Source organism: Paenibacillus alkalitolerans (assembly GCF_016482785.1).
GTDB lineage: Bacteria > Bacillota > Bacilli > Paenibacillales > YIM-B00363 > Paenibacillus_AE > Paenibacillus_AE alkalitolerans.
This window is the reverse complement of the sequence record NZ_JAEMXM010000016.1, coordinates 1-57671: the sequence shown is the minus strand read 5'-3', so window position 1 is coordinate 57671 and position 57671 is coordinate 1. Positions and strand designations below refer to the sequence as shown.

Sequence of the window (57671 nt, the reverse complement as noted above, 5' to 3'; positions counted from 1 at the left end):
TCGAATCAGCAGTTTAGCGAGCTTCAATTTATTATGGAGCTGAGCTCGGAGGCTCCGGGCTATAACAACGATTGGCCGTCCGACATTTATTTCTATATCAATAATATCGAGCTCGGCTGCTGGACGTCGCCCGGCGATTTCGGAAGCATCAAGGGAAGGTACAATCCGGATTGGTGGCCGCTTCATCTGAACCAATACGGCGTGCTTAAATTATTGCGCGTCAATAAGGAAGGCTCGTTCATTGACGGATGCCGAATATCCAACGTAACCATAACGGACATCGGGTTGACATCGACTTCGGACATTAAATTTAAGATCGCAGCCCCGGGAACGGCGAAAAATGCCGGCGGACTTACGATATTCGGCAAAAGCTTCGGCGATTACGAGCAGGACATTACCGCGAGGGCTATTTTTGACACTAATAATATGGGATAAAATACGAGGCGAAGAAAAACCATTGCTTGCGTCATCGAGCGTACTTTACACTCGACGGCACAAACAATGGTTTTTACGTTACAATTCCTGACGTAATTGTCACTTTAACTTCAATTGCTCCCATATAATATTCATAATTTTTGCGAGGAGGGATGGAGTATGGGAAGCAATGTGAGGAAAGTGGCGATCGTCGGCGCAGGCAACGTAGGGTCTAGCTGCGCTTACTCCTTGATCAATCAAGCGACGAGATCATGTTGATCGACCGTGATCAAAGAAATATTGGAACTGAACTTGTCGTCTATAGAGAAAGAACGGTTCAATTATTCATGCTCCGTTATTCGTCACGCGATCCAATGCCTCTCTCTATGAATAGCAGCATAATGCTTTGCAGATGGGATTCATTTTCTTTGACAGTTATATTCCGTAACGCGTATATTGTAGATAAGAACAATTTCAATTGGAGTAGATGATTTATGAACACGATGACTTTCAGCGCTCTTGCGGAACCGAACCGATTGGATATTGTCGAATTGCTGCTCAACGGCCCTCTGCCGGTAGGCGAAATCGCCCAACGGCTCGATCTGAACCAGCCGCAAACTTCCAAACATCTTCGTTTTCTTAGCGATGCCGGTCTTGTCGAGGTGCAGCCGGTGGCGAATAAGCGGATATATAAACTTCGTCCGGAGCCGCTTCAAGAGCTGGACAGTTGGCTGGATTCTTTCCGCCGCATCTGGGAGGAAAGATTCGATAACTTGGACGTTTATTTGCGGCAACTTCAGCAGAAGAGCAACAATGACGGAAGCGGAAGCAAGTGAAATGATTGCTCCCGGAGTTGCATCAGAACGTTTGTTCCTATATGCTCATCATGCCAGAACGAACGTTCCTAAGCCGAGAAGCAGAATCTATATTTCTTCTTGTTCTAGGTTAATCAAATATAACAAGAAATCCCCAAAGTCCTTTGCAATTACCTCATACTGTTGCTTATCATTATCAACTCCTGGAACGAACGCAACAACAGGGGGCTCACCATACGTATCTTGTTGACTGAAATCTAAACAAAAAAATTCTTCAAATCCAGTGTGATAAATAATAAGCAGATGATGAGGTAAATCAATCTCTTTTCTCTCTGTAAGAGTGCACCAAATTGCATCTGGAACTGAAGAATTTTCAAAATCATCGTGAATTATCCCATAAATCTCCTGAGCACCGAAGCTGCCTGCTCCAAAAGTTTTGAGAAAATCCAAGTAAGAGACTGGAAATTTCAAACCAAGTGTTTCTTCGGCGAGTGTTATTAGTTCTTGAGGACGTGGACCGACAAAGAATCCTTTTTCTTGGTTATTTAGTAAATATTGTTTTGCTTGATTGTACGTTTCAAGACTCATATTTTTTTCCTCCTTCATTACTGAAAATCTTTTGCTCTGTTTTTCCAATAATTCTGTTTCCAGTTGTTATATTGAATTCTGTTAATTCCGGATGGCCACGTATTTGGGTTAATATGAATCAACTTACTGTTAAGCTGATGGAATGATTGTATTACTTCCACAATTGAACTCTGATTTCTTTGAGTCATGTGATGAAGTTGAACAGATTGACCATCAGGACCTATTGGTGCATGACCGGCCTTCATTCTCTGAAGGTTTGTCCTCCCTGTTAAATCTTTTTTATACGGGGCTATAAGATCATCTCTTTGATAAACTTTTATGCCCCGGATCGTAGTTATCTTGTTCCAATATATGGCCAGGTCCAATGGGGGCGTGTGGTTCAACGGGAGGGGGCGGGTCAGGAGGTGGAGCATCACGTGTACCCATCATCACCAAAGCCGCCTGCACCTAAGCCGCCGGTAGCGAAGCCGCCAACTTAATAGTAATAAATTGTTCGGCGGATTCGAAGACAGTCCTCTTAACTTAAATCTTTATGCGTATTCAGGAAATAGTCCAGTTAATTATGTTGATCCGGATGGGCATTATACTAACCCTTGCAATCAATGCAAAGACCGGCCTATGAAACTGGCCGGTTGAATCAACTGTTGTATTGCACGGATTACGATGATAAAGTACATGCAAAGTAACATGTGACGAACCAACAAAAATATTTGTAATAAGAACACTACCTACCACTAGCCCATTACTATCGGAAGAAGGATAGTATAACGTACATACACTTTGTCAGCGATATATTGTTCAAAAGCTGACAATCCCAAAGTATCAAGTGAATACCGAACGTTAGTTGCTTTCCCTCCTGCCGGCCAATTCCCGCAGCAGTTCCTCCAACTCCGGGGGCTGCAATAGCTCGACAGGCGAAACGTTCTTCTCAAACAGGAAGGAATCCCCCTCTATCAACACAACATACTTGCCGTTAAATCTTGCGATATGAATGCTGTCGCCGTAAGCGGCCATCCGCCCCTTGACGGTCACGTCGTCCAGCTTCAACTTCAGCTCGATATCCGGTTTATGCTCCACCACTTGCATTGTCGCCGCGGCCACTTGATCGTGGGACCATTTTTCCTGAAGCTCCCTCTTCTCGCTGGCGGACCATACTTCGAAGCTTTGTTCCTCCTGCTCCCTCTCCTCGTTGTACGTTTCCTGCCACTTCTGCTCCATATATTGCTGAACCATACTCGTCACTTGTTGGGTAACAATTTCGGGCATCGACTTCTCGTAAGAGACGAATTTGAGGAAGTCTTCGAAATAGCGGGCATGGGACGCTTGGTGAATCTTCAGCTCGCCCTCCTCCGACATTCCTTCCTCAGGCATATGAGGATATTGGATCGACTTGATGTTGCGCGCGCTGATGGCCATTTCCACGGCGGCGATCAAGTGTTTCTCGTCGGAGATGCGGGCAATTTTCGGCTCGAAGTCGCATTTCATAATGAAGAGGAACGGATCGTCGAACCACTTGTTCAGCTTCGCTCGCGCAACGATGAACGCTCCGCCGCGCACCGCGCTCGTGTCCATGTACATACGGACCATCTCGTCGCTGTATGCATGAAACTGCTCTTTATTATCGGCGGTGCGCAGCCGATGAAACAAGGCCCAGTTCGGATTGCTCGCAAGCTCGAATCCCGGCTCCACGATGAATGAGCCGATCTTCGTCGGTACGACGTCCGATTGCGGGTGCTTCTCTACTTTTCGTTTGCAGATTCGGGCAAACTCCCCGTCGAGAAACGACTTGAGTTCGCTGTCGGCATAATCGAAAGCGTCAAGCGTTTGGTAGTGGCGGAACGTCTTGTCCGTGTCGGCGCCTTGCGCGGCCGTTTGAATGACAAAGAATGATAAATACTGAACGGTGAATTCCATGGTGCGCTCCTCGCATTGAAGTTGAAATGCCGGGGGAACGAGAACGCTCCCCCGGCAGCATATACGTTATTCCGCTTTTAGATAATATACGGCGCTGGAGTAATCTCCCCACGTCTGAGGCTTCGGCAGGCCGACATTCATCAGGAAATCGCCGCCAACAATCGAATCGGAATCCGGAATCCGGTATCTGAGCGTCGGATCCAGACCCTTGAGGCGGATGCGGCCAAGCGGAGCGTTCGCCTCATTCCTCGTTTGGAAATATGCAAGGTACGCTTCCTTCTTGTCTTTCGATACGACCATCCACGCCGTCTCATCGCCATCTAACGGGCTAAGAATGCGGTAAAAATCGCCGAATTGGACGAGCTTGCGGATGGATTTGAAGAATGAGACCTGCTCTTTCGCCGCCGCTTTCTCGCTGTCCGTCAGCTTCGTCAGGTCCAGCTCGTATCCGAACGCCCCGGTGTATGCCGCATGCGCCCGCATGTCGATTGATGTGTTCCGTCCGGTCTGATGGTTCGGGACAGCCGATACGTGCGCCCCCATCGAACTGACCGGATATACGATGCTCGTTCCGTATTGAATGTACAACCGGCTGACCGCATCGGTGTTGTCGGACGTCCACGTCTGCGGCATGTAATAGAGCATCCCGGGATCGAATCGGCCGCCGCCGCCCGAGCAGCTTTCAAACAAAATATGCGGGAAGCGCGAAGTGACTTCCTCCAGCACTTCATATAATCCGAGCATGTAGCGGTGCGCCGTTTCCCGCTGGCGTTCCGGCGGGAGCTTGGCGGAACCGATTTCGGACATATTCCGGTTCATGTCCCACTTCACATAAGAAATCGGTGAATTGCCAAGAATATCCGATATGACGGAAACGATGTATTCCCTGACATCCGCGCGAGAATAGTCAAGTATGAGCTGATTGCGCGCTTCGGAACGTCTGCGGTTCGGCACATGGAGGCACCAGTCCGGGTGCTTCCGGTACAGCTCGCTGTCGGGAGACACCATCTCCGGCTCGAACCAAAGACCGAACTTCATCCCCATGCCTTCGATCTTCTCGGCCAAGTCCTTCAAGCCGTTCGGCAATTTATTCTTGTCGACGAACCAATCCCCGAGCGAGCCCTTATCGTTGTCGCGATTTCCGAACCAACCGTCGTCCAGCACGAACAATTCGATGCCCAATTCGCTCCCGGCTTCGGCGATCGCCGATATTTTCTCGGCGTTGAAGTTGAAATACGTCGCTTCCCAGTTATTAATAAGGATAGGCCGCTCTTTGTCTCGGTGCGCGCCTCTGCACAACCGTGAGCGATACAACTCATGGAATGTGCGGGACATGTGCCCGAGTCCTTCGGACGAATATACCATAACCGCTTCCGGTGTCTGGAACGTCTCTCCCGGCTGCAGCAGCCAGCTGAAGTCGAATGGGTTGATACCGATCGCCACCCGCGTCGTCCCGAATTGATCGACTTCGACGTTGGCCAGGAAGCTTCCGCTGTACACGAGGCTAAAGCCGTACACATCGCCGTAATCCTCCGTTGCGTCTCTGCCGAGCAAAGCGACGAACGGATTATGCTGATGGCTGCTCGCTCCGCGGCGGCTCTCGATCGACTGCGTACCCGGCGTCAACGCCCGCGTATAGATATGGCGTTCGCGCGCCCAAGCGCCTGCCAGATGCAGCATGCGAAACGACGAATGTTCGAAATCGACGCTCATGCTTAACGCGCGGATCAGCCGAATCGGAGCGCCGCTTCGGTTTTCAAACCGGACGGAGCGTGCAATCGCGTTCAGTTTCTCGAAAGCGGTGTAGCTCACATAAGCTCTCAGCCCGCTCGTTTCGTCCTCGAGCACCAACGTCAACGTATCCGCTTCATCGTCGCTCTCCGTATATGTAGCCGGCAGTCCTTGAAGCTCCGGTTTCCCACTTGCAATCGTATGTTCGACATACTTCAATTCGGTTGCCGAAGATCCGTTTTCCATCTGTATTTCATAGGCGGGACTCCGCAGATCCGACGTTCCGTAAGCCGGATATTCCTGTGGCAGCGTGTCTAAAGACAACGTCTTATCCTCCGGGTCCGGATTCGGACTAAAAGACGCCCGTTCCACCGTCCTGCCGATGTACCGCGCGTCGGCGTCACCGATCGGCCGGCCCCAGTACAGATGCTGTATGTATCCTTTCGGATGAATTTGAAACAGATAGCTGGTCCCGACGGTTTGAAGATGGAAAATCCGATCGACGGAATCATAACGAATAGACAAGCCTACAACCCCATTTCCGCAAAAATGTTTTCCGCTTCACCAAGTATACAAGCATTTCCCCGCTCCGTCATCAGCCGAACAGCACCATTCCGGCCAATCCGGACAACATGATTACAGCTGCGGGATGCATCCGGAACCGGATAAGCGCAAACAGCGACGCTGCGCAAATGAGAACGAGAATAATCGTATGCCGGTTGAAAGATGCGGCTGTCGTTGGAATGACTTGATTGCCGACGGCGAAAGAGATGGCTGCGTAAAAAATCAAACCCGTAATGATCGGGCGCAAACCGTAAAATCCCCTTTTCACGTGGACATTTTTCTGAACTTTATAAAATATCGCCGCGGCCGCAACGATCAGAGCAAGCGAAGGCAAAACCGTCCCCAATGCCGACACCAAAGCGCCGGGCACACCCGCCGTCTTGTAACCGATAAAGATTGCCGAGTTTGTAGCGATCGGACCCGGAGACATCCCGGCGACGGCAACGACGTCGGTAAAGGTTTGCAGCGACATCCATCCGTGATCCCGCACCACTTCTCTTTCGATCACCGGAATCATGGAATATCCTCCGCCGAACGAAACGGTGCCGATCATGAGAAAAGTGACAAATAAGTCCCACAGCATCCGTTTCGCCCCCTTAAATGCCGTCTCCCATCATATATCCCCATTCTTCTTCCTTCGGACGGTCTTCGAGCTTTGTCTGCAATCCGAGCCAGCTCCGGACGGCTACGGCCGCAATGCCGAGGAAAAAGCCGCTCAATATGACAATTACAGGGTGAACATTCACGAACAACAACAAAAGCACCGTCCCGACGACAACACCCAGCGTCGTCTTATCGAGCACGGCCGTCTTCCCGATCCTGTAACCCGCATAGCAAATGACGGCAACAATCGCTGCGCGGATGCCTTCGAACGCTGCTTCGACCAAAGGCAAATCCCGAAACTGTAAAAAAGCCGCGGACAGCATCAATACAATGAGAAACGTAGGCAGCAGCACTCCGCACATGGCGGTGACGGCGCCGGGAATGCCAGCCAGGCGGTAACCGATGAAAGTTGCGGAATTGATAGCGACCGCACCCGGTATTGACTGAGCAACGGCAAACACGTCCGACACATCTTCGGTTTTCAACCATCGCCGGCGGTCGACGACTTCTTTCTCGATCAACGGGATCATGGCGTAGCCGCCTCCGAACGTGATCGGACCGATCTTGCAGAAGGTCAAAAATATGGAGGGAAGCTTCCTCCAACGCTTCGCTATGGTACCGTTCATCGCGTTCGCCCCCTCAATGCCCTTGTTACCTCTATTATACAATAGTTTTTTCTATTTTGGATTAAACCTAAGGAAATTAGGTAATAAGAATTCGCAAAGTAAGGCATAATTATTTATTATATCGGGTACATTCCACCATTTTGAATAAAACCAAGTTGATTTATCGGAAATTGTGCGGCGGCGCAAACCGGATGCACACAGGTTTGTTGACGCCGATTCGTTCGCCTGTATCGGCTAAAGTGCCGGTTGCCGGGTCGACCCGAAAGCACGCGATATTTTCGCTGTCCTGATTCGCGACCAGTATATATTCTCCGTCCGGAGAAACGGCAAAATTTCTCGGAGTGCGGCCCCCGCAGGAAATATGTCCGATCAAACTTAGCATTCCCGTCTGAGCAGCGATTCGAAACATCGCGATGCTGTCGTGCCCCCGGTTGGAACCGTACAGGAAATTGCCGCAAGGCGAGAGATGGATGTCGGCGGTCGTGTTGTTTTCATGAAATCGTTCCGGCAGAGTGGAAATCGTATCGATGTGCTTAAGCCCGCCCGTTTCCGCATGATAATGAAACGCGGTAATGGTCGAGTCCAATTCATTGATGCAATAAGCGTATGGCTTATGCGGATGGAACGACATGTGACGGGGACCCGCTCCCGCAGTCAAACGGCACTCCCCTTGCGGGATCAACCGGCCGTTCTCCCGATCCGCGCTGTAAATGAAAATCGTATCGAGCCCTAAATCGGAAACATAAAAATATCGCCCGTCAACGCTTGCGAATACCGAATGCGGGTGGGACCCTTCCTGACGGTCTTTGCGCAGCCCGGTTCCTTCATATCGCAGGTGTTCGGACATTTCGCCGATGCCGCCGTCGTCCGCTACCGGAAATACGGAAACGCCGCCCATATAATTCGCTATAAGCAGAAGATCGCCCGACAGCAAAACGTGACATGGGGAACTTCCCGCGGTGGCGCGCTTATTGCGGAACGTCAGCTGTCCGGTCCCCGTATCCGCCGCATCGTACGCATACACCTGTCCGCTTTCCGTTTCGCTGACGGCGTAGAGCATCTTCCTTGCAAGGTCAAGCGTTAAGTATGAGGGGTTATCAATGCCGGAAACCGCGTTTAGCTTAGAGAGCCGGCCGCTCTCGCGATTCAAACTCATGTAATGAATGCCTTCATCATGTGAAGAAGCGTATGTACCCACATAAAATCGATAATCGGTTACACGTTGACTGCCCATCGGAATATCACGCTCCGTCTGATTATTGAAGTTATTGTAACATTGAATAACTCTGTTCTTCACTCGCAACTTCAGTTGGATTGCCGGTTGGTTAACGCCAACAAGTTATGCTCACAGGGTCAAAATTGACCCTATTTGTGGTTGTAACCGGAGTTTCTCCGGTTAGGAGAGCGCAGTCGACCGAAAATGAGCACTGTAACCGGAGTTTCNAGTTTCTCCGGTTAGGAGAGCGCAGTCGACCGAAAATGAGCACTGTAACCGGAGTTTCTCCGGTTAGGAAGGCCCAGTTGACCGAAAATGAGCGCTGTAACCGGAGTTTGTCCGGTTAGGAAGGCCCAGTTGACCGAAAATGAGCGCTGTAACCGGAGTTTCTCCGGTTAGAAGGGCGATGATGGCCAAAAATAAGCGCTGTAACCGGAGTTTCTCCGGTTAGGAAGGCGCAAAGAGCTGAAAGTGTCGTGTACATGCGCTGTAAGCGGATAATTTCTGCTGCAAGTTCGAGCTGTCAACAATGGCTGACGGTCTCATAATTGACCATACCGCCTCATGCGGGCAAACAAAAAACCGGGGAGTCTCCCGGTTCATGCGCGTGCTTATTATACACTCTCATTCACCATGCGGTTGGTGAGAGATCCCAGCTTCTCGATTTCGATCGTGACGACGTCGCCGTCTTTCAAATAAACACGATGCTCTTTCGGCAACCCGAGAACAACTCCTTCCGGAGTCCCCGTCAAAATAATGTCGCCGGGATACAGCGTCATATGCTGAGAGATGTAACTGACGATTTCATCGCAATGGAAAATCATATCCGACGTGTTCGAATGTTGGCGCACTTCGCCGTTGACGATACACTTGATGTCCAGATCGTTCGGATTCCCGACTTCGTCGGCAGTCACCAAGTACGGTCCTAACGGACTGAATTTGTCGCATGTTTTTCCAAGCAGCCATTGCGGCGTCCTCATTTGCAAGTCGCGCGCAGACAAATCGTTGACATTGCAATAGCCGAACACATATTGCAGCGCCTGCTCCCGATCCACGTATTTCGCTTGTTTCCCGATGACGATGACGAGCTCCGCTTCATAGTCGACCTCATTCGTGACCCTGACGGGCAAAGGTATTTCAGCCCCGTGCCCGGCTAACGTATTGCTGAACTTATTAAAGAGGATCGGATACTGCGGGATAGGCGCGTTCGTCTCCTCTGCATGTTTGCGATAATTGAGTCCGACGCAAATGATTTTGCTCGGGCGAGTCACACACGGTCCATACTCGACTTGACGCTCATCGATAAATACACCGTTCGCCGGCCGTTCTGCCCGGATTTTGTCCACAAAAGCGCCAAGCCTTTCAACCGCCGGCTGTCCGCCCTCGATCACCTGCATGACATCCGCAGGCACCGGAGAATCGGGATACGACTCCAACGCGCGGCCTATGTCCAACACTCCTTCTTCACATACCACACCAAGACGGTAACCGCCATCCTTCACGATCGTAACAAGCTTCAAACAAACTCATCCCTTTCAAGAAAAATGTTCAAGCGTTCTTGCCAAACACTACTCCGCCGTCAATGTACAGAGGCGAACCCATCATGAACTTCGATTCGTCGGAAGCGAGGAACAAAGCGGCATAGGCGACATCCTCGGGCTTTCCCAAATCGCCGCTAAGCTGTCTTGTTTTTAATGCCGCAATGGCCGCTTCGGGATCGTCGTACGAAGTTTTCAAGTAGTTCTCAACAAACGGGGTGAAGATGGTGCCCGGCAGCAGCGCATTCACCCTAATATTGTAAGGAGCGTAATCGACCTGCATTGATTTGGTGAGAGCCAACACCGCACCTTTGGTAGCGGAATAGGAAGCCCGTCTCGCAAGCCCGATTTCCGCTATGCAGGACGACATATTGATTATACTTCCTGACTTTCTCTCCATCATGTGCGGCAGCGCATATTTGGACGGGAGATACACACCGCGGATATTTACGTTCATTACGCGGTCCCACTGTTCCGGTTCCACTTCGTGCAGCGCGCCGACGCCGCTTATGCCCGCATTGTTAAACAACACGTCGATACGTCCGAACTGGCTAATAGCCTTTTCAATCATGGACTGCACAGAGGCGGGATCGGTCACGTCGGCCCGGATAAATACCGCTTCTCCGCCGGCGGAGCGAATTTCTTCGGCGGTGCTCTGTCCCTTCGCCTCATCCAAGTCGTTAACGATGACTCGTGCGCCTTCTTTAGCGAACAAGAAAGCGGCGCTTTGACCGATTCCCGACCCGGACCCGGTAATTAGTGCCACCTTATCCTTAAGCCTCATTTACATTGCCCCTTAGTTTATTATAGCAAACCACGTTTATCAAAATGAACTATCATTAGTTTACAATCCGCTCGAACACCCCGTCAATACCTCGTCAACCGGAGAAAAAAGACAACCCCGGTTCGCGGGCTTTCACGAACCAGTGTCATGCTTCAGCACCCGGTAATGGTGCTTGGAAATCGCATGAAAACCGAGTTTGCGGTATAACGATACCGCGGGGGCGTTGGCGCATACAACCTGAAGGTACATTTCATTTGCGCCGTTGCTTGCCGCCCATTCCGCCAATATTCTCATCAGCTGCTGTGCCGCGCCTTTTCGCCGGTGGACAGGATCGATGACGACGTTGAAGATTCCCGCCCACCCCCGTTCCGCCACGACGCTCGCAAGCCCCGCCGTTTCTCCGTTCTCCTTAATGGTGACGAAAGCCTTTCTCGGTCCGATGGCGGAAAAAATATGTACGTAAGCGCGGTATCTATCCATCGAAAATCCTTCCAATGAAATAAAATTCCGGATCCACCTATCGTCCGCATCGGGAATCACTTCATATTCAAAACCGGATCGGCCGGCAGTTCGCTCAAAAATATGTTCGCAAGACGCTGTCATGATGAAGCATTCATCCACAACGACATACCCTTTGCGTCAAGCAGCCCGTCCAATTCCGGCGGAGATGCGTCGCCGACGCAATAGCACGGGGTGATCGAGTGCCGTTGAAAGAAATCGTCCGCAACGGACATCCATTCGCCGCTTCGATCCGGGAAAGCTCCCGCCGTAAAAACACTGTTTGCTCTCTTCGTTACCCCGAATGCCGCTCTCAGCCTCCATTCGCCGATAGCCTGCTGCACATAAGCGGGCCAAGCGTTGGCCACAAGCTGTTCGATAAACGACTTCAGTTTGACTTCTCTCTCCATGTTACCTTCAACCTCGCAAACTTTCGTTTTTCTGTTATGGGATAAAAATTTTGAACATTTTTTCCAAAGACCCCCACAATTTTTTCCTTCCTCGCGAAATGATTTAGTAAAGATTTACATAAAGAAGGAAGGGTGAGTGTAGTGAAGAAGAAGTGGTTGCTGCTTTCCGCATTAGCCGTATCACTCGTCGCCGCCAATGCCGCGTACGCCAAACCTGTAAAACAGGAACCTCCGAGAAGCGGCCAGGTCGAGCAAAAAGCGAAAGGATTGGAAAACGCTTTAAAGCATGTGAAAAATCCAAAGGCGAGAGCGGCCATAATGAGAGCGCTTGAAAGACAAAAGCAGCGCGTGGAGCAGCCGCCTGTTGAAACCGCCGAACAAATCGTTGCAGCCGATAAAGCGGCGCTCGCTATCGGATTCAGCAGCGGGGACAGCGCCGGCAGCGTTACCTCGCCTCTTAAGCTGCCTGCGACAGGCAAATACGGCTCGGTCATCGCCTGGTCGTCCAACAATCCGGCCGTCATCTCGAATGACGGGAAGACGGTGAACCGTCCGACTTCCGGATCAGGTGACGCGACAGTAATCATGACGGCGACCATCACGAAAAACACGGTTTCCGCCACTAAACAATTCACGTTGATCGTCAAATCGCAGCGTACAGACGAAGAGAAGGTGGCTGCGGATAAAGCGGCGCTCGCCATTGGGTTCAGCACGGGCGACAGTGCGAGCCATGTTACTTCCAAGCTGACGCTGCCGGCGACGGGGGCGAACGGTTCGACAATCAGTTGGGTGTCCGGCAACCCGGCGGTCATCACCAATGACGGCAAGACGGTGAATCGTCCGAAGGCGGGAGATGGCGACACAGCCGTAACGCTCATCGCTACGATCAGAAGCGGCAATATCGCCGACATGAAAGTGTTCACCGTAACGGTGAAACAGCAGATGACAGACGAACAGAAGGTGGCTGCGGATAAAGCGGCGCTCTCCATCGGCTTCAGCACGGGCGACAGTGCGAGCCATGTCACTTCCAAGCTGACGCTGCCGGCGACGGGGGCGAACGGTTCGACAATCACTTGGGTGTCCGGCAACCCATCGATCATATCCGATAACGGCCAGACCGTAAATCGTCCGAAGGCCGGAGATGGCGACGCGGAAGTAACGTTCATCGCTACGATCAAACACGGCGATTATACCGACGTCAGACTGTTCACCGTAACGGTAAAACAGCAGCTGCTTACGGACGCACAGAAGGCTGCGGCCGACAAGGCGGTGCTAGCGATCGGTTTTAGCGGGACGGACAACGCGAACAGCGTCACATCAAATATAGCTTTGCCTGCCAAGGGAGTAAACGGCTCGACAATTTATTGGAGCTCCAGCAACAACGCCGTCGTCTCGGATAACGGAACCGTGACCCGCCCCGCCGCGGGTACGAACGATGCGACAGTGACCTTATCCGCCATCATTGTTTACAACGCAGCTGTAGAGATAAAGACTTTCACAATTACGGTGAAAAAATTGCCGTAAAGAAGAAATCCAGCGATGCAGACCCCGTCACGGGTGTCTGCATCGTTTTAATTTTCACCGGAAAAGTCTTCCGCGTTCATCTTTAACCGGTGATCGATTCAATCGTAACATGCGAATTTCTCGATAAGTCGATGTATGTGTCTCCCAGGCGAATAACGGGCCGCATCGGATCATGGTGGTGAATCATCACTACTTTCCCCATGCGGCCGTCTGTAAGCCGCACTTGGCTGCCTACGGTCATCTCCATGATTCTTTTGACAAATACGGAAATAACGGCGGGGTCCATTTTTCCGAAACCTTCGTCATTAAGCTCTCTGATAATTTTATAGAAGGGAATCGCTTTACGGTAGACGCGGTTGGAGGTCATTGCGTGAAACACGTCGGCAACGGCGACGATTTTGCTGTAGTAATCAATATCTGTGCCTTTACAGCCGTTCGGATATCCCCAGCCGTCCACGCGCTCATGATGCTGCAGCGCAACCAGAGCGACGCGCGGCGGCAAGTCCTTGGTGTTCTTTAAAATCTCGTATCCATACACGGTGTGTTTTTTCATTTGCTCATACTCGACGTCCGTAAATTTTTCTGGTTTATTTAAGATATAGTCGGATATCCGTATTTTTCCGATATCATGAAGCGTTGCGGCCATTGTTAACAACGCCAGGTCCGCCTCATTCAAATCGAGCCATTTGCCCAGCATATTGGATAACACAGCCACACCGATGTTATGCCGGTATGTATAATCGTCCTTCGCCTGCAGCCCCGACAACACGCCGTACAAATCGTGCGTTTCGGACGCTTCGTACACTGCGGGCAGTATATTGCTCTCCACCTTGTCCAATGGAACTCTGCCATCGCTCTTCATGGCATGGAAGATGTCCCGAATCTCTTCCGCCGCCCTGCTGATCAACCTTTCGTTCTTCAGTTCCGGCGCTTGCGCAATGACGTCCGATGCTTTGAGTTGAATACCATGTTTCTTAAGGGACTCCATGTGCGAGACGGTCAATATGACGCCTTTTGCCACAATGATGATTCCGTTCTGATTAAATACATCTTTGCCTAGTGTTCTGCCCAAGAAGAGATTATCCACATCTATCACCTTCGAATAGAAGTAACAGCGTTATGTAATGTTGTAAGCGTTTACTAATGAAACAGATGAAACACATCAGACCTTGGTCTTGTTTCGTTAGTCCTAATCATACCAAAATATACCGAAAGTTAAAGCGATTTATTGTATAAATTTGTGACTGTTTGGAAGTGTTTGCGCGTTTATTTATCATAATAGCCGAGAAAACCCCTTCCGCATTTGATTTGCGTAAGGGGTTTTCTATGAAATGTCCGACGCTATGCTTGAAACCTCTTGATAAATTGTACCGCTTTGCGTATGTCGATTTCCGGTTGATCGCCGACTTCGCGTTCGATCGTTAAGTAACCGGCATATCCGATCTCTTGCAGTGCTTTGAAATACTCGTCGAAATTGACGCTTCCCTCGCCAAGCGGCAGCTCTCTGAAAAATTCGCCCGACGACACCATCTTCGCTATTTTGTCGTGATCCATCGGCTCGTACCCGACCGCGCCGTACACGTCTCTCGGGTCGACTTCCCGATAGCGGGTCCCGTCCTTCACGTGAGTATGAACGATATAATCTTTCAAAATGCGCACGCCTTGAACCGGATCGTCCCCCGTCACCATGACCATGTTCGCGGGATCAAAGTTGACGGAGACACCTTTGGTGGATAACGTGTCGAGGAAAGCCTTTAGATCCTTCGCGGTTTCGGGACCCGTCTCAATTGCGAAATATGCTCCGGCGCTGCTCGCGTACTGTGCCAGCTCTTCGCACGCGTCATGCATCGTATGGAACAATTCGGACGATTGATCGTGCGGGACGATGCCGATATGCGTTGTGACGATATTCGTTCCCAGATCGAGTGCGAGATCGACTATCCGCTTGGATTTCTCCACTTTCCACTTATTGTCTTCTTTCGATTGGAACCCGTGACCGCCCAAATCTCCCACAAGCGCAGAAATTTCCAATCCGAGCGAATCGATGTAGGACTTCAGTTCCTTCCGGGCTTCCGGCGTCAAGTTGTCGGGATCCATCTCGCCTCTTACGGCATAGATTTGAACTCCGTCCGCTCCGACCTCCTTCGCTTTCTTCAGCCCTTCCCTTACGCCGACTCCGAAGCTGTCGACGATGACGCCGATTTTGTTCGTCAGTTTCATACGCTTCTCTCCTTCATACGTGGATTGACTATTGCGTTCAATGAGATGTTTCAATATGATTGTATTATAAAATAATTTTCATTTATTATAAATATTAAATCTAAATTTTTTTCGTAGGTGTTCTTGATGTCAAACATTGTTCATGCCATCCGTGAACGGGCCGGACGGCTGTATAAGAAGGAAAGAACCTTGGCGGAATATATCGCCGACCATGCGCAGGAAATCCCTCTCATGGGAATAACCGAGTTGGCGGAGCGGTCCGGGGCGAGCACGGCCACCATTACGCGGTTTTGCAAGTCGCTGCACTTTAACGGCTTCACCGACTTTAAGCTGAAGCTCGCCCAAGAGCTGGCTCAACCGCCGGCGGACAACACTTATCAGGATATCGTGGCCGGAAACCCGCTGCACAGCATCGTCTCCGCCATCGAAGCGAACCATCTCCGTTCCATCACGGACACGACCCGCATGATCGATTTCGCGATGCTGCGATCGGCGCTCACGGTACTGCGTGACGGCAGGCAAATCGACTTGTACGGAATCGCCACATCGGGCATCGTCGCACAAGATTTCTATCAGAAGTTGGTCCGGATCGGAAAGCGGGCGTTCGCATCGACTGATCCGCATATGCAGATCACTTCCGCATCAAGCTTAGGTCCGGGAGACGTTGCGATCGGAATCTCGTATTCGGGGGAAACTTTGGAGACGATCGACGCGCTGCGCTGCGCGAAAGAGCGCGGAGCCGCCACTATATCGTTAACGAAATACGGGACAAATACGCTTGCGTCGTTGGCAGACATTCAATTGTTCGCCTCTTCCTTGGAAGAAGGGATGCGGCGGGGCGACTTGGCTTCCCGAATCGCACAGCTCCATGTGATCGACATTTTGTTTATGGGCATCGTAAGCGAACGGTTCGACGACTACGTCCCAAGACTCGAGCAATCGTTCCAAGCCGTGAAAAAGTACCGAAAGGAAAAGGGGAAATGACGAATATGAATATCTTAACGTTCCCTTCGGATCAAGAGCTGAACGAAGCTGGAGCCGGCATCGTAACGGGTCTGGTGCAGACGAATCCGGGAGCCGTGCTGGGACTCGCCACGGGAAGTACGCCGATCGGCGTCTACTCCGAGATGATCAAGTCGTTCCGCAAGGGTATGGTCAGCTACCGCAGGGTTTCGACGTTTAATCTCGACGAATACGCAGGGCTGCCCCGCGAGCATCCCCAAAGCTATTACAGCTATATGCGCACACACTTATTCGATCATATCGACGTTCCCGAATCGAACATCCATATACCTGACGGGACGGCCGCGAACGTGCGGGAAGAGTGCGAACGGTATGATCGGTTGCTTGAACAAACCGGACAGATCGATTTGCAAATTTTGGGGTTGGGGCACAACGGGCACATCGGATTTAACGAGCCGGATCACGCGTTAATCCGCGGAACCCACGCCGTGCGGTTAAGCGAGACGACCCGCCAGGCGAACGCGCGCTTTTTCAACTCCATCGACGAAGTTCCGACACACGCGATCACGATGGGCGTCGGAACGATTCTGAAGGCGAAGACGATTCTGCTCATCGTGAAAGGGTCGGATAAAGCAGGGATTGTCCATACATCGTTAACCGGACCGATTACGACGGAATGTCCCGCAAGTTTGCTTCAGACTCATCCGCATCTAGTGGTGCTGCTCGATACGGAAGCCGGGAGGTTCTTTGGATGATGAGTGGCATTCGTGCTGAAAAATGGGCGGTTCGCGCCAACATTGTGACGCCGGAAGGCGTGCTTCATGGCGGAACCGTAATCGTTTCCGGCGGTACGATCGCCGAAGTGCTAGCGCCGGAACAGCCCGCACCTTCGGATTGTCCGGTAATCGACGCGGGAGACGGTTGGTTGGTGCCGGGGTTCATCGACGTGCACGTTCACGGCGGATACGGTTATGATTTTATGAACGCAACCAAAGAAGCATTCGATGCGATTACGCAATTTCACGGACGTCACGGGACGACCGGCATGCTGGCGACGACGGTTACGGCGTCCAAAGACGATGTGGAACGGGTGCTTGCGGCGGCGGACAAATACGTGAAGGATGCGGATGCGCCTTATGCATCCCTTTACGGCGTTCATCTCGAGGGACCTTTCATCAGCCCGAAGTTTCCAGGTGCGCAAAACCCGCAGCACATCGTTCCGCCGAATCAAGAATGGATCAAGGAATGGACGGAGCGCTTCCCGGGTGTCGTCAAGATGATGACCTTGGCGCCGGAAACCGAAGGCGCGCTGGAGGTCATCGAATTGGCGTCGAGCAGCGGCATCGTATGCGCGTGCGGTCACACGAACGCATCTTATGACGAAATGATAGCGGCCGCCGACAAAGGTTTGAAGCATGCCGTACACACGTTCAATGCAATGAAGGGATTGCACCATCGCGAACCGGGCACTGTAGGCGCAGTGCTGACGGAGGAACGCATATCCGCCGAGGTGATCGCGGACGGGCATCATGTACATCCGGCCTGCATCAAGCTGTTGACGCAAGCGAAACGATCCGGCAATTTGCTCCTGATCACCGATGCGATGTCCGCTGCCGGCCTTGGCGACGGAGATTATGCATTAGGCGGTCTTGATGTGACGGTGCTAAGCGGGGTCGCGAGGTTGACGAACGGCGGCAGCCTTGCCGGCAGCACTTTAACGATGATCGACGCCTTCCGCTTCATGGTGTACCGCATCGGGTTAAGCATATCGGAAACAAGCCGGCTGGCGAGCGCGAATCCGGCCAAGCTGCTGGGGCTTGACACCGTGACGGGCAGCGTCGCCGCAGGGAAGACGGCAGACCTCGTGCTGCTCACGCCGGATTTGCGCATTCTCGGCGTATGGCGCAACGGCAATGCCATTCATCATCAAATCGGTTAGGGGGAATGTCGTAATGAGCGTTTTCGTAGGTGTCGATATCGGCGGAACCAATATGGTGTGCGGGATCGTGCGCGGCGGCAGCTTGGCGAAGTCCCGCAAAATCCCGACGGAAGCGCATCTCGGACAAAATCATGTCATCTCTCGGTTGGCATCGTTAATTATGGAATCGATAGACGAAGAAGGCGCCCGCGGCGAGCTGAAAGCTGTAGGGATCGGCATTCCCGGATTTATTAAACCGGAAGAAGGAGTCGTGACCTTCGCCGCTAATTTGCAGTGGCGCGACGTGCCGTTGGCAGGCTTGTTGTCGGAGCGGCTGAGCGGCGTTCCTGTTTTTATAGATAACGATGTGCGCATGTACGTATACGGGGAAGCGGTATACGGTGCCGGCAGAGGATTCAACCACGTGTTGGGTATTACTGTCGGCACGGGAATAGCGGCGGCTTTCGTTCAACACGGCGAGCTGTTATACGGCGATCGGAACATGGCCGGGGAAATCGGTCACATTCGCATGGATGGGGTTTCTTACCTTTGCGGTTGCGGGCTTACCGGCTGTCTGGAAGCGGCCGCGTCCGCAAACGGAATGGCCCGGCAAGCAGCGGAAGCGATCGCGCAAGGGAAAGACAGCGTGCTGAAACAATGGATGAATGAAGGAGTAATCGATCGGATTACCGCCGCCGACGTTTCAAAAGCGTACGACGTTGGGGATGCCGTAGCTATCGATGTGATGAACCGCACGGGGGTGCTGCTCGGCAAAGCGCTGTCTTACGCCGTAACGTTGTTCAGCCCCGACTGTTTGGTCATAGGAGGCGGCGGAGCGTTGGCCGGCGACCGGTTGTTCAACCCTCTTCGCGAAACGTTGAAGGAATACGTTATTGGCGCTTATTGGGATAAGCTCACGATCGTTCCGGCTCAGTGGAACGAGCATGCCGGTATTTTGGGTGGCGCCGCCTTCGCCGAAAAGCGGAGCGTCTCCGGGTGAGAATCTGTCGGTTGGGCGCTTTGTGCAGTTGAGGCCGTTTGGTGCGGTGATGCGTTTGGTACGTTATTGAGGTTGATGCGGTTGATACGTTGATTCGGTTGATGCTGATGCGATTGGAAGGCGGTTGATGCGGATTAGTCAGGAATGACGACTAATTAGACATGTTTAACTTACTGATTTGTCAGTTTTCCTGCTTCTTTCGTCCATTAGTCGCCATTCGTGACTATTTAGTCGGTAAGACCTACTCCTCTTCAAACAATTTCTCTCCGCGATGCAGCCGCCATGCGATTTTCGCCGTGTGCGGCGTCTCCCGGGAGGTGGGAGCATGGGCAGCCAAATACCGCGTGACGGCAAGGATGAGCGTTTCTTTCGCGCGTTCGGCGAAAGGACCCGATTCCGCCGCCCATCGGTCATATTCGGTCAGTGCGGCTTCGTACATCTGAAACGAGTGAAATTCCGCGTCCTCCCTTAGCAGCGCATGCCCCAACACATTAAACAAAGATTCGGGGCTGCCCCCATTATGCAAATAACGAACGACGAATGCCGCAGCCGGCCCCACTTGCTGCTGTTTATCCAGAAGCTGCAGCAGTTCTCCGGGTTGCGCGGGCTTCGGTGCCGGGTCCGCAGACATCGGAGTCGCAGCGGGTCTCGGAGCAGACGGTATGTTCAAGAACCGGTCAAGGTAAATTGTAACGGCCGCGTGGAATATCCCCCTCAACAGCCAACGATCGGACGATCGCGCTAGACCTTCGTGCACCGCATGAGCATGGGTAAAAGTGTGAAGCACCGAAATCCAGTCGCCGAAATCATTCTGCGTATGGAACCGCACAATGCGCTCCGCAGCTGCCAATGCAACGATTTGCGCGACACGGACGGGCGACGCGCCGCCAATCAGCGTCTCCTTCAACGTACGGACCGTCAGCAGCGGGTCGTCGCCAAGCAATGTCTCAAACAGCCCCTCTTCGTCCGGCAACGCCAATTGCAAGCTTCCCGCCCCTACTCCGGTTTGAACCAGCTCATCGAACGCTTCTTTCAGCGGTTGAACCAAATTGACGGGAGATTGCCAGCTGTGAAGCTCTTCGCTGCGGGAAGCGTCCCCGAACATAGGAATAAGAGAGGCGGCAGCATAACGGCGGAATTCCGGCCGGACGAAGCGCAAACTCTCGAACGCCTTATTATGAAAATCTAGAGCGTGACCCCCATTAATGTAAAAATGATCCGTAACAGCCATCGCCATCATGGAAAACAGCTTCGTTTCATCCGTGCCGACTTCAATAGCAGTCAACAAAACCCGTTCCGCACCGCGTGTATCCCGCACCTCAATACAATCGCGGTACCACTGCGCCAACCGCTCCATCGAAACATCCTTATGCGGCAGCGGTTCAAGCAAAAAGCGCGTCCCGCTTCCGGCGCAATCGCGCGCCGTGTGCAGCAAACCTTGGTACAATGCAAGGATTCTTCCCTGTTTGTCCAGCTTGGGCAGCACATTGGCCATTGCGGTCAATATCGTAAGCCCCGACCCCCAACCTTGCCTTCGCTGCTTGGTACCGAATTCGATCCCGACTTCTGCGATTTCCGCTTCCGGAACACCGGCCTCAATCAATCCGACAACCGCTTTGGCGATCACAAGCCCGATGTTTTGCTCCAAACCTCTGCGCAAGCGATCTTTATACTGCCGAACTTGATTTCCGCTTCGCGAATGGGGCGCCACCCAAACTCTCCCCTCTTCCACGATACAATCATGCACGGGAACATCGTCCGCCCACGGATCGAGCGTACCGCCGCTGCACACGTCAAATCTCGCATGATGCCAATGACAGGTCAATATTCCGTTGCACAAGCTGCCCATATGGAGCGGAAAACCAAGGTGCGGACAACGGTTGTCGAGCGCCCGTACTTCGTTCTCATGATACAAAACGACGATTCCTCCGCGGATCAACTTCGAGCCTTGCGCTTGAAGCTCTTCCACCGTTCCCGCGTCAATCCATCCGTTCACAGCATTACCTCCTTCGGCTAAATACACTTTAATAATATTCATGTTACCAATGTTTTTCAACCATTTTTTGAGAGAAATATCTCACCGTTCTCACACGGGCATCCAGGACTAAAATATGGCTCTTGTGGCGACCAAATTAGACTGTCAGTCTAATTGGTGATAAAATACATTATGTAGATTTTTCAGCTGGGGGGAACCGCTATTGTCTTTTATGAGGGCCACCACCCGTAAAAAGAGACAGCTCGTCATCGATACCGCCATCCGGCTGTTTGCGGAGAAAGGATACGAGCAAGTTTCCGTGGACGAAATCATTGCGATTTCCGGCATTTCGAAGGGAACGTTTTACCACTATTTCTCAAGCAAAGAAGATTTGCTGCACGAATTGACCGCAGGACAGATGGAGACGGTCGATAACTGGCACAAAACTTCCCCCGCACGCGTCGAATCGTTGGAAGGCCATATTAACCGACTGTTTTTAGACTTGGCGTCTAATATTTCGGGCTACCCGAAAGTGATTCGGAGCCTTGCCGCCTTGTATATGAGCAACGAATCGATGCGGCGAAAACAGGAGAACGATCTCGACAAGTTCCGCCGCGCATTAATGAGGTGGCTGCCGGACGGGCGGAAAGCCGATCTGCTGATCGCCGTATATTTGGGCACCTTAACGGCTTGGGCCTATCAAGAAGACACGGATTTGCCGGCAATGCTTCAATCGAACTTGTCCGCAGCGTGGGCAGGCTTACGGGCGGCGGAACTGCCGGAGCCTGCGGAAATATCGTTACAAGCGAGGGAGGAACGACGTATGAAGGTAGCCGTAATTGGAGGCGGTTTGGCGGGGTTGACCGCAGCCGCTTATTTGTCCGAGCATCCGTCCGTCGAGGGTGTTTTATTCGAACGCAGCCCGCAGCTTGGAGGCAGAGCTTTCACCTATGAGAAGTCGGGATTTACGTTAAATTACGGGGCGCACGCCGTGTACGGCATTGACCGGCATGAGCTGACCCATCTCCAGCAAGAACTAGGATTATCGTTCGGAAGCAAACAGGTGGACAAAAGAAAAGTCGTATATGCGAAAGACGGCAAGTTAACGCCCGCTCCGTTGGATTTCGTCAATCTTATGAAGTCGGAGCTGCTCCCATCCATGCAGAAGGTGCGGTTCGTCGCGGAAATTGCGGCGGTCATGGCGCATATCCACACTTTAAAGCACTACCCGACGCTTGGCGATTATTTGGCGGAGTCGGACAGCGGCGAAGATTTGAAGGAATTGTGGGAGCACCTCGTTTGCTCGAATTTCTTCATCGCTCCCTCCGACGCCCGCAATGTGTCCGGCGCGGTCATCGAACAATATTATCATAATTTGTTCTTATCGAATCGCCCCGTAAATTATATTTTAGGAAGTTGGGCCGTCATTACGAATCAATTGAGACAAAAGATCGACAACTCCCGCCGATGGACGATGAAGCTTCAGGAAGCGGTCGAGGAAATCCGTTATGAAGACCGCAAATTCCGGCTGCGGACCAAGAACGGGGAATACGACGCGGACCGGATCGTATTCGCCATGCCCGTACAACAGGTCATCAAGCTGTTGAGAGGGACTCCTTGGGAACCGTTCATGGCCGACTATGAAAGAGTTACACCGACGGAGGTCATGGTGTACGATATCGGTTTAAGCCAAGTTGTCGCCCGTCCGTTCTCATACATCAGCGACATGAACAATAAGCTGTTTATCAGCGACGTCTCGGCTACCGATCATACCGTCGTCCCGGAAGGCGGACAACTGCTGCAGGGCATCGCTTATCTTGACGATCATTTCGGGAACGAAGAAGAGCGTAAAAAGTACTTGGACGGCAAAACGGAGCAAATGGAATTGTTGTTCGACAAGTATTATCCGGGTTGGCGGGATGCCGTCGTCGTTAAGAGAGTATCTAAGAAAGCGATGGTTTCCAGCGTGAAAAACATCGTCTCTAACAAACTGCTTCCCGTCCGTATGGACCATGTGCCTTTCTATTTTTGCGGCGACGGCTGCGAAGGCAAAGGCGAGCTTGCGGAGCGGGCATTCTCCAGCGCGCGTACCGCCGCAAAGACGCTGCTTGGCGAGATCGGGAGCAAATAATACCGTGCATGCGCCGGCGCTTCAAAACGCATGGCACGCTGATGCGATATTTTATTACGGCTTGTAACCTGCCGCCGCATAAATCATTTCCGTCAGCTTCACCACCTTCAACGCGAATTCGCCGGGCACGAGCACTTTGTGTTTCCCGCGAATCGCGTCGATGAAGCTTTTATCCTGATTCGTCGTCTGGAGCGGAAGCTGCGGAACGACGTTTTCTTCGCCCATTCGGCGCAGCGTCAGCTTTCCGTTCTCGTAAAATATCGCACCATCATCGCCGCAGAACACATACGATTCTTGCCAGCAAGGCGCGAAACCGATGATGTTCAAGCCGGCCACGGCTCCTTCCTCGAACCGGATCGAAGTGAACGAATCGATCTCAACGGGAGTTCCCTGCATATGCAGCTGCGTCTGCACTTCCGCCGGAGTTAATCCGGTCGTCCATAGCAAAACATCGACGATATGGCTGCCGGAATCCATCAGCATACCTCCGCCGGACCATTCGGGGTTTTGCCTCCATGTTCCGGCGGTCCCTTGCTTCCAATTTTGATAAAGGGAAGCGGTTACGGAAGTAAGCCTGCCGATCGTTCCTCGGCCGATCGCTTCTTTAATATAGAGGAATTCAGGCTGAAAATGCCGCTGATACGACACCTGCAGCAGCTTTCCGGCACGTTCGGCGGTACGAATCATTTGCTCGGCTTCAACCGACGAACAGGCCATCGGTTTTTCGATCAGGACATGACAACCTGCCTTCAGCGCATCGGTTGCCTGTTGAAAGTGAAGGGTATGTGGAGAACAAATCACCACGGCGTCAACGCCGAATTCGATCAAATGACGATAATCCTCAAACTGCTCCGCCCCCTCCAGTCCGAACGCGGATATGAATTTTTCCCTGCTCTCGCTGCTCGTATCCGCAATTGCCGTAATTTGCACATCCTCCAATTCAAGCAGTTGTTTCCCATGCCAATGCGAAATGCCGCCCGTTCCGATCATGCCTATCCGCAATCCGCTCATGCAACGGTCTCCTCCCTTATGGAAAATATGTATGTGCAAGCCACGCAAGTCTGTCTTATCTTTTCTACTTTATTCATCATCTCCCCTTCGTCTGTACAACTATTTTAGAAAAAATAGGACTGCCCTCCTAATGGAGAACAGCCATCGAATAGTAAATCATTTCAATTGTTTAAACCGCTCGACGTATTGCTCCGCCTTTGTCCTGACGCTTTGCCAATTTCCGGTCTTGACCGCTTCCCGCGTCAGATCGGAGCCGATGCCGACCGCTACCGCTCCCGCTTTGAACCAATCGGCCATATTGTCCAGCGTCACTCCGCCGGTAGGCATTATGTTCGCCTGCGGCAGCGGACCGTGAATCGTGCGGATCGTCTCCGGGGAATAGAGGTTCCCGGGGAACAATTTCACGATATCGACGCCGAGCTCCAACGCCCGTTGAATTTCTGCGATCGTCATCACGCCGGGCATGACCGGTATGCGGTACCGGTTGCAAAGCACGACCGTTTCCGCATGGAGTGACGGACCGACGACGAATTCGGCTCCTTCCAATATGGCGGCCCGCGCCGTCTCCGAATCTAGAACCGTACCCGCGCCGATGACGATTTCCGCCGAGTCTGCATAGCGCTTGGATAACTCGCCGATCGCTTCGAGCGCCCGCGGTACGGTCATCGTAATTTCAATGATGCGGATTCCGCCCTCGACGGCGAGCTCCGCCATTCGGACCGCTTCCGCCGCGCTGTCCCCGCGAAGGACGGCTACAACGCCTGCGTCGGCGATTGTTTGGATTGTGCGCAATTTTTTCAAGTGTTCCTCATCCCTTCTACCGTTCGATGAAGGCGCTGTTGTCAATTACACGCTGAAGCTGCCTTTCATTAGGATAACCTTCCCAATCTCCCGGCGTTCGAACGGCGAGACTCCCGGCCGCGTTCCCCCGGAGCGCCGCTTCAACAGGAGGCAATCCTCTTGCGATTCCGGCAAGAAACGCCGCCGCGAACGCGTCTCCCGCGCCTACTGGATCAATAGCGTCAGCAGGAAACCAAGGCACGTAAGCGACATCGTCCGCTTGTACGACAACCGTCCGTTCTCCCCAACTTTTAATCACGGTAACGCATTGTAATTGTTTTACTTTTCCGAGTATTTCCTCGTCATTATCGGTTGCATAAAGCAACAATAACTCGTCGTATCCGGGAAGGAAATAATCGGCTTGACTCGCCAATGGAAGCAGCACCGATCTCGCCTCTTCGGCGGTCCACAGCTTTAACCGCAAATTCGGATCGAAGCTGACCTTCACACCGTGTTTCTTCGCGATACGAACCGCAGCCTCAGCCGCCTCCCTGCAGCTTTCGCTCAATGCGGGAGTGATTCCGGTTATGTGCAGCAGTTTCGCTCCCGCGATGTAATCTTCGTCGATATCGGCGGCGGACATCCTGCTTGCGGCCGAACCTTTGCGCATGTAATAAACGCTTGTTTTGCCGTGTTCGAGCTCCCTCATCATGAGGCCTGTCGTTTCGCCTTCAATCAGCGCGGCACGGCTCACGTCAACGCCTTCACCCTGCAGCGTCTTTCTAATATACCGTCCGAACGGATCGTCCCCCAAGCGGCTGAACCAGCCGGCGGCGGCGCCGAGCCGGGAAAGTCCGATGGCCACGTTGCTCTCCGCTCCGCCGAACCCTTTGGTCAGCGTCTCCGAATACTCGATTCCCTTGCTCCCTTGTGGCGTCAAGAGCGCCATCGTCTCCCCGAACGTAACGATTTCCGGCTTCATCTGTCACATTACCTCGTCATCCAGCCGCCGTCTACGCAAAGCACGTGGCCGCTCATATAGTCCGATGCCGTAGATGCCAGAAACACCGTCGGTCCGATCAAATCCTCCGGCGTTCCCCATCTCCCCGCGGGAATGCGTTCAAGGATTTGCCTGTTGCGCACTTCATCGTTGCGCAGCGCCTCCGTGTTGTCGGTAGCCATATACCCCGGAGCGATCGCATTGACGTTAATGCCCTTGCCCGCCCATTCGTTGGCCAGCGCTTTCGTCAATCCCGCGACCGCATGTTTGCTCGCCGTATAGCCGGGGACGTTGATTCCGCCTTGGAACGACAGCATGGACGCGATATTGATGATTTTGCCCGACGACTGCTCCAACATGTGCCGGCCGACCGATTGGCATAGCAAGAATACCGACTGCAAATTGACATCCAGTACGTCCTGCCAATCGGTCAACGCGTGCTCCGCCGCAGGGGCTCTCCGGATAATTCCGGCGTTATTCACAAGAATATCGATTTTGCCGAATGCGCCGAGCGCCTCTTCAACGACACGGCTGGCTCCTGAAGCATCTCCCAAATCCGCCCGGATCGTTACTGCGCGCCTGCCGAGACTCTCTATTTCCGACACGGTTTGTTCCGGCGCGCTTGCGTTCACAACAATGGCGACGTCGGCGCCCGCTTCCGCAAGCCCGACAGCCATCGCTTTGCCCAGCCCGCGCGCCGCTCCGGTAACAACGGCAACCTTCCCGCTCAGATCAAACAGCTTCATAGTCGTTCCCCTCCATAATCCAACCGGATTCCCTTCGATACATATTGCAGCGCCTCATCCGGATCCAAGCTTCCGTCCGTAATGATCGCTTCCATCTCGTGTAACTCAGCGAACGTGATCAGCGCACTCTTCCCGAATTTGCTGCGGTCGGCCACGCAATAACTCTTCACGGCGCTTTCTATCAATGCCCGTTTCATATCCACCAACGCCCCGGTAAACACCGTAAGTCCGAAATCGATATGGATCCCCGTTGCGGACACGAACGCTTTGTGAATATTGCATCTTCGAATAAAGTCCACCGCTTCGGCGCCGGCCAACAGGTTTTTCTCCCGGTATCCGCCGGGCACGACGAGCCGGACAAGCTCCTTGCGCGCGAGTTCCCCGATAATAAAGATGTCGTTCGTAATGACCGTAATTCTTGAATTGGGAAGCAAACGGGCGATTTCCAGCGTCGTGCTTCCGCCGTCCAACGCAATAATATCGTCTTTCTCGATATATTCGACCGCCCGGCGGGCGATATCCTTCTTCTCTCCCGGATATTTCGTATTCGGAACTTGGATGGGGAGAAGCGCGTCCTCGCCTTCCGCGATCGAAACGGCGCCGCCGTGGATCCGTTTGAGCAGCCCCTTCTCCTCCAACTTCTCCAAATCTTCGCGGACCGTCTTCTCCGTGACTCCGAGCAGTTCGCTTAATTCCGATACTTTGACCGAGCGATCCTGCTCCAGTTGCTTTAATATAAGCTCGTGCCTCTGTACGGCCAACATTCCCCGGAAATCACCGCAATTCTTTCATCGGAATCATGTCCATATCGGTGAACGATTGGTTCTCGCCCGCCATCGCCCAAATAAACGTGTAGTTGGAAGTGCCTACGCCGGAATGGATCGACCAGCTCGGCGAAATGACCGCCTGTTCGTTGCGTATGACGAGATGGCGCGTCTCCGACGGCTCTCCCATCAGATGAAATACTACCCCGTCCTCCGGCATATCGAAATAGAAGTATACTTCCGACCGCCGCTCATGCGTATGAGCCGGCATCGTGTTCCACATGTTGCCCGGCTTCAACAGCGTCATGCCGAGCATAAGCTGGCAGCTTCGGATGCCTTCTTCGTGAATATATTTATAGATCGTTCTCTCATTGGAATTTGTAATGCTGCCCAGGTGAACGGGAGCCGCTTCCTCAATCGCGGCCTTGACCGCCGGATATGAGGTGTGGGCGGGGACGGAGATCAAATAATATTTTGCCGGATCCGCATCGTTGTCGCTCGCGAACAACACTTCTTTCGTTCCGCGGCCGACATAGAGGCAATCTTTCTGATTCATGGAAAACTCGCTTCCGTCAACCGTAACGGTACCCTTGCCGCCGACATTCACAATTCCGATTTCGCGCCGTTCCAGAAAATATTCCGCTCCGATCGCTTTCGGGTCCGCTTCCAGCTTTACGACATTGCCCTTGGGCACCGCGCCGCCGATGATGTACCGGTCCACATGGGAATACAACAGCTTCAACGCGCCGGCCTCGAACAATTTCTCAACCAAATACTCGCTGCGCAACTGCTCCGTGTCCATCTTTTTCGTAGATTCCGAACTGCTTGCCTGACGAAATTCCATCGAAAAGTCCCTCCAAAAAGTGTATTTGTTTCCCCAATTGTACCGTTAATGTTCGTTTTTGTACATATTTGTTCGAAAAATAAACCGCTACCGGGACGGAAATCCCACTAGCGGTTTATAGAACTTCACATTTTTTCAGCAGCCATTCATATGTCTCCAATGCTTCCGATAACAAGCCGGCCGTATCATCCTTTCACTCCGCCCACGGTCAAACCGGAGATAAAATATCGTTGGAATACGATAAACAGAATCAATAGAGGAAGTACGGAAACGATACAACCGGACAGCAAAATGTTGTAGTTGTTCCCGTACGGTGTCAGCAGAGAGGACAATCCGATCGGGAGTGTCAGCATTTCCTTCGTTCGCAGCACGATTAACGGCCATATGAAGTTATTCCAATTTCCCAACGCTTGTAAAATAGCCATCGCCCCGAAAGCCGGCGCCATTAACGGCACCATTATTCTGAAAAAAATGCCGTATTCGCTGCAGCCGTCAATTCTCCCCGCATCCAAGAAGTCCTTAGGAATTCCGACGGCATATTGCCGAAAGAAAAATACGGCAAAGGGAGACACCGCAAAAGGAATGATTACACCCCAGTAGGTGTTCACCAGCTTCATGTAAATAGCCATCTTATACAGCGGAAGCATGATCATCTCGATCGGCACCATCAGCACGAACAAGACAAGTATAAAGACCGTGTTGCGTCCGGCAAATTTATACGCAGCCAAGCCATACCCGACCAGCGAAGAAAGAAGCAGTGTAATACACGTAGAAACGACGGTGATCAACACGCTGTTTTTCATCGAACGACTCGCCGAAATTCACGGAAAATAAAATCAATCCGTCAACTTTCCTGTTGATCATCCTTCCAATCAGCTTCTTTTCTTTGTCAGGGTCTTTGTCGGATAGCGCAAGGTCGACGAAATATCCCAACTCCCTGGATTTCGCTTCGATCGCGTTCGCCATTTGCGCAAAGGAGCGGTTGTGCAAATCGAACAAAATAACGCCGATGGTCATCGTCTTTCCCCTTGCCAAACTTCGCGCTCTATGATCGGGCTGATAGTTTAGTTCGACGGCGACCTTCAAGATTTTCTTCTTTGTTTTTGTGCTTATTCCCGGCCGGTTGTTTAACGCGCGATCGACGGTTCCGGGGGATACACCGCAAATATTTGCAATGTCCTTCAAGGTAACTCCCATCGCCATAGATCTCCTTGATTTATAAAATCGTGTGCGCACACGGATGTTAATAAAGCTTATCGTGTGCGCACAAAAAAAATACCAACTATTCGATTTTTATAACTTCATGTTTACTTTTTTCCGTCCCGATGCTTCCAAGCCGGGTCGCCCGCTTGATGCAGCTTCCGGTAGACGATATATATGATTATTGGAATAACGGCGGACAACACGGCGCCAAACATGATCGAGCCGGATGTCGCCGCCTCCGTAATCGCACCCCACATCGTGTTCGCCTCCTGGTCACATCTCTGTTCTATTCACGTTGCCCGGCGATTCGACGGTCACGTTCGCCTTCACATCAATCTTGCTTTTTGCAAAATAATTTTCCCCGTTCTCCCAATCGTCTTCGATGGACTTCCATAGCCTGTGATCTTGTTGCCTGAGATATTCTCCTAAGCCAAGCACGTCTTTTTTCAATTCGTCCTGCGCTTTACTTATGGTATTCATCATCATGCGTTCGATATCTTCCTCGACTTTTCTTTCCACCTCTTCAATCACTTGAGGACTCATAAAATCAGGCTGCGTCTGAGCTTCGGCGATTATTCCTTTCGACTGGACCGATAAAGTGAACTCAATACGCTCCGGATGAGCCGCATTTGCTTGAATGCTCCGTTTGGAATCCCGAATTTCATAATCGATCGGCTTATCTTTCCATTTGATTCTCACCACGCCGCCTTCAATTTTATCCGTAATAAAATTTAAACCTTCCGTTTCTTCATCCTCGAAATATCCCGCCAACCGGCCTTGCCCGTCAAATACGGCCGCCCCTTTCACAGAAACCTCGTTTTCTCCCGCCATCATAATTCTTTGAACCGTAAAGCTGCTCTTTTTGAGCAAATATTCCTGCACGTTCCCAATTCTCGTTTCAGGCAGCAGCAGCGCGCTTTTTTTATTGTTTTCCGAGATTGTGTTTATGTAAATGGCGGGAAGTTTTTCAAGCTTGGGATGCACGGTCAATATTTGCTTCGCTTCGCCTTTGGCGACCATTACCTTGACGCTTCTGCGCGATTCATTGTCTCGAAGAAATACGTCGAGCACACTGTCCAACTGCCCCGACTCGGCAACCTCCTCGGACAGAATAAGCAATTTCATATGCTCGATGAAAGGCGGCCGACTAGTTTTCGTGGACATCAACCGGGCGCTTTCGAAGATCGTCTCCCCTTCCGCCGAAATATTCGTAAAGGTGCCTGTCGTATTCCCGTCTCCCGCTCCTCCGCCCCCGCCACCCCCTCCTTGCAAGCGACCGGGAACGACATATTGAAAGGTAAGGTTGATCCGCATATCTCCTTCCGTTCGGTCCTTAGTTTCCGCTTCACCGGCTTCCTCCGGTCTCACGATATCGACGGCGGCGGCAACGACAAACCCTCTTTCCTCAATCTCCCGGCGATCCCAACACCCGGTCGAGAGCGCAGCGATGACTATGCAAATGCACAATGCCATCAGTAACTTCGGTTTACACGCTTTCCTCATGACGCTTCACCCCCCGGGCTACGGCAATAAACAATAATAGAGCCGGAATGACCATCCCTGAAACCGCCGCAAAATAACCGAGAATTTCTCCGAATGAGCCGTATTCGTTCAAATTGCGGGGCACCAGAGCTATAAAATAAATAAGCGGCGACAGCAAGAAGATCCATGTGCTTTTCCGGACATTCGGAAACAAGGAATGCAGCGCAATAAGACTTACGTCATAAGACATGGAGGTGGTGTTAAAGATCGTCATGATCCAAATCGTAAAGAAAATCGACTCGGTCCGTTCGAAAAACTCCCCCGGCACTTGAACCTCTTTCGCGATTTCTACCGTAGGGTAAATGATTTGACTCGTTACTTCGTTCGAAAATACGCCGATCGTGAACGTGTAAATGAGAAGATAAAGAAGTATCGGAATGATCATCCCCTTAACGGCGGCTTTCGGAGCCTCGTCCGCACGGTTCATCATGGAAATATAAAATAAGATGACCGAAAAACCGACATAGGAAAAGATGCTCTCCTCCACACCTCTGGCAATCCCGGTCCAGCTTGTCACGAAAAAAGGCCGAATATTGTCGATCTCGAAAAACCCGATATTTAAAACTTGCACCAAACACGTAATGCCCAATACGATCGGAAAAAACATCAGATTTATTCTCAATAATGCGACTCTTGTTCCGGAAACGGCATAAATGACGACGAGCAACAAAAAGAGGGAAATCGCCTCGATCGGCGTTCTGTCAAACAAGTACCGCTTGGAAATATTCGCAATCCCCCTCACTTCGTATGAAACATTAAGAATATAAAGTATGGCGGCGGAGAACGTAATGACCCATGAAACCGGCTTCGTTACGATTTCCGCCGTATAATCGAAGAAGGTCTGTTTCGGGAAGCGGCATGCCAATTTTGCATTGATCCACGTAAAAACAAGAGCGAACAGCCCTCCGATTGCGATCGACATCCACCCGTCGTAATATTCGGTTACTTTCGCCACATTCCGGGGAAGCGACAAAATCCCCATTCCGATGACCATCGACGAGACGATAAAGACGATCTCGCGATGTCCTATTTCTTCGTCTCCATATTCGAACGATTTCATCAGGATTTGCGACCTCCTCGAGTTGCCCGGTTCTCGTCGTCCGTTTGCAGCATTTGGGGACGTTTGCGAAGCATCATAAGAGGGGCCCGAAACAGCAAGTCTTTCCAATCGCTGGTGAAGAATGGAGCGAACGGCGTGGAATACGGAACCCCGAAGCTCTTTAAATTGGCGATATGAATATTGATCATGATGTAAACCATAATGATCCCGAACAACCCGAACACTCCCGCGGCCAGCATGGCGCCGAAACGAATGATCCGTATCGCGATGGCAAAGCTGTATGACGGAAGCGTAAAGGAGGAAATCGCCGTAATGGCGACGACTATAACCATGATCGGACTGACGATGCCGGCTGCGACGGCCGCCTCGCCGATGACGAGGCCGCCGACAATGCCGATCGTTTGACCGATCGGTTTAGGCAGCCTTATCCCCGCTTCCCGCAGCAATTCCAACGTAATCTCCATCATGAGAGCTTCCACAATGGCGGGGAAAGGAACCCCTTCCCTGGATCCGGCAATCGAGAACGCGAGTTTGGAAGGAATTAATCCCGGCTGATAAGATACAAGCGCAACGTATAAAGACGGTAAAAATAGCGCAATAAACGCCGCAACGTACCTTAAAAACCGGATGAGCGTACCGATTTGCCACCTTTCGTAGTAATCTTCCGGCGATAACAACAGGACTCCAAGAGTAATCGGCAGGATGAGCACAAACGGGGTGCCGTCGAGAAGAATGGCGATTCTTCCTTCCGTTAGTGCTGCAGCTACTTTATCCGGCCTCTCCGTATGCAATATTTGCGGAAACGGCGACAAGAAGCTGTCCTCTATCCACTGTTCGATCGTTCCGGATTCAGGAACGTAGTCAATGTCGATCGATTCGAGACGCCGCTTCGCCTCGTCGATGATGCTCGGGTTGGCAATACCGTCTATGTATGCCAAGAACACATCTTTCCTCGACCTGCGTCCCAGTTTGAACGATTTGAACCGAAGATTCGGTTCGCTGATTCTTCTGCGGATGAGCGACGTATTCGTCCGGATGCTTTCCGTAAATCCGTCTCTCGGACCGCGAACGACCGATTCCGTAACAGGCTCTTCAACCGACCGGCCTCTCCATCCCTTGGTCCCGAATACGACGGCTTCCGCGGATCCGTCCAATAAAAACGCCGTATTGCCGGAGAGAATCGCCAGCATTACATCGTCCATTGTGTGGCTTTTATTGATTTCGGCTTGGGAAACGACGCCGTCCAATAGCGCTTTAATAATTTGTTCTGTGCTGTCGGGAACCTGTTTACCCGCTTGAGGCAGCAATAACTGGATGTTATGAAGGATCGTGTCCTCCACCGATTTTTTATCGGCTAATCCGTCGATAAAGATCAAAGCGCACGCATGCTGTCCGTTTCCGACGACAAATTGCCGAATGACTAGATCGTTCGGGGATTCGAGCAGCTTTCGTATAGCATCTAAATTATGCTCAAGATTTGCGGTCAAAACGGTCTCGGAATGTTGTTGTTTCGACGCATTCGCGCTTTGCTGTCGCCGTTTCTGTTTTCGATACATCATAGCTTGCTTGAACGACGACCTGAAGAACACGCTAATCCTCCTCCTTGTTTGCATCTAGTCACTCATTGTTGCCTTTTTTCGATTCCACCAAACAAGAAAAAGGAGCCCACCCATGTTAAATGGTGAGCTCCTTATTCAGCTTCGAGCGTTAAGCCGCTTCGTTAATCGGCTGCGGCGCTTTTTTGCCGAAGGTTAAGAAATACAATAGACCTGACGCTAACACAACCAAGCTTAATATTAGTATTAGATTTCCGTACATGTATGCCCGCGAGTCAGTGAGGACGGGATGAAGCGGGAATGCGAACACTCGTTGCTCCATCGCTTTGGCGACCAAAGCCGTTACAACCGCTCCGGAAATGGTCGAAACCATATTAAAAAATCCCATTCCGACGCCGATTTGGTGTCCAGGCAATATTTGCGTCACGCTTTCCGCCAACGCTGTCTGCATGAAGGAAAATCCGATGTACATCATAATTAAGGCAATCCCGATGTACCACACCCATAGTCCTATCGACGAAGATTGCAGCAGTAGACTAATCGCAAGCAAAGCCAGCCCGAGATAAATGACGAAATGGCTTCCTCTTTTCACCGTGAGATTGCCGGCAACCCTTCCGAATATGACTGCGCTGAATGCGCCCGGGAACATAATAAGCCCAATTTGCTCCGTGGTTAGACCGTACATATTATTTAACATGAGCGGCAGCACAAACATGATGGACATCACCGTGCCGAAAGTAAGAAAGCCGATAATGATCCCGCTTCGGTACAGCGAATTTGCGAAAAGCGACGGATCTACGAACGGCTCCTTCGCATGGCGGATTTGAACGATGAACAGGACAAGGGCTATTAATGCTACAGGCAAATACAGCCAGTTCTCCTCAGTCGTAAACAAGACCAGCATCGACACCAAAATGCCTAACAGCACCGTTCCGACAATATCCAATTTACCCTCCCTGCGCTGCTCTATCGGCAAATACTTTAGGAAAAAAGGAATTGCCACAAGGATGGGCAGAGGAACGAGGAACAAGTAGGACCAATGAAATGAGGCGATGTAACCGCCAAGCACCGGACCGATTCCGATCGCGAAAGATACCGTAGATGTGATGATGCCGAACATTTTGCCGCGCTCTTCCGCCGAAAAGTACCTGGCGACCATGACAAACACGAGTGCCGGAATCGCCGCGCAGCCTGCCCCTTGAAAAGCTCTGGCTATAATGACACCGGGAAACCAATTTTGCAAGACAAACCCCAGTATGGATCCGAAGCTGTAAAGAAGGATTCCGATTATTATCAGTTTTTTAACGCTGAAAATATCGGAAAGCTTTCCGAAAACGGGCATCCCCAAGCCGATGAGAATAAAAAAGATTGTGACCACCCAGCTTACGCCGGACTCATCGAGCCCGAACTGAGCGGCAATGCTTGGAGTTGAAACGTTGAATACCGATTCGTTCAGTACGGCAAAGAAGAGGACGAAATAGATCCATAGCACGCTCTTCTTAATGTCTGATGTAACCGTTGCAGCATTGGAATTTCTCTCCGTGTCTAACATTTCTTTATTCTTCCTTTCTTCTCTAAGGGTGAATCCTTATATATATTAACATGCCGCTGATGAAGTCATTTCTTATCGATTGCTATTTTAACAACCTTATTCAAATAAGTTTTCATCAACAGCGGAATGGAAATAAGGATCGGAGGATCGTCCAGCCGCGGGGCGCGAAGTATTACCTGCAGATCGTGCGGATTGGATGACTGTGGACCTACTACGATCGGCTCCGCAAATTTAGCCCGCAGCGTCGAGTGCGGAAGCAGAAAATCCATCGTCTGCATCCCCCAGGACACGGATGTCGCCATCAGGTAGTAAATGCCCGGTCTAACGCCGGAAAAACAAAAAGTTCCCGGAGTCGGCGCAAGTGTTCCGTATATGGGAAGTCCTTCGGGTATCGGTTTTCCGAACAAGCCGACTAATGCGATTCCCTCAAAATGTGTCTCAGCTTGCACGGTACCTTTAATTGTCGCGTGCTGATTTGCAAAAGCATACGATGTAATCCAATTGTCCAGCCTTCTTAAGGACCGCAAGTAGTTGTCTGCAAGCGGCGCCGAATCGCGGAACTGCGATGGCGTGACGCCTACCCGTTCCGTAAATCGGGTAGTGAAAGTACCCAAACTTTGTTGTCCGATCTCCAATGCGATATCGCGAACGCTCAAATTCGTTCGCAGCAACAAATCCTTCGCTTTCTGCAGACGAAGCGAGGAAATATAATACAACGGCGGCAGGCCGGTCCGTTCTTTAAAAATCCGTGCGAAATGATAAGGACTGTAGGAAGCAAGGCTGGCTAGCCGATTGAGCGGAAGCGGTTCATAAATATGTTGATGAATATATTCAAGCAATCCGTCTATTTCAGAATCTCGTTCATTCATTATGATCACGCTTGATGAAGCTTGTTTCCCCACTATTGCTTTCCTCCCTGTCCGATCCGCATCCGGGTGCCTCTCCCATTCCGCTTAGAACAACTGTTCCCATCACATTTTTATTTTATACTTAATTTCCGGAAAAATCATCAAAAATAATAATTTTTAATAAATATTACAATTTCACATTTCCCGTACATTGAAATCATTCACGGCAGTTGAAACGACCGCAATCTATATGCTTCAAGGTAAAGGCGCAATGTGGTATGGCGAGAAGCTAGAGCAGCATATGGAGCTGGAAGCGGGAGACTTTCTGTACATTCCTGAAGGTATGCCCCACATGCCTTACAATCCGAGCGATTCGGAATCAAGCACTGCTATTATTGCCCGCACCGATCCTAACGAACAGGAAGACGTCCTTCTGCTTCCTGAGCTGGAGGAGCTTTGGAAGAAAGCATCACGGCCATAAAGCGTAGCGATTATCTAGCGTCCGCAGTCTACATTCCTCCAACCTTTGGGGATTCCTCGCACGGACGAAGGGCCAGTAGCCGCCTTTAAAATCACCGATGCAACGGACAAAATGTCCGCTGCATCGGCCACTGCGATTATTCTCCTAACAGAATACTTGTATAAGGCGAGTCGATCGGGAACATGATGACCGGTTCGCCGTGCAACGTTGTTTTGTAGCTTTCGAGCGTCCTGTACAACTCATAAAATTCCGGATCTTTCCCGTACGATTCGTTGTAAATGCGCGCAGCCTCACGCTCGCCCTCCGCAACGATCATCTTCGCTTTCGACTCCGCCTCGGCCATCAGTTCTTTGGCCGAACGGTCCGCCTTCGCGCGAACTTTCTTGCTCTCCTCGTCGCCCTCGGACAAATAGCGTGCCGCTATCGCTTGACGGTCGGATATCATTCTCTTGAACACGCTTTGTTTGTTGCTGTCCGGCAAATCCGTCCGCTTGATCCGGACATCGACAATTTCAATGCCGTAATTGTCCCGCATCAGCAAACCGGCCACTTCTTCCGTAATTTGTTCATTAAGATTACCGCGCTTCGGGTTTTCACTGATGATGTCCCCGTACTCGATTTCGGATAATTTCCTGCGAACCGTATTGTACACCGCCGCATCGATACGCTCCTCCCCGCTCTTCACCGTTTGCGCGGTACGAAGGAAGCTTTCAGGATCGGTTATTTTCCAAACCGCATAGTTATCGACTTGTATCGGTTTCTTATCCTTCGTCAATATCGGTGTCGGATTGCTGTCGTAAATCATTTGGTACTTCGGGAGGCTCGTAACGCTTTCCACAAAAGGTATTTTAAAAGACATGCCTGGCGTATCCTGAATTCGAACCGCTTCGCCGAATTTTAACACCACTTTGTATTCGCCCTCGCGAACAATAAATACCGAACCGAAGAGGAAGATCATGGCCGCGACCGCGATAACGCCGCCGATTAATTTCGTTTTCAAATTCACTGCGCCGCGCCTCCCTTCGGATCCTTCGACTGAGATTTAAACAGCTCGTTGACCGGCAAGTACTTCAGCGTTTCACCCGAACCGTCCGTAACCACAATGTTCGCCCCGGGGAGCACTTGTTCCAAAGTTTCTAAAATGAGCCGCTTCTTCGTCACTTCTTTGTTCTTTGCGTACTCTTCATAAACGGCGTTAAACTTTGCCACATCGCCTTTCGCATTTAAAACTCTCGCCTTTTTCTCGGACTCCGCTCTTTCGATCATTGCCTGCGCATCACCTCGCGCCTTCGGGATCAGATCGTTTTCGTATTTCGCCGCTTCGTTGATTTTCGTATTTTTCTCTTCACGGGCGTTGGTCACATCTTTAAATGCGTCTTGAACCTCCCCTTCCGGAGGTTCGATATCCTGAAACTTGATATCCACAATCTGTATCCCAGTCTCATATAATGACTGTATTTCAATCAACCGCTCTTTCACTTTCCCTTGTATCTCGGTTTTACCTTCCGTAATTGCATAATCCAACGGGGTCGACCCGATGATCGACCGGATCGAAGCGCTGGCGGAATTGCGCAGAAACTGTTCCGGTTCGTCAATGTTGTACAAATAATTTCGTACATTACTGATTCGCCACTCGACTACGGCATCCGCGGAAACGATATTTTCGTCCCCCGTGATCATAAGCGCTTCCTCGTCAACCGAAACGGTTTGCCCGTTCTCCTCCCGGTATCCTATGTGAATCCGCTGCGTTTTATTTGCCGGCACTTTCACGACTTGTTGTATTGGATAAGGCAGTTTAAAATGCAGCCCCGCCTCCGTCTCGCCGGTATATTTACCGAATGTAAGAATCGCCGCCTTCTCATGCTCTTGAACCGTATAAAACGTCGTGAAAGCTAACCCCAAAACAATCGCTCCAACCAGTCCGTACCCGATCCATTTGCCAAGTCCTTGCGGTAAAGGATTGGGCTCTCTTGATCGGCCGATATTTGCGTTCTCCATACTTCACCTCATTAAATAATAGTCATTTAGTAATACGTCGCGAGCAGTATCATAGTTCCGCAAAAAAACAGAACCGAACTCGGCAGCAATTTCCGCCAGGGTCGATCCTGTCGAGTTAACTGTGTAGTCGCTTGAAATCCGCCGATTGTTCGCCCATGGGAATATTTTTTAAAAAACTTAAAAACGTAATGAGAAAATTGTCCCATATGCTCGATTTTTGTCGGGACTAATGATATACTGATTTCACTGGGAAATCGCTCCCGGTCTCGATAACGGCAAAACTGATGAAAATCAGCGACGCAAAGCTACAGGGACTAAAGTGCCATTCACTATGTCAGCCAGCTGCCGAAAGTATGAGGAGATTTACAGTCAGCCTCCCTTTTGGCAATGAAGGGGAGGCTGTTTATGTTTCTTCCCTTCTTGATCATCAATTCATTTCTATCATCTATCTTGGAGGGATTGGCAATGAAAACACAGTATGAGACCCGCTCTGTATTGGACAACATCGTCGGGGAAGTGATTTCGCTGGAGTGGACCTCGGAGCTGCGGCAAAAATCGACTCAGGAATTGATCGATTTCATGGATTCCTTACATATTATTTCTGCATACATGCAGGAACAAAGCCATCAACTGACACGCAGTGAGCAGTCATAAACAGCAACAGAAACCCGAGGCGGCGCAGCGGCGCTCCCTCGGGTTTCTGTTTTAAGAAATGGCTGAAATGGGCGGCCCAAACCCAAGAACAACGATATCGTCGCGCTGAGGTTCATTGCCCATATACGTCTCCAATAATAGTAGCCGAGGAACGGCTCGAGCTTGGACAATTCGAACAAATCTTGAATCATTTTGTTTACGAATAGTACTTTTTGGTAAATCATACTGAACGTTTTCCGGTCATTCGACGGGATCAATCCGTCCAAGATCGCTTTCGCGTATCCTTGGATCGTCGTCATCGGCGTGCCGAGCTCATGCGAGATGTTCGCTATGAGCTGACGTCTCGAGTGCTCTGCCAGCTGCAATTTTTCATTCGCCGCAGCAAGCTCGCGGTTTATATGCTCCAGCTCCTCGGTTCGTTCCCTCACCTTCTGCTCCAGTCCTGCATTCGCCTGCTGCAATTCCGTCGACAAGTTTTCAATTTTGGCGAACGCTTTGGAAAACTTTAAAGCGACCAGCAAGGTTTGATTAAACACAACGAACAATAACCCGAACTGGGAGAGATAGACGGAGGAGATCAGGTGGTTGGAGTATAGAATATCGTTTATGGCGGCTGCAAAAACGACCAGCAGACCGACAGCGTTAATCCTCGCCCCTTCCCTGTCGCGAATGACCGCCAGGCCGAACGCGTATATCAAATAAGCGATGACGGCAACGACAAACAACTGATAATAGGGCGCCATAATGTGTGTATAAACGCGAGCAGGGAAAATTATGACGGAGGCTGTAAGCAATACTCCAGTCGAAACAATGGGAACAAGAACCTTGCGGTTCACTTCATTCGGGTAGAGCAGGTACGCATAAACCGATAGAAGCGGTACGCCGATAAACGGAGGCAAGTATTCGAGTTTGGCCGCGAACTCCCAATCGATTTCAGGGAAAAACCGGACTAGCAGCGTATTGCCTAATAAGATGTGGCGAAATGAAAACAGCACGCAGAACAAGCCAAGCACCAGGCTAAGCTTATCCTTCTTGCGCAAGGCGAACAGCGCAATTTGATATATTCCCAAAACGAAAAGCGCACTGAAAGCAAACAGGTCGATCGCAATGCTCCTCTCCCTGTGCAGCCCCATGTCCGCTTGGTTACCGAACTCAATGCTTGTCCATAGTCCGCCCTTTCGCTGTGCAAAATTGGCAACCTGCATCACCAATTCGATTCCGTCGCTGTCAGGTTGGAAAAAGATCACTCGGGAATACGTTTTCGGCTCCGACTGCTGCCGGTTCATTCCCACCGTTCCATTGGAGGCCGCCGGTTTGCCGTTGATCCATAGCCGGTAGGATGTCGCGACGCTGTGAATACCGGCGTGACCGGTCCTGATCGAATCGGGCTCCAGCAACCGCTGCCAATAAAATTCCCATTCCCCGTCGAGCCGGATGATTCCTTGGCTCTGAAAATCCCATTCGCTTGCATCCAACACTCCTTTGGAAGCCGCCGGTTGAAGTCCGCGCGCATACGCGCCGGAACAAAAGAAAACCAGCAAGAAGACCGCCGCAGAAACCAGCAAACAAGTTTTTTTTCGCCATATTTCCAAGCGCAATGATTTGGTGATTTATTCATGATAGCATGCGAGTGTAGCGGCATCGATAAAATCATAGCGGCTGTCCGATTGTCAAGTAAGTCACCTCAAATACTTCTTCTTAAATTCATCGCCGGCTATCGGATGACCCAAGTAATACCCTTGTACGGCATCGCACCCGAACGACAGCAGCATTTCCAGCTGCTCCGGCGTTTCGACCCCTTCGGCGACTATATTTAGACCTAGTTTGTGTCCGAGATCGATTATCGCTTGGACAAGCGTGGCGTTCTTTTCGTTGCCGCTCAAATCGTTAATAAACGATTTATCGATTTTCAGAGTGTTTAACGGAAATATCGAGAGGTAATTGAGCGACGAAAACCCTGTTCCGAAATCGTCCACCGAAACGGACACGCCGATTTCTTTCAGTTTATTCAACGCTTCCGCCGATTCTCTCGGATATAACATGACACTGCTTTCCGTCAGCTCCAGCTCCAGCCACTGCGGGTCGAGCCCCGTCTCGTGAAGAACCGCTGAAATAGTGCGGTCCAAATCTTTCTGTTGAAATTGTTTGCCCGATACGTTCACGCTCACGCAGAGCGGTTCGTATCCTTCCGTCTGCCAGCGCTTATTTTGGCCGCAAGCCGTTTGAAGCACCCATTCACCGATTTTCCCGATCAACCCGAGCTCCTCCGCCAATGGGATAAACTCCTGCGGCGAGACCCGTCCCAAATTCGGCGAATCCCAACGAATTAGCGCTTCCATTCCGTATACGGCCGAATCGCTCAATCGAAGCTTCGGCTGATAATACAAGACGAATTCCTTTCGCTCCAACGCACGCCGGAGATAACTCGGCAGCAGAAGCCTTCGCATGGCGGCGGCATTCATTTCTTTGTCATAGCTTAAAATTCTGTTTCTCCCATGTTCCTTCGCTTGAAACAGCGCCAATTCCGCATTCTTAAACAAGCTGCCCGAGTCATGCGAATCGTCGGGGTAATATGCGGCGCCGGCGCTCGCGGTGACGGACAATTCATGATGATGAATTCGGACCGGTTCGACGATGCCGTCTAACACGATTCGGACTTTCGGCATAAACTCCTGCTTGATCATAGATTTGAACAAGAGCGCGAACTGGTTTCCGCTCATTCTGGCGACGAGCACCGATTCATCGGAGCTGCTCCGAATTCTTTGGGCGACCGTTTTCATCACTTCGTCTCCATAATGATGCCCGAGCGAGTCGTTAATTACCTTGAAATGATCCAGATCGATCAGCACGAGCAGCAATTTTCGTTCCGGATTATGCTTCGCTTTGTTCACTTCAATCGACAACCGGTATTGGAAATAAGAGCGGTTCGGAAGAGAAGTGAGTTCGTCATAGCAGCCTGCCATAAACACTTGCTGCTCCAATTCTTTCTTCCTGGATATGTCCACTACCCAAACCAACCAGCGGGAAACGCCGGGATCGGCGTCATCCATAAGGCAAATCGTGCAGTCCGTCCAAATCCAATCGCCGGATTTGGCTTTGATTTTCATTTCGCCCGTCCACTTTCCGTTGTCGATGAGATTTTGACGAATTTCGAGCAGCAATGCCGATGTCATTTTTTGATAAATAACGAAAGCGTACTGCCGGCCTATGACTTCGTTTCGTTCATATCCGAGCATTGCCAACAAGCTCGCGCTGATGTTTTGAATCCGACCGTCAGCGCCGATCACAAGCAAACTCCATTCCTGATCAATAATTCTAGCAACCGAATCGTCAGTAAGCATATTACGCCATACCCCACATTCGTGAATCCGTCTTATTTTACATCGTGTTCTGTCTGTTTTGGTATGATATCAGCTCCATATTAAGTGTTTAACGGCAGACGGAATTTGCTGCAGCGTCAGCTGCTTCTCCACCGCTCCGATTTCGTATGCGACTTTAGGCATACCGTACACAACTGACGACGATTCGTCTTGACCGATCGTCCTGGCTCCGCGCTTTCTCATATTCAACAAGCCATGCGCGCCGTCGCTGCCCATTCCCGTCAACAGCACGCCGATCGAGCGGCTTCCGCCGCATTGAGCGACCGAATCGAACAATACGTCGACGGAGGGACAGTGTCCGCTTACTTTCGGACCTTCAAAGCATTCAACGTGGAACTTGGCCCCGCTTTTGACGACCTTCATCTGCATATTCCCGGGCGCAACAAGCACCTTGCCCTGAACGACCGCATCCCCGGTCACCGCTTCCTTCACCTCAAAAGCCGTAATCTTGTTCAACCGGTCTGCGTATGACTTTGTAAACCCGGGAGGCATGTGCTGAACTACGACGATACCCGGACTTTGCGGGGGCAATTGTTTAATAACGGATAAGATCGCTTCCGTCCCTCCCGTCGAGGCGCCGATCGCGATCACTTGGATGTGGGTTTGCGCCGGTTGCGGCTGTTCTTTCGAATGGCCGTGCTGGGACTGCGGCGCTGAATGCGGAGATATGCGCGCCCGCGCGGCAACTCGAATCTTACTTTGGAGCTCGCGCATGAACGTCGGAACGTCTACACCGTTTCTTGCGTTCGGTTTCGCGATAAAGTCTACGGCACCGCACTCCAGCGCTTCAAACACGTGCTCTGCGGTAGAGCTCATTACGATTACGGGGACAGGGTACTGGGGAAGAAGCTTCTTCAAGAACACGATCCCGTTCATCCGGGGCATCTCCACATCGAGCACGAGGACTTCCGGTTCCGTTTCAATGATTCGGTCTCGCGCCTCGTAAGGGTCCGAAGCCGCTGCGACGACTTCGATCAACGGATGGTTCTCCATCGCTTGAACGACCGCATGGCGAAATACGGCGGAATCGTCCACCACGAGCACTTTCCATTTCCGCACGGGAAACACCTCACTTTCGATACACGGCGGGCATGACGTACCGGAAAGACGTCTCTTCGCGCTGAAGCGATTCCGAATGTCCTATGAACAAATAACCGCCGGGCAATAAGCTGTTATAAAAGCGCCGCAACAAATCCGCCCTGACATGCTCGTCGAAATAAATCATTACATTGCGGCAAAAGATCACGTGAAACGGTTGGCGAAACGGAAACGGATGTATCAAGTTCAAAGGGCGATACAATACCTCCTGCTTGATGTGCTGCTTGACGGCCGTTCTTTCCCCGTCATAAGCTTGAAAATGTTTCGATCTCCACCGTTCGGGAAGCTGCAGCACGTCCTCGTTCTTGTAAACTCCCAGCTTTGCCTCTTCGATCACGCGCGGAGAGATGTCGGTTGCGAGCACTTTCGTGTCCCAAGCGAATTTATTCGCGCCAAAATAGTCATCAAGAATCATAGCGATCGTATAGGGCTCTTGTCCGTAGGAGCAGCCGGCGCTCCATATCCTTAAATCTTTTGATGACACCGACTTTTCCAAGTAAGGGAGCACATGGTGCTGTAAATATGCGAAATGATCGCGCTCTCTCATAAAGTAGGTGTGGTTCGTCGTAAGCTTTTCCGTGAGTTCCTTCATTGCGGCTCCAGTCGAATCGTTCGTCAGGAACACATAATACTGGTCGAACGTCTCAAGCTTCCTCTTTTCTAACGTCTGCTGCAGTCTGCTTTGAACGAGCGACTTTTTTCTCGGCCCGAGATGTATGCCTGTATGCTTCTCTATAAACGCCGACAACTGACGGTACTCTTGGTCCGAAATAGTGAACATCGCATGCACCTCGCATTGAAGGATAGGAGAGCCTTGCGGCTCTCCGTCCCGTTATTCATATTTGCCGAAGCCGTTATCGTCCAGTTGGATTTTTACTTTGCCGCCTGTTGCAGCAGCCGCTTCGGCACGCGCAACAATCGGAGCGATCGAAGCCCGTATCGGCCGGCTTTGCTCGGAGAACGAATCGGCGGACCGTAATGCCGTCTCTTTCAAGCGCTTCAACCGGAATCTGGCAACCATCTCTTTAAGCTGATCGGATTGAGCCGACAGCTGCTCGCTCGCCGCCGCGCACTCTTCCGATGTGGCCGAGTTTGCTTGAATGACATCCGAAACTTGAGAAATGCCTTGATTCGCTTGCGTTATGCCTACCGCTTGCTCGTTGGAAGCGCTGGCGATTGTGCCTACCAGTGAAGCCGCATGATTGACGCCGTCCACTATTTTATTCAGCGCGGCGGCCGTTTCGTGAGCTATCTTCGTTCCGGCTTCGACTTTCTTTATCGAACCTTCGATCAGAACCGTCGTTTCTTTGGCCGCATTGGCGCTTCTCGCCGCCAAATTACGCACTTCTTCCGCAACGACCGCGAAGCCTTTGCCGTGCTGGCCGGCTCTTGCCGCTTCCACCGCCGCATTCAGCGCCAAAATGTTCGTTTGGAATGCGATTTCGTCAATCACCTTAATAATCTTCGAAATATTGCCGGATGCTTCGTTAATATCCTCCATAGCCGTCAACATCTCTTTCATCTGGCTGTTTCCTTGCTCCGCATCCGTACTGGCTGTCTTAGCCAACTGATTCGCTTGATCCGCGCTGACAGCGTTCTGCTTCGTTTGCGCCGCAATCTGTTCCATTGAAGAAGTAAGCTGCTGAATGGATGAAGCTTGTTCCGTAGAGCCTTGGGAGAGCGTTTGGCTTGCCTCGGACACTTGGCGGGAACCGGAAGCGACCTGTTCCGCCGCATTATTGATGTTATGCAGCACCTCGTTCATACTCTCGGTCATTGCGGTGAACGCTTGCGCGAGAACTCCGATCTCGTCCTTCGACTTTATGTCGATAGTCACGTTCATGTCGCCGTCCGCAATTTTACGGGAAGCTTGAACAAGCGTATCGATCGGCTTGCTGATAATGCGGGCGATATACATTCCCAGGGCGATAGCGATAAGCATTCCGGCGGCGGCCAAGCTGATCATGACGATAACCGCTCGATTTGCAACCGCCGTATTTTCGTCCGCCGCTACCTTACCCGAACGGGCGTTCATCTGCATCAGTTCCAAGCCCGCATCGTTAATCGCCGATGTTACTTCCGATGATTCGTCGTAAAGAACCCGCGTTGCTTCCTCCATTTTGTCGGCAAGTCCCAATGCGACGATTCGGTCGATCAGCGGAAGAAACTCATTGTGATACGAGTTGATCATCGAATCGAACTTGGCCCGTTCTTCATCGCTGTTGATCCCTTTTTCATATTCCGCAAGGAGTGGTTCCATTTCCTGCTGAAGCTCTTTGATCCGTTCGGCCCGCTTCGCCTGATATTCATGGTCGTCTACAAGAAAAACAACGTCCCGGCTCGCGATCCTGATGCTGTTGAACCCTTCCAGCCATAAGCCCATCTCCGTGATCGGATTCGTATAATTTTTGCTGAGCGATTGGCTCCTCTCGTCGATTTCGGATATGGCGGTAAAGCCCATCACGCCTATTACTCCGGCAATACATGCGATAAAGACGAAAGACGTAATCAATTTCGTGCCGATTTTCATGTTTTTGAACCATGCCATGGCGATCCACCTCTAGTCATTGGATTATATATTTTTGAGCTGCTGCAATTCTTCGTCGCGTATCAGCTTCGAGCAGTCAAGCAGCAGTTTTACGCGCTGGTTTACTTTCCCAATTCCCCGAATATAACGCTGGTTCGTCTGGTTCATCTGGGGAGGATCGACGATATCGTTGTCCGGAATGTTCAACACCTCCGATACGCTGTCCACGATGAGGCCTATGGATATATCCTCGAAATGGATGACGATGATGCACGTTCTGTCGTTGTAATTCCGAGGTTCCTTCTGAAACCGCAGACGAACGTCCATTACGGGGATTATCGTTCCGCGGAGATTGATAATGCCTTTCATGTAAACGGGCACTTCCGGAACGATCGTGATCGGCTGCATGTTTATGATTTCCGTCACGTATTTGATCTCAATGCCGTAATCCTCTTGATCGAGCGAGAACGTAAGGAATTTGCCTTTTTGCGTATCTTCCTCAAACTCGGTTCTGTCTTCCATCATGTTGGACATACAAGACGTCTCCTTTCTCAATCGGTTTTCATTAATAAATCGGATATATCCAAGATAAGACTGATGCTTCCGTCTCCCAGCAGCGTACATCCGGAGATGCCTCCGATTTTCTTCAGAACGGGAGGCAGCGATTTTACGACGACCTGCTGCTTTCCTAACAATTCGTCGGCAAAAATGCACACGGCCAGCTCCTCATACTCCACCATGAGCACAATGCCCTTCTCCAAATCCGTGACCCTCGTTTGAAGCCGGTACCGTTCGTACATGCGGACTATTTTGTAACACGTTCCCCGGATCAAGATCATCTCGTTGCCTTCCGGATCGCGGATCACCTCATCTTTCGAAACCCGGAACGACTCCCGGATCGAAACGGTCGGAACCGTGAAACGGGAATCGCCGACTTTAACCGTCATCCCGTCGATAATCGCAAGAGTTAACGGTATTTTGACAATGGTCGTCGTGCCTCTGCCCGGGCTGCTTTCAACGTGGACCGTGCCTCCCAGCGCTTGAATGTTCCGGTTGACGACATCCATCCCGACGCCCCGGCCGGAAAATTCAGTAACCGCTTCTTTGGTCGAGAAGCCGGGCAAGAATATCATGGAGTAAATTTCCCGGTCGGTGTAGTCGGTCTCGGACTTTAACAACAGGCCCGCCGCCTTTGCTTTTTGCAAAATTTTATCTTTATCCAATCCCCGGCCGTCATCCCGAATCGTAATCCATACTTCGCCGCCGGCGTTTTTCGCTTCCAACCAGACTGTTCCGGTTCCCGGCTTTCCAGCCGATCTCCGCTCGTCTGCGGTTTCGATGCCGTGATCAATGCAATTGCGGATCATGTGCATGAGCGGATCGGACAGCTGCTCGATAATGCTCTTGTCGACTTCCGTCTCTTGTCCGGCGATATTGAGCTGTACTTCTTTGTCCAGCTTTTTGGACATGTCCCGCACAATCCGGTTCATCTTCTGGAACGTTGCCGATAAGGGGACCATCCGGATGGTCATGACGACATCTTGGAGCTCGCCTGTGATCTTTCGCAATTGCCTGGCCGCTTTGGTGAACCGCTCCAATTGAATTCCTTTCAACTCGGGGTGCTCGGTAACCATCGCTTCGGAGATGACGAGCTCGCCTACCAAATCCATCAGCTTGTCCATCTTCTCCACATTCACGCTAATAAAATGATTCTGTTTAGTCGTGCCCGGGGATGAGTTGGTTTCCGCAATCGACAGATCCCGTTCTTCTATGTCCGCCGTCTCCGCCTGCTGTTCTTGCTCGACCAAACCTACTTGACTGATGAAGCTCGTTCCTGAGAAAAAGTCCAACAGCTCGTTATAGCCCTGCTCGGAGGAGAACCGGATCGTGAACCCGTTCGCCTTGATAAATTCCGTACTGCTTTCGTGATTCACGATGATGTCTTCCGGCACATACGAATGAATCTCGGCAATTTCCTTTAAATTATGGATGACCGAGTAACAGCGGATATTTTCCATCCCGCAGTCTTCCATAAATTTCAGCCTCGCCTCAAATCCGTTCGATCCGCATGACCGTGCGCTTTCAACAGGCACATTCAAACAAATTTGATGCCGCTCAGCCGGCTCGGGAGCGTCATCTTGGACATCTTGCTTCAGACGGGAGATGAAAGATTTAATGTCTTGAATCAGCTCTTCAAAATTGCCTTTCGCGGCTTCTCTCCGGTCAATTTTTTGAAGCTCGCTTTTCATCGAATCCGATACGCTAAGAACGAGATCGACAAGCTGCGTGTGATCGACGCCGGTTGATGCATTATCCCGCAGGTAATGGAATAAATCCTCCGTGTAATGAGCCAAGTCCGATATCTGGTTGTACATCATTACGGCTGCCGAGCCTTTGATCGTATGCATGATTCGAAATATGAGGTTGATCTGATCCGCAGCCAAATGACCCGAACGTTCGATGTCGAGTACGGTTTGTTCCAGCTGTTCGATAAGCTGGAACGATTCATAAAGAAACATCTCAAACATCGGCTCCCGCTTGATGCTCTCCGTCATGTAAGCGCTCACCTCTCTTTCAAAAAAATGCCCCAAGACTTTTATCCTATTCCAATAGTCCTTATATATAAAATCATAATTGATTTCTACTCATCTGTAACCGCAATCTCGTTTCGGAATCGCGCAATATTTTTGCGGGGTATTGCAGGAATTTGTTGAATGAATCAAAAAAAAAAAAATAGCCCGCATCAAATGCAGGCAGTAAATAAGGATTGAAACTATTGGCCTACTATCCGACCAAAAGACCGAGCTGTCTGGACTTCATGACAGCCTCAACTCGTGAACGGACTCCGAGTTTTTGGAACAATTGCGTTAAGCAGTATTCAAGCGACCGTTGGCTGACGAAAAGCTCTTCGGCGATTTCTCGATTGCTTTTCCCCTTCGCGACCTCAAACAAGATGGCCTTATCTTTGTCGCTCAGCATAACAGTGCCGGAACTCCTCTCGGTTACCGCCTGAGGCGAAGGACTCACTCTCCTCAACTCCTGGAGCAGAGGCAGCGGAATAATCGCTTCTTTGCGCGCAGCGCACCGAACGGCGTTGAGCAGCTGTTCCTCGGTTAACGTCTTGGAGATGAATCCGGTTACCCCCGCCTCAATCAGCATGTTGAAATGCGGAGCGATGTCGTATCCCGTATATATTATTATTATGGAATCCGGTAACAAACCCAGCACTTTCCGCGTAAGCTCGATTCCGCTCATTTCCGGCATGTTCAAATCAAACAGCATAATATCGAATGACTGTGCGACGGCCAATTCGATCGCTTCCTTCCCCGAACAGCAAAGCGTAACGATGTTGTCATGGTCCTTCTCCAGCATGATCTTAGTGCCTTCCATAACGGAAGGGTGGTCGTCAACAAGCAATATCTTTTTCATAGTTGCAACGCTCCTTGTTGTCAGTTTGATAAACTTGATGCTACCGGCAAGGAAATGAATACGGACAATCCGGAATACGGGGAAGACTCCATACGGATGTCCCCCTCCAAGCTCCGAACCCTTTCCTTTATGCCATAGATGCCCATCCCTCTCGATTCCGCTGTAAGCTGCGGCAAGTCAAACCCGATACCGTTATCGCGATAAAACAAACACACTTGACCGCATTCGGATAAAAGCTGAATATCCACCCTGCTGGCTTGCGCATGTTTGGCGGCGTTCGCCAACAGTTCTTGGTTAATACGGTAAATGCACATTAACAAATCGTCCTGCAGGCTGTGTTCTTGGAATTGTTCCGAATTGAAAACGATCGCAAAATCCGACCGCAGCTGAGTGTCTTCATACAGCTTGGCAAGCGCGGCCACAATTCCCATTTCTTTAAGAAAGGGGGGACGCAATTCATAACAAATCAACCGGATTTGATAAATAACGTCAAGAAGCCCTTCCGCAATCCTCTGCAGCTCCTCGCGATGCTCACGCAATCCCGGGTTTAAGGCGATAGAATCCAGCTTGCGGTACCAGATTATTTGTTCCTGCAGCGCCGTATCGTGCAAATCCGAGGCAAGACGTTTCCGCTCGTCCTCCGTCATATTAAAGAAGAGGCGCAGCAACCATGGCGGAGCGGTCGCATTAGACGTGCGGTGCAGCAGCTCGGCGCTTAGGTCCTCAATGACTCGAAAGTTATCATACAGAACGCTTACGTACCGGGCGATGGTCTTCAGCCATACCCGATAAGGTTCCAACTGGAGCAGATCATCCCTTCCGGAGATGCACAGGAACACGTTCTCCCCTTTGATTCTCCCGATAAATATCAGATGTCCGAAATTATTCTCGATTATTGTTTCGAAGGACTGCCCGTATTCGAACTGTTCGATGAAATGGCCGGCATACTCCGTGTCGAAATCCCCTTCGCTATAGCCGGATCCGCTTTTTACGACAACACTTACATGAGTGGTATCCAGCACCCTCCTCACTTCGTGCACGAGTCTGTTCCTTATTTCGGTAATGCTGAGTACACCGAACAAGTCCCTGGAGAAGGAATCAAGGCTCGATTGCAGCTGATAATAGCATTCTTTGCTTTCACGAAGACGCGCCTCGCTTTCTTTAAGCGCCGATTCCGCACGTTTGCGCGCGGTTACCTCGTTGAAGACAAAGTGAAACGTCTGCGATTGCGGATCGTATACGCCCGAAGTTTCCATATAGCCGATGCTTCCGTCCCATAGAAGGAAGGGGAGTTCCGCAAGCGGCAAGTAACCGTTGAGATCGATAAATCGAATCCATTCTTCAATTTCTTTCCAATGTTCGGGGCTGAAGAAATCGAATACCGTTATCCCTCTTAAATCCTCGGGCCCATTCGCTCGCAGTACGTTGAGTCCGGCCGGATTAATGTAAAACTCCCCGTCTTTAAACATGCCTATCGGTTGGGGGGACAATTCGACGAGCCGCCGGTAACGATCCTCGCTCTCCTTCAACGCCGTTTCGGCTCTTTTCTTCTCGGTACAATCGCGGCAAACCAACACGACGGCCGCCACCTCGCCGTTCGTATCTAACACAGTGGAGCCGTACGCCTCCACGTAAATGCGTCTGCCGTCCTCATGCATGACACGAAATTGAATTTTGCCGGCGGACTTTGCGGCGATCATTTCCGCAATGGCGGTCTTGACCCGTTTGCGGTCGACTTTGCAAACAATATCAAAGAAGCTAACGCCTTCCTGCTCCTTCGTCAATCCCAACAGCTTGTCCTTTACGTTCAAAATATTCCCCGACGGGTCCAACTCCGCGACAACATCGAACGTGCTGTGGATCAACGAACTGTATCGATACTCCAGGTGCTTTAATTGGTTCGATATTCGGACATGTCTGTTTATTAAATAGTATGTAAGTAATGCGGATGCGAATGTAAAGAACAATATGACAGCGATATCGAATTCCAAATGGTGCGAATGTCTCATAACGTCGATCCAATTTATAATCCCATCCAAGATGTCCCCTTAAACGGTAATTTGTCAGTTCTACCATCCGTATTCGACAAAATCCGCCAGTAACCTCGTTTGATTGACCCTCATTACGCGCGCGCAAAAAACAACCTGAACCTTTCGATTCAGGTATTTGTACCTATATAATTTATTCTCCGGTAAAACGAGGAGCGCGTTTTTCACGGAACGCTTTGAGCGCCTCCAGCCGGTCTTTTGTCGATATAATCGCTTCATAAGCTTCGGCTTCGATCTCCAATCCCGTTTGCAGATCAGTGTTCATTCCTCTGTCGATCGCTAATTTTGCTTGGTAAACAGCCAACGGAGCATTGGTGGCAATATCAACGGCCAATGCTTCGCACAGCTCCTGCAGCTGCTGCCGGTCCCCGGCAACACCGTTCAAGACTCCTAAAGCTAACGCCCGTTCCGCACTGATTTTCCGTCCGGTCAAAATCAGCTCCTTCGCTTTCGACGGTCCGATGAGACGCGGCAATCGTTGTGTCCCTCCCGCGCCGGGAATTATGCCCAAACCAACCTCCGTAAGTCCCAATTTCGCCTCGCGCACCGCATAACGGAAGTCGCACGACAATGCAAGCTCCAGCCCTCCTCCGAGCGCGTAGCCGTTGATCGCCGCAATCGTGGGCTGTGGGAGCCGTTCAATGGCGGTAAACACCTCCTTGGTTTTGTTTACGTTGCGGAGCACCTGCCGCTCTTTGAGCAATGCCCGCTCCTTTAAATCCGCGCCTGCGCAGAATGCCCTCCCTTCGCCTCCCACAATCACCGCACGAATATCGCCGCGATACTGCTCCATGTTCCCAATTATTTCGCCGAGAGCGGCAAGCATGTCGTAATTAAGCGCATTCATAACGTCAGGGCGATTGAGGCGGATGTATCCGATATGCCCATGCTTCTCCCAAAGTACCGGCTTCCTCATCGTTTCACCCCGCTTGTCATTCATACCGGATATACCGGATGCTTTCGCTGTGAGTTTGCAACGCTTTTCGACGAATACGCCTCAAAGCGTTTAATTAATTCGGAGCGCAATGAATTGGCGGGAACAATACCGTCGATCACCATATTTGAAGCAAGACGGTACAGATCTATATCTTTACTGTACTCCTCGCGTTTGCTTGAAATGAAATTTGCCCTTTGCGCCGCCGGCAGCTCGGCAATTTTATTCGAATATACCGCATTTACCGCCGCTTCCGGTCCCATCACGGCAATTTGCGCCGTAGGCAAAGCCAGGCAGCAATCGGGCTCGAACGCAGGTCCGGCCATCGCGTAAAGACCGGCTCCATACGCTTTGCGGACGATAACGGATACTTTCGTCACCGTCGCTTCCGACACCGCTGAAATCATCTTCGCCCCATGACGAATAATTCCGGCCTGTTCGACGCTCGTTCCGACCATAAAGCCGGGAACGTCGGCCAAAAACAGAAGCGGAATGTGAAAGGCGTCGCACAAGCTGATAAACTTCGCGGCTTTATCGGCAGAATCAATAAATAAGATTCCTCCCTTCACCCGCGGTTGATTGGCGACGACTCCTACCGGCATGCCCGCCAACCGCGCCAATCCGGTAATGAGTTCTTTGGCGAATAGCTTCTTTATTTCGAAGAACGAATCTTTGTCAATAATACGTTCAATCAGATCGTACATATCGAAAGGAGCATATTGATTGTCCGGGATAATTTCTTCCGGCGTTTTTTCGAAATCCTCAGGCGGTTTTGGTTCCCGTACGGGAGGCTTTTCACTGAAATTGGCTGGAAAGTAGGCGAGATACTCCCTCGCCAGAGCAATCGCTTCTTCTTCATTGTCCGCCAGCACGTCTCCGCACCCGGACACGGAGCAGTGCATCCTTGCGCCGCCCAATTGCTCCAACGTCGCTTTCTCGCCCGTTACGATTTCCACGATTCGCGGGGATCCGAGATACATCGAGGCATTTCCGTCGACCATAATGACGATGTCGCAAAACGCGGGAATATAGGCTCCTCCCGCCGCGGAAGGACCGAACAATATGCAAACCTGCGGGATTTTCCCCGACAGCTTCACCTGATTGTAAAAGATTCTCCCCGCACCGCGCCGTCCCGGATACATCTCAGCCTGATCGGTAATCCGCGCTCCAGCCGAATCTACCAGATAAATGAGCGGAACCCGCATTTTATCGGCGGATTCCTGCATGCGAATCATTTTCTCCACTGTCCGCGCTCCCCACGATCCCGCTTTCACCGTGGAGTCGTTCGCAATGACGCATACCGGCTTTCCGTGTATTTTTCCTATGGCCGTTATTACCCCGTCGGCAGGCAAGTCTCGTTCCATGCAGTTGGCGAATAACGCATCCTCAAGCTCGAAACCGGGATCGAATAACAGCTTCAACCGGTCGCGGACAAACAGCTTTCCCTGCTCCGCATTTTTTTCATGATATTTGGGGGAGCCTCCCTTCTTGATCCGTTCGATCCGCTCATGCAAAATGCCCTCCCCCGATTCGAATTCATTGGACATATGCCCGCACCTCCCCTTTTTCATACCGGGCGGCGATTAACATCCGATTTGACCGGCAATCACAATCCGCTGTATCTCCGACGTGCCTTCTCCTATTTCCAAAAGCTTCGCGTCACGCAAGCAGCGTTCCACCTCATACTCTTTCATATATCCGTAGCCGCCGTGAATTTGAACGGCCTGGTCGCAAACTTTCATACACATCTCGGAAGCGAACAGCTTGGCCATGGCGGCTTCCTTCTTAAACTTTCTGCCTTGATCTTTGAGCCATGCCGCTTTATATACCATATTGCGCGCCAACTCGATATTCGTCGCCATATCCGCAAGCTTGAATTGTATCGCCTGGAATGTTGATATCGCTCTTCCGAATTGCTTTCTTTGCTTCGCATACCGGAGCGATTTCTCGAATGCGCCTTGGGCGATGCCGACGGCCATCGCACCGATACCGATTCTTCCTCCGTCAAGGACGGCAAGAAACTGTTTATAGCCGTTGCCTTCGACGCCCAACAAATTTTCACCGGGTACGGACACTTGATCGAGCACTAGCTCCGTTGTATTTGATGCATGAAGTCCCATTTTTTCATAATTGTTAAATACGGTAAAACCGGGCGCATCCGTGGGCACGATAAAGGAGCTAATTCCGCTTGTTCCCTTGGATCGGTCCGTGACCGCGGTCAGAACGACATTCCGGGCGTAACTCGCATTGGTTATAAAACATTTGGTCCCCGAAATCACCCATTGATCCCCACTGCGGACGGCGGTTGTCCGGGTTCCGCCCGCATCGGATCCGGCATCCGGCTCGGTCAAACCGAAAGCGCCCAAATATTGACCTTCGCACAACGGTGATAAGTATGCCGCCTTTTGCTCGTCTGTCCCAAATAATTGAAGGGGAGCACCCCCTAAAGAAATGTGAGCGGAGTACGTGATGCCGGTAGATGCGCACACCCGGCTCAACTCTTCGACGACAATCGCGAAGCTTATCGTATCCGCCCCGCCGCCCCCGTATTGTTCGGGGAAAGGAAGCCCCATAAGCCCGAGCTTTGCCAGCTTCACGAATATGTCCTCGGGAAAGGCGCCCGTCCGGTCTCTTTCAACCGCACCCGGTGCAACCTCCGACTCCGCAAAATCGCGAATCAAGTCTCTGATCATCGTTTGTTCCGCGGTTAAATCGAAATCCATTCGCCCACGACCTCTCTGCTTATGACTTGGAGAGACTCCCGTTGTCATCGACCTCGATTTCCATACGCAATAAATTGGACGCATAACACTTCCCGAGATTATCCATTCTCATCGTTGCAGAACCCCCGCCACCCAATGCATTCTTGCAGACAAAATTCATTGCGTGTACGTTCGGGACTACATAACGCGTTACTTCTCCATCCACCAACCCTTCAAAATGCCTCCGCACTTTCTCGGCCGTGACTTCTCTCAAGAGCACCTCAAACGCGGCCCGATCGGAAGCGAACACCGCGATGTTCACCGTGTTCCCCTTGTCGCCGGAGCGCGCTTGGGCCACGTGCCGAAGCTGAATTCGCGCCATGAGCTACACCTCCAGAACGCTGACCTGAACTTCGCTCTCAACGATTTGCCGCGGAACGAGACACGACCACATGCCAAGCAGCTCGCGCGGCTTCATGATCCCCAGGAATCCGCTCATCGCGGGGGGGCCGCTGAGCATAAGCGGAGGAACGAGTCTGCCGAGCTTTTCCGCTTCTTCCCGCCTGCCGGAGCGCATGGCAATGCGCAAGTACACTTCGTTGGGCTCTTCCGCCGGCGGTTTCGCGAGCGGTCCGTGCAAAGAGTTGTAACCGAGGTAGTCGGTACGGATTTCGTCAAACTGTAAGCCTGCCCGCTGTATTTGCTTGCGTATAATGCCGTCTGCGGCTTTTGCCTTCTCCAAAGCGTCAGGCCATGAATAGCCCCAGATCGCCTGCCCGAGCCACCCGTCCGCATACCCCATGACGACTTTCAGCCGATCGGGCCGCTTACTTCCGGAGGCGCCTGTTACGCGTACCCGGTTCTGGCCGGCATCGCGTAATTGAACTTCGGTCAAATCTAGCACCACATCCGGAGTGACATAAGCGGACGGGTCATGAATCTCATAAAGCAGCTGCTCCTTTACCGTATCTACTGAAACGAGTCCGCCCGTTCCTTCCGTCTTAGTAATGATAAACTCTCCGTCTTCTTGAACTTCCGCCACCGGGAAGCCGATGCTGTCCAAATTTTCGACGGATTGCCAGCTGCCGCTGAAATTGCCTCCTGTAGACTGCCCTGAGCATTCCATTAGATGACCCATAAGTATGCCTTGAGCCAGTCTGTTCCAGTTCTCCGCTCCCCAACCGAATTCGTGAACGAGCGGAGCAAGGAACAGAGCCGAATCGGTCGTTCGTCCCGTTATGACGACGTCGGCTCCGTGTTGAAGCGCTTCCACAACAGGTCCTGCACCTAAATAGGCATTCGCAAAAACGAGCCGCTCCATAACGGATTCAATACTTCTTCCGTCCTCTAAGTGATCAAGCGGAATTCCTTGCCTCTTCCATTCGGATAGCCGGTCTGCAACGTCATCTCCCGTTACCACCGCCAGTTTAAGCCCTTGAATGCCGAGATCCGCTGCGGCTCTCCGTACCTCCCGAAGCGCTCCAAGCGGATTCATTCCCCCGGCATTCGTCAAAATCTTTATTCCCTTTTCTTTTACATAAGGGAGCAGTTCCCGCATTGTCCGGGTGATGTCCCCGGCGTAACCTTTTTCCGGATCTTTCTGTCGGTCTTTTTGCAAAATGGCGAGCGTCAACTCGGCAAGGGCATCGAAACACATATATTGGACGTCCCCTCTTTTCGCCGTTTCGATTGCCGGCCATATCGAGTCGCCGTAAAAGCCTTGCCCTGCCCCGATCCGTATCTTTCTCATGTCATCCTCCTTTCGAAGTCTGACCTTACATTTTGAGTAACTTCATAACCATTGTATGGCGCAAGGATAGTCCGTTATTAAAGGTTAAAAAGAAAAAGCAGCCTTCCGGCTGCCGGCCATGCCATATCGTATTCTTGCCGCAATTGAACTAATGTGTCACTGTTGTACCTGCGTTATGACAATAATATGTTCATATTTTGTCTCTTCACTGCTCATTTTCCCTGTTTTATTTAATGACTATTTTAATTATGGTAGCCGATTGTTCATAAGGTGTGGTCCAAACAACAGTTTACGGTCCGGCCCCTTAATTTTGGAGTGTTATAGTGAATTGC

The 57671-nt window shown here is 51.2% G+C and carries 53 protein-coding genes, 1 pseudogene and 1 riboswitch (1 of these 55 running past the window's edge); of the genes and pseudogenes, 10 read left to right on the top strand and 44 right to left on the bottom strand.

Annotated features, from left to right (window positions below; translation table 11 throughout):
* Together JET16_RS20970 and JET16_RS20960 are read left to right on the top strand one after the other, a co-directional pair.
* On the top strand, positions 1-435 hold the final stretch of the coding sequence (locus tag JET16_RS20970; RefSeq protein ID WP_199620043.1) for an ArsR/SmtB family transcription factor. It extends 486 nt beyond the left edge of the window; the window shows 435 of its 921 coding nt (coding positions 487-921); its start codon lies off the left edge, out of view; it ends in the stop codon at positions 433-435.
* Positions 436-908: 473 nt separating this feature from the next.
* Entirely contained in the window at positions 909-1250 is a 342-nt protein-coding gene (locus JET16_RS20960; RefSeq protein ID WP_199620040.1) for an ArsR/SmtB family transcription factor, read from the top strand.
* 87 nt (positions 1251-1337) lie between these two features.
* Here the strand turns inward: JET16_RS20960 and JET16_RS20955 are convergent, their stop codons facing one another.
* The 11 genes from JET16_RS20955 to JET16_RS20905 all read right to left on the bottom strand — a co-directional run bounded on the left by JET16_RS20955 (position 1338) and on the right by JET16_RS20905 (position 11701).
* Positions 1338-1817, bottom strand: coding sequence for an SMI1/KNR4 family protein (locus tag JET16_RS20955; RefSeq protein WP_199620037.1), 480 nt, complete (start codon positions 1815-1817; stop codon positions 1338-1340).
* Between the two features lie 17 nt (positions 1818-1834).
* Positions 1835-2230, bottom strand: coding sequence for an HNH/ENDO VII family nuclease (locus JET16_RS31175; RefSeq protein WP_407673172.1), 396 nt, complete (start codon positions 2228-2230; stop codon positions 1835-1837).
* A 427-nt stretch (positions 2231-2657) separates the two neighbouring features.
* Positions 2658-3731: a DUF3900 domain-containing protein gene (locus JET16_RS20945; protein WP_199620033.1), complete on the bottom strand. Its 1074-nt coding sequence runs from the start codon at positions 3729-3731 to the stop codon at positions 2658-2660.
* A gap of 66 nt (positions 3732-3797) precedes the next feature.
* Positions 3798-5987 (bottom strand): alpha-galactosidase, encoded by a 2190-nt coding sequence (locus JET16_RS20940; RefSeq protein ID WP_199620031.1) that lies wholly within the window; start codon positions 5985-5987, stop codon positions 3798-3800.
* A 70-nt stretch (positions 5988-6057) separates the two neighbouring features.
* Entirely contained in the window at positions 6058-6609 is a 552-nt protein-coding gene (locus JET16_RS20935) for a chromate transporter (protein ID WP_199620029.1), read from the bottom strand.
* A 13-nt stretch (positions 6610-6622) separates the two neighbouring features.
* Positions 6623-7255, bottom strand: a complete 633-nt coding sequence (locus JET16_RS20930) for a chromate transporter (protein WP_199620027.1) — start codon at positions 7253-7255, stop codon at positions 6623-6625.
* A gap of 160 nt (positions 7256-7415) precedes the next feature.
* Entirely contained in the window at positions 7416-8489 is a 1074-nt protein-coding gene (locus JET16_RS20925) for a lactonase family protein (protein ID WP_199620024.1), read from the bottom strand.
* Between the two features lie 596 nt (positions 8490-9085).
* Positions 9086-9991 carry a fumarylacetoacetate hydrolase family protein gene (locus JET16_RS20920; RefSeq protein ID WP_199620021.1) on the bottom strand — a complete coding sequence of 302 codons (906 nt, stop codon included), beginning with the start codon at positions 9989-9991 and terminating at the stop codon, positions 9086-9088.
* A 28-nt stretch (positions 9992-10019) separates the two neighbouring features.
* Positions 10020-10793 carry an SDR family NAD(P)-dependent oxidoreductase gene (locus JET16_RS20915; protein WP_199620018.1) on the bottom strand — a complete coding sequence of 258 codons (774 nt, stop codon included), beginning with the start codon at positions 10791-10793 and terminating at the stop codon, positions 10020-10022.
* 132 nt (positions 10794-10925) lie between these two features.
* Positions 10926-11273: a GNAT family N-acetyltransferase gene (locus tag JET16_RS20910; RefSeq protein ID WP_199620015.1), complete on the bottom strand. Its 348-nt coding sequence runs from the start codon at positions 11271-11273 to the stop codon at positions 10926-10928.
* Between the two features lie 119 nt (positions 11274-11392).
* On the bottom strand, positions 11393-11701 hold the full coding sequence (locus tag JET16_RS20905; RefSeq protein WP_199620013.1) for a hypothetical protein: 309 nt from the start codon (positions 11699-11701) through the stop codon (positions 11393-11395).
* A gap of 141 nt (positions 11702-11842) precedes the next feature.
* Between JET16_RS20905 and JET16_RS20900 the strand changes: the two genes are divergently transcribed.
* Complete coding sequence (locus JET16_RS20900; protein WP_199620012.1) at positions 11843-13225, top strand: immunoglobulin-like domain-containing protein; 1383 nt, start codon at positions 11843-11845, stop codon at positions 13223-13225.
* Between the two features lie 82 nt (positions 13226-13307).
* Here the strand turns inward: JET16_RS20900 and JET16_RS20895 are convergent, their stop codons facing one another.
* Entirely contained in the window at positions 13308-14297 is a 990-nt protein-coding gene (locus tag JET16_RS20895; protein WP_199620011.1) for an HD-GYP domain-containing protein, read from the bottom strand.
* 269 nt (positions 14298-14566) lie between these two features.
* Positions 14567-15445, bottom strand: coding sequence for a sugar phosphate isomerase/epimerase family protein (locus tag JET16_RS20890; protein WP_199620010.1), 879 nt, complete (start codon positions 15443-15445; stop codon positions 14567-14569).
* Positions 15446-15571: 126 nt separating this feature from the next.
* Here JET16_RS20890 and JET16_RS20885 point away from each other — a divergent pair, with 126 nt between their 5' ends.
* From JET16_RS20885 to JET16_RS20870, 4 genes are read left to right on the top strand one after another with little or no spacing between them, the layout of a single operon-like run.
* Positions 15572-16429 (top strand): MurR/RpiR family transcriptional regulator, encoded by an 858-nt coding sequence (locus JET16_RS20885; RefSeq protein WP_199620009.1) that lies wholly within the window; start codon positions 15572-15574, stop codon positions 16427-16429.
* Positions 16430-16434: 5 nt separating this feature from the next.
* Positions 16435-17163: a glucosamine-6-phosphate deaminase gene (nagB, locus tag JET16_RS20880; RefSeq protein ID WP_199620007.1), complete on the top strand. Its 729-nt coding sequence runs from the start codon at positions 16435-16437 to the stop codon at positions 17161-17163.
* Positions 17163-18347, top strand: coding sequence for an N-acetylglucosamine-6-phosphate deacetylase (gene nagA / locus JET16_RS20875; protein WP_407673171.1), 1185 nt, complete (start codon positions 17163-17165; stop codon positions 18345-18347). The genes nagB and nagA overlap by 1 nt, the downstream gene beginning before the upstream one ends.
* Positions 18348-18360: 13 nt before the next feature.
* Positions 18361-19326 carry an ROK family protein gene (locus tag JET16_RS20870; RefSeq protein ID WP_199620002.1) on the top strand — a complete coding sequence of 322 codons (966 nt, stop codon included), beginning with the start codon at positions 18361-18363 and terminating at the stop codon, positions 19324-19326.
* 241 nt (positions 19327-19567) lie between these two features.
* On the opposite strand, the gene JET16_RS20865 is transcribed toward JET16_RS20870, so the two are convergent.
* Positions 19568-21322, bottom strand: coding sequence for a Rieske (2Fe-2S) protein (locus JET16_RS20865; protein ID WP_199620000.1), 1755 nt, complete (start codon positions 21320-21322; stop codon positions 19568-19570).
* A 211-nt stretch (positions 21323-21533) separates the two neighbouring features.
* Between JET16_RS20865 and JET16_RS20860 the strand changes: the two genes are divergently transcribed.
* A complete protein-coding gene (locus tag JET16_RS20860) occupies positions 21534-23432 on the top strand; it encodes an FAD-dependent oxidoreductase (RefSeq protein WP_199620177.1) in 1899 nt (632 codons plus the stop codon).
* Between the two features lie 54 nt (positions 23433-23486).
* Here the strand turns inward: JET16_RS20860 and JET16_RS20855 are convergent, their stop codons facing one another.
* The 14 genes and pseudogenes from JET16_RS20855 to JET16_RS20790 form a co-directional block, all read right to left on the bottom strand.
* Complete coding sequence (locus JET16_RS20855) at positions 23487-24443, bottom strand: Gfo/Idh/MocA family protein (protein ID WP_199619987.1); 957 nt, start codon at positions 24441-24443, stop codon at positions 23487-23489.
* 156 nt (positions 24444-24599) lie between these two features.
* Positions 24600-25244, bottom strand: a complete 645-nt coding sequence (locus JET16_RS20850) for a bifunctional 2-keto-4-hydroxyglutarate aldolase/2-keto-3-deoxy-6-phosphogluconate aldolase (RefSeq protein ID WP_199619980.1) — start codon at positions 25242-25244, stop codon at positions 24600-24602.
* A gap of 16 nt (positions 25245-25260) precedes the next feature.
* Positions 25261-26205 (bottom strand): sugar kinase, encoded by a 945-nt coding sequence (locus JET16_RS20845; protein ID WP_199619979.1) that lies wholly within the window; start codon positions 26203-26205, stop codon positions 25261-25263.
* Positions 26206-26213: 8 nt separating this feature from the next.
* A complete protein-coding gene (kduD, locus tag JET16_RS20840; RefSeq protein ID WP_199619978.1) occupies positions 26214-26969 on the bottom strand; it encodes a 2-dehydro-3-deoxy-D-gluconate 5-dehydrogenase KduD in 756 nt (251 codons plus the stop codon).
* A complete protein-coding gene (locus JET16_RS20835; protein ID WP_199619976.1) occupies positions 26966-27733 on the bottom strand; it encodes a DeoR/GlpR family DNA-binding transcription regulator in 768 nt (255 codons plus the stop codon). Before JET16_RS20835 ends, kduD begins: the two co-directional genes overlap by 4 nt.
* Before the next feature lie 10 nt (positions 27734-27743).
* Positions 27744-28577 (bottom strand): 5-dehydro-4-deoxy-D-glucuronate isomerase, encoded by an 834-nt coding sequence (kduI, locus tag JET16_RS20830; protein WP_199619974.1) that lies wholly within the window; start codon positions 28575-28577, stop codon positions 27744-27746.
* 185 nt (positions 28578-28762) lie between these two features.
* Positions 28763-29374 (bottom strand): annotated as a pseudogene (locus JET16_RS20825) (carbohydrate ABC transporter permease); the annotation flags it as partial.
* Entirely contained in the window at positions 29292-29774 is a 483-nt protein-coding gene (locus JET16_RS20820) for a LacI family DNA-binding transcriptional regulator (RefSeq protein ID WP_199619969.1), read from the bottom strand. The pseudogene JET16_RS20825 and the gene JET16_RS20820, both read right to left, overlap by 83 nt.
* Positions 29775-29884: 110 nt before the next feature.
* A complete protein-coding gene (locus JET16_RS20815) occupies positions 29885-30037 on the bottom strand; it encodes a hypothetical protein (RefSeq protein ID WP_199619967.1) in 153 nt (50 codons plus the stop codon).
* Positions 30038-30053: 16 nt separating this feature from the next.
* Complete coding sequence (locus JET16_RS20810; protein ID WP_199619965.1) at positions 30054-31283, bottom strand: Ger(x)C family spore germination protein; 1230 nt, start codon at positions 31281-31283, stop codon at positions 30054-30056.
* Positions 31267-32382: a GerAB/ArcD/ProY family transporter gene (locus JET16_RS20805; RefSeq protein WP_199619963.1), complete on the bottom strand. Its 1116-nt coding sequence runs from the start codon at positions 32380-32382 to the stop codon at positions 31267-31269. The genes JET16_RS20810 and JET16_RS20805 overlap by 17 nt, the downstream gene beginning before the upstream one ends.
* Positions 32382-33941, bottom strand: coding sequence for a spore germination protein (locus JET16_RS20800; RefSeq protein WP_199620175.1), 1560 nt, complete (start codon positions 33939-33941; stop codon positions 32382-32384). Before JET16_RS20800 ends, JET16_RS20805 begins: the two co-directional genes overlap by 1 nt.
* Before the next feature lie 148 nt (positions 33942-34089).
* The gene (locus JET16_RS20795) at positions 34090-35490 is read right to left on the bottom strand and encodes an MFS transporter (RefSeq protein ID WP_199619959.1); all 1401 of its coding nucleotides are present in this window, start codon (positions 35488-35490) and stop codon (positions 34090-34092) included.
* A 65-nt stretch (positions 35491-35555) separates the two neighbouring features.
* On the bottom strand, positions 35556-36359 hold the full coding sequence (locus tag JET16_RS20790; RefSeq protein WP_199620173.1) for a helix-turn-helix domain-containing protein: 804 nt from the start codon (positions 36357-36359) through the stop codon (positions 35556-35558).
* Positions 36360-36549: 190 nt separating this feature from the next.
* Here JET16_RS20790 and JET16_RS20785 point away from each other — a divergent pair, with 190 nt between their 5' ends.
* On the top strand, positions 36550-36819 hold the full coding sequence (locus JET16_RS20785; protein ID WP_267908733.1) for a cupin domain-containing protein: 270 nt from the start codon (positions 36550-36552) through the stop codon (positions 36817-36819).
* A 136-nt stretch (positions 36820-36955) separates the two neighbouring features.
* On the opposite strand, the gene hflC is transcribed toward JET16_RS20785, so the two are convergent.
* A complete protein-coding gene (hflC, locus tag JET16_RS20780; RefSeq protein WP_325176746.1) occupies positions 36956-37825 on the bottom strand; it encodes a protease modulator HflC in 870 nt (289 codons plus the stop codon).
* Positions 37822-38817 (bottom strand): FtsH protease activity modulator HflK, encoded by a 996-nt coding sequence (hflK, locus tag JET16_RS20775; RefSeq protein ID WP_199619953.1) that lies wholly within the window; start codon positions 38815-38817, stop codon positions 37822-37824. Before hflK ends, hflC begins: the two co-directional genes overlap by 4 nt.
* A 264-nt stretch (positions 38818-39081) precedes the next feature.
* A riboswitch (cyclic di-GMP riboswitch) is annotated at positions 39082-39167 on the top strand.
* A gap of 115 nt (positions 39168-39282) precedes the next feature.
* Here hflK and JET16_RS20770 point away from each other — a divergent pair.
* Positions 39283-39471, top strand: a complete 189-nt coding sequence (locus JET16_RS20770) for a hypothetical protein (RefSeq protein ID WP_199619949.1) — start codon at positions 39283-39285, stop codon at positions 39469-39471.
* Here the strand turns inward: JET16_RS20770 and JET16_RS20765 are convergent.
* From JET16_RS20765 to JET16_RS20700, 14 genes are all read right to left on the bottom strand, one after another.
* A complete protein-coding gene (locus tag JET16_RS20765) occupies positions 39444-41036 on the bottom strand; it encodes a 7TM diverse intracellular signaling domain-containing protein (RefSeq protein ID WP_199619947.1) in 1593 nt (530 codons plus the stop codon). The genes JET16_RS20770 and JET16_RS20765 overlap by 28 nt on opposite strands.
* A 114-nt stretch (positions 41037-41150) precedes the next feature.
* Positions 41151-42812, bottom strand: coding sequence for a putative bifunctional diguanylate cyclase/phosphodiesterase (locus tag JET16_RS20760; RefSeq protein WP_199619945.1), 1662 nt, complete (start codon positions 42810-42812; stop codon positions 41151-41153).
* Between the two features lie 69 nt (positions 42813-42881).
* Positions 42882-43910 (bottom strand): protein-glutamate methylesterase/protein-glutamine glutaminase, encoded by a 1029-nt coding sequence (locus JET16_RS20755; protein ID WP_199619943.1) that lies wholly within the window; start codon positions 43908-43910, stop codon positions 42882-42884.
* Positions 43911-43920: 10 nt separating this feature from the next.
* Positions 43921-44730, bottom strand: coding sequence for a CheR family methyltransferase (locus JET16_RS20750; protein ID WP_199619941.1), 810 nt, complete (start codon positions 44728-44730; stop codon positions 43921-43923).
* A gap of 51 nt (positions 44731-44781) precedes the next feature.
* Positions 44782-46497 carry a methyl-accepting chemotaxis protein gene (locus tag JET16_RS20745; protein ID WP_199619938.1) on the bottom strand — a complete coding sequence of 572 codons (1716 nt, stop codon included), beginning with the start codon at positions 46495-46497 and terminating at the stop codon, positions 44782-44784.
* Between the two features lie 24 nt (positions 46498-46521).
* Positions 46522-47010, bottom strand: a complete 489-nt coding sequence (locus JET16_RS20740; protein ID WP_199619936.1) for a chemotaxis protein CheW — start codon at positions 47008-47010, stop codon at positions 46522-46524.
* Positions 47011-47027: 17 nt separating this feature from the next.
* On the bottom strand, positions 47028-49031 hold the full coding sequence (locus JET16_RS20735; protein ID WP_199619933.1) for a chemotaxis protein CheA: 2004 nt from the start codon (positions 49029-49031) through the stop codon (positions 47028-47030).
* A gap of 229 nt (positions 49032-49260) precedes the next feature.
* On the bottom strand, positions 49261-49905 hold the full coding sequence (locus JET16_RS20730; protein ID WP_199619932.1) for a response regulator transcription factor: 645 nt from the start codon (positions 49903-49905) through the stop codon (positions 49261-49263).
* A gap of 20 nt (positions 49906-49925) precedes the next feature.
* Positions 49926-51944, bottom strand: coding sequence for a PAS domain-containing sensor histidine kinase (locus tag JET16_RS20725; protein WP_199619931.1), 2019 nt, complete (start codon positions 51942-51944; stop codon positions 49926-49928).
* 142 nt (positions 51945-52086) lie between these two features.
* Positions 52087-52869, bottom strand: coding sequence for an enoyl-CoA hydratase-related protein (locus JET16_RS20720; RefSeq protein ID WP_199619930.1), 783 nt, complete (start codon positions 52867-52869; stop codon positions 52087-52089).
* Between the two features lie 20 nt (positions 52870-52889).
* On the bottom strand, positions 52890-54434 hold the full coding sequence (locus tag JET16_RS20715) for an acyl-CoA carboxylase subunit beta (RefSeq protein ID WP_199619929.1): 1545 nt from the start codon (positions 54432-54434) through the stop codon (positions 52890-52892).
* A gap of 36 nt (positions 54435-54470) precedes the next feature.
* Entirely contained in the window at positions 54471-55610 is a 1140-nt protein-coding gene (locus JET16_RS20710; RefSeq protein WP_199619928.1) for an acyl-CoA dehydrogenase, read from the bottom strand.
* Positions 55611-55629: 19 nt separating this feature from the next.
* Positions 55630-55971 carry an AtuA-related protein gene (locus JET16_RS20705; protein WP_199619927.1) on the bottom strand — a complete coding sequence of 114 codons (342 nt, stop codon included), beginning with the start codon at positions 55969-55971 and terminating at the stop codon, positions 55630-55632.
* Positions 55972-55974: 3 nt separating this feature from the next.
* Positions 55975-57339 (bottom strand): acyclic terpene utilization AtuA family protein, encoded by a 1365-nt coding sequence (locus tag JET16_RS20700; RefSeq protein ID WP_199619924.1) that lies wholly within the window; start codon positions 57337-57339, stop codon positions 55975-55977.
* Positions 57340-57671: the final 332 nt, after the last annotated feature.

Excerpts from the sequence above, each read along its gene's own strand:
- JET16_RS20960 (WP_199620040.1), top strand. The coding sequence starts at position 909 with ATGAACACGATGACTTTCAGCGCTCTTGCGGAACCGAACCGATTGGAT.
- JET16_RS20955 (WP_199620037.1), bottom strand. The coding sequence starts at position 1,817 with ATGAGTCTTGAAACGTACAATCAAGCAAAACAATATTTACTAAATAAC.
- JET16_RS31175 (WP_407673172.1), bottom strand. The coding sequence starts at position 2,230 with ATGCTCCACCTCCTGACCCGCCCCCTCCCGTTGAACCACACGCCCCCA.
- JET16_RS20945 (WP_199620033.1), bottom strand. The coding sequence starts at position 3,731 with ATGGAATTCACCGTTCAGTATTTATCATTCTTTGTCATTCAAACGGCC.
- JET16_RS20935 (WP_199620029.1), bottom strand. The coding sequence starts at position 6,609 with ATGCTGTGGGACTTATTTGTCACTTTTCTCATGATCGGCACCGTTTCG.
- JET16_RS20930 (WP_199620027.1), bottom strand. The coding sequence starts at position 7,255 with ATGAACGGTACCATAGCGAAGCGTTGGAGGAAGCTTCCCTCCATATTT.
- JET16_RS20925 (WP_199620024.1), bottom strand. The coding sequence starts at position 8,489 with ATGGGCAGTCAACGTGTAACCGATTATCGATTTTATGTGGGTACATAC.
- JET16_RS20915 (WP_199620018.1), bottom strand. The coding sequence starts at position 10,793 with ATGAGGCTTAAGGATAAGGTGGCACTAATTACCGGGTCCGGGTCGGGA.
- JET16_RS20910 (WP_199620015.1), bottom strand. The coding sequence starts at position 11,273 with ATGGATAGATACCGCGCTTACGTACATATTTTTTCCGCCATCGGACCG.
- JET16_RS20905 (WP_199620013.1), bottom strand. The coding sequence starts at position 11,701 with ATGGAGAGAGAAGTCAAACTGAAGTCGTTTATCGAACAGCTTGTGGCC.
- JET16_RS20890 (WP_199620010.1), bottom strand. The coding sequence starts at position 15,445 with ATGAAACTGACGAACAAAATCGGCGTCATCGTCGACAGCTTCGGAGTC.
- JET16_RS20885 (WP_199620009.1), top strand. The coding sequence starts at position 15,572 with ATGTCAAACATTGTTCATGCCATCCGTGAACGGGCCGGACGGCTGTAT.
- nagB (WP_199620007.1), top strand. The coding sequence starts at position 16,435 with ATGAATATCTTAACGTTCCCTTCGGATCAAGAGCTGAACGAAGCTGGA.
- nagA (WP_407673171.1), top strand. The coding sequence starts at position 17,163 with ATGAGTGGCATTCGTGCTGAAAAATGGGCGGTTCGCGCCAACATTGTG.
- JET16_RS20870 (WP_199620002.1), top strand. The coding sequence starts at position 18,361 with ATGAGCGTTTTCGTAGGTGTCGATATCGGCGGAACCAATATGGTGTGC.
- JET16_RS20860 (WP_199620177.1), top strand. The coding sequence starts at position 21,534 with ATGAGGGCCACCACCCGTAAAAAGAGACAGCTCGTCATCGATACCGCC.
- JET16_RS20855 (WP_199619987.1), bottom strand. The coding sequence starts at position 24,443 with ATGAGCGGATTGCGGATAGGCATGATCGGAACGGGCGGCATTTCGCAT.
- JET16_RS20845 (WP_199619979.1), bottom strand. The coding sequence starts at position 26,205 with ATGAAGCCGGAAATCGTTACGTTCGGGGAGACGATGGCGCTCTTGACG.
- kduD (WP_199619978.1), bottom strand. The coding sequence starts at position 26,969 with ATGAAGCTGTTTGATCTGAGCGGGAAGGTTGCCGTTGTTACCGGAGCG.
- JET16_RS20835 (WP_199619976.1), bottom strand. The coding sequence starts at position 27,733 with ATGTTGGCCGTACAGAGGCACGAGCTTATATTAAAGCAACTGGAGCAG.
- kduI (WP_199619974.1), bottom strand. The coding sequence starts at position 28,577 with ATGGAATTTCGTCAGGCAAGCAGTTCGGAATCTACGAAAAAGATGGAC.
- JET16_RS20820 (WP_199619969.1), bottom strand. The coding sequence starts at position 29,774 with ATGGGAGTTACCTTGAAGGACATTGCAAATATTTGCGGTGTATCCCCC.
- JET16_RS20815 (WP_199619967.1), bottom strand. The coding sequence starts at position 30,037 with ATGTGGGGTGCGATTACGGAGGCGGCGACATCCGGCTCGATCATGTTT.
- JET16_RS20810 (WP_199619965.1), bottom strand. The coding sequence starts at position 31,283 with ATGAGGAAAGCGTGTAAACCGAAGTTACTGATGGCATTGTGCATTTGC.
- JET16_RS20805 (WP_199619963.1), bottom strand. The coding sequence starts at position 32,382 with ATGAAATCGTTCGAATATGGAGACGAAGAAATAGGACATCGCGAGATC.
- JET16_RS20800 (WP_199620175.1), bottom strand. The coding sequence starts at position 33,941 with ATGATGTATCGAAAACAGAAACGGCGACAGCAAAGCGCGAATGCGTCG.
- JET16_RS20795 (WP_199619959.1), bottom strand. The coding sequence starts at position 35,490 with ATGTTAGACACGGAGAGAAATTCCAATGCTGCAACGGTTACATCAGAC.
- JET16_RS20790 (WP_199620173.1), bottom strand. The coding sequence starts at position 36,359 with ATGAATGAACGAGATTCTGAAATAGACGGATTGCTTGAATATATTCAT.
- hflK (WP_199619953.1), bottom strand. The coding sequence starts at position 38,817 with ATGGAGAACGCAAATATCGGCCGATCAAGAGAGCCCAATCCTTTACCG.
- JET16_RS20770 (WP_199619949.1), top strand. The coding sequence starts at position 39,283 with ATGAAAACACAGTATGAGACCCGCTCTGTATTGGACAACATCGTCGGG.
- JET16_RS20760 (WP_199619945.1), bottom strand. The coding sequence starts at position 42,812 with ATGCTTACTGACGATTCGGTTGCTAGAATTATTGATCAGGAATGGAGT.
- JET16_RS20750 (WP_199619941.1), bottom strand. The coding sequence starts at position 44,730 with ATGTTCACTATTTCGGACCAAGAGTACCGTCAGTTGTCGGCGTTTATA.
- JET16_RS20745 (WP_199619938.1), bottom strand. The coding sequence starts at position 46,497 with ATGGCATGGTTCAAAAACATGAAAATCGGCACGAAATTGATTACGTCT.
- JET16_RS20740 (WP_199619936.1), bottom strand. The coding sequence starts at position 47,010 with ATGTCCAACATGATGGAAGACAGAACCGAGTTTGAGGAAGATACGCAA.
- JET16_RS20735 (WP_199619933.1), bottom strand. The coding sequence starts at position 49,031 with ATGACGGAGAGCATCAAGCGGGAGCCGATGTTTGAGATGTTTCTTTAT.
- JET16_RS20730 (WP_199619932.1), bottom strand. The coding sequence starts at position 49,905 with ATGAAAAAGATATTGCTTGTTGACGACCACCCTTCCGTTATGGAAGGC.
- JET16_RS20720 (WP_199619930.1), bottom strand. The coding sequence starts at position 52,869 with ATGAGGAAGCCGGTACTTTGGGAGAAGCATGGGCATATCGGATACATC.
- JET16_RS20715 (WP_199619929.1), bottom strand. The coding sequence starts at position 54,434 with ATGTCCAATGAATTCGAATCGGGGGAGGGCATTTTGCATGAGCGGATC.
- JET16_RS20710 (WP_199619928.1), bottom strand. The coding sequence starts at position 55,610 with ATGGATTTCGATTTAACCGCGGAACAAACGATGATCAGAGACTTGATT.
- JET16_RS20705 (WP_199619927.1), bottom strand. The coding sequence starts at position 55,971 with ATGGCGCGAATTCAGCTTCGGCACGTGGCCCAAGCGCGCTCCGGCGAC.
- JET16_RS20700 (WP_199619924.1), bottom strand. The coding sequence starts at position 57,339 with ATGAGAAAGATACGGATCGGGGCAGGGCAAGGCTTTTACGGCGACTCG.